The organism is Enterococcus sp. 3C7_DIV0644 (assembly GCF_002141235.1).
In the GTDB taxonomy this organism is placed as follows: Bacteria; Bacillota; Bacilli; order Lactobacillales; family Enterococcaceae; genus Enterococcus_D; species Enterococcus_D entomosocium.
Genome location: NZ_NGLK01000001.1, coordinates 940,808 through 998,478, shown reverse-complemented (window position 1 = coordinate 998,478; position 57,671 = coordinate 940,808). Strand labels below are relative to the sequence as shown.

The 57,671-nt window shown below is 41.2% G+C and carries 55 protein-coding genes and 2 tRNA genes (2 of these 57 running past the window's edge); 55 read left to right on the top strand and 2 right to left on the bottom strand.

The window, feature by feature from the left end; translation table 11 throughout:
* The 52 genes from asp3 to A5877_RS04450 all read left to right on the top strand — a co-directional run.
* A protein-coding gene (asp3, locus tag A5877_RS04705) for an accessory Sec system protein Asp3 (protein ID WP_225869308.1) crosses the window boundary here: on the top strand, positions 1-400 show its 3' portion. The gene continues 506 nt to the left of window position 1, outside the view; the window shows 400 of its 906 coding nt (coding positions 507-906); its start codon lies off the left edge, out of view; its stop codon occupies positions 398-400.
* Positions 401-416: 16 nt separating this feature from the next.
* A complete protein-coding gene (locus A5877_RS04700) occupies positions 417-1,856 on the top strand; it encodes a glycosyltransferase (protein WP_086316469.1) in 1,440 nt (479 codons plus the stop codon).
* A complete protein-coding gene (locus A5877_RS04695) occupies positions 1,846-2,694 on the top strand; it encodes a hypothetical protein (RefSeq protein ID WP_086316468.1) in 849 nt (282 codons plus the stop codon). Before A5877_RS04700 ends, A5877_RS04695 begins: the two co-directional genes overlap by 11 nt.
* Positions 2,695-2,701: 7 nt before the next feature.
* Positions 2,702-3,259, top strand: a complete 558-nt coding sequence (locus A5877_RS04690; RefSeq protein ID WP_086316467.1) for a hypothetical protein — start codon at positions 2,702-2,704, stop codon at positions 3,257-3,259.
* A gap of 49 nt (positions 3,260-3,308) precedes the next feature.
* Positions 3,309-3,500, top strand: coding sequence for a hypothetical protein (locus A5877_RS04685; RefSeq protein WP_077452924.1), 192 nt, complete (start codon positions 3,309-3,311; stop codon positions 3,498-3,500).
* 45 nt (positions 3,501-3,545) lie between these two features.
* Positions 3,546-4,532 (top strand): helix-turn-helix transcriptional regulator, encoded by a 987-nt coding sequence (locus A5877_RS04680; protein ID WP_086316466.1) that lies wholly within the window; start codon positions 3,546-3,548, stop codon positions 4,530-4,532.
* Positions 4,529-5,545: a sugar transferase gene (locus tag A5877_RS04675; protein ID WP_086316465.1), complete on the top strand. Its 1,017-nt coding sequence runs from the start codon at positions 4,529-4,531 to the stop codon at positions 5,543-5,545. Before A5877_RS04680 ends, A5877_RS04675 begins: the two co-directional genes overlap by 4 nt.
* A complete protein-coding gene (locus A5877_RS04670; protein ID WP_086316464.1) occupies positions 5,542-5,925 on the top strand; it encodes a hypothetical protein in 384 nt (127 codons plus the stop codon). The genes A5877_RS04675 and A5877_RS04670 overlap by 4 nt, the downstream gene beginning before the upstream one ends.
* 71 nt (positions 5,926-5,996) lie before the next feature.
* Positions 5,997-7,334 (top strand): hypothetical protein, encoded by a 1,338-nt coding sequence (locus A5877_RS04665; RefSeq protein ID WP_225869307.1) that lies wholly within the window; start codon positions 5,997-5,999, stop codon positions 7,332-7,334.
* 662 nt (positions 7,335-7,996) lie between these two features.
* Positions 7,997-11,881, top strand: coding sequence for a Cna B-type domain-containing protein (locus A5877_RS04660; RefSeq protein ID WP_086316463.1), 3,885 nt, complete (start codon positions 7,997-7,999; stop codon positions 11,879-11,881).
* A 144-nt stretch (positions 11,882-12,025) separates the two neighbouring features.
* Positions 12,026-12,982: an alpha/beta hydrolase gene (locus A5877_RS04655; RefSeq protein ID WP_005234368.1), complete on the top strand. Its 957-nt coding sequence runs from the start codon at positions 12,026-12,028 to the stop codon at positions 12,980-12,982.
* 17 nt (positions 12,983-12,999) lie between these two features.
* Positions 13,000-13,272: a GNAT family N-acetyltransferase gene (locus A5877_RS04650; RefSeq protein ID WP_086316462.1), complete on the top strand. Its 273-nt coding sequence runs from the start codon at positions 13,000-13,002 to the stop codon at positions 13,270-13,272.
* Positions 13,273-13,428: 156 nt separating this feature from the next.
* Positions 13,429-13,665 (top strand): preprotein translocase subunit SecG, encoded by a 237-nt coding sequence (gene secG / locus A5877_RS04645; protein ID WP_005228700.1) that lies wholly within the window; start codon positions 13,429-13,431, stop codon positions 13,663-13,665.
* 123 nt (positions 13,666-13,788) lie between these two features.
* Positions 13,789-14,541, top strand: a complete 753-nt coding sequence (locus tag A5877_RS04640) for a carboxylesterase (protein ID WP_086316461.1) — start codon at positions 13,789-13,791, stop codon at positions 14,539-14,541.
* 3 nt (positions 14,542-14,544) lie between these two features.
* Positions 14,545-16,905, top strand: a complete 2,361-nt coding sequence (gene rnr, locus A5877_RS04635; protein WP_008380868.1) for a ribonuclease R — start codon at positions 14,545-14,547, stop codon at positions 16,903-16,905.
* 15 nt (positions 16,906-16,920) lie between these two features.
* Positions 16,921-17,379 (top strand): SsrA-binding protein SmpB, encoded by a 459-nt coding sequence (smpB, locus tag A5877_RS04630; protein ID WP_008380870.1) that lies wholly within the window; start codon positions 16,921-16,923, stop codon positions 17,377-17,379.
* A 293-nt stretch (positions 17,380-17,672) separates the two neighbouring features.
* A complete protein-coding gene (gene atpB, locus A5877_RS04625) occupies positions 17,673-18,392 on the top strand; it encodes a F0F1 ATP synthase subunit A (protein ID WP_008380872.1) in 720 nt (239 codons plus the stop codon).
* A gap of 32 nt (positions 18,393-18,424) precedes the next feature.
* Positions 18,425-18,637, top strand: a complete 213-nt coding sequence (gene atpE, locus A5877_RS04620) for an ATP synthase F0 subunit C (protein ID WP_005228705.1) — start codon at positions 18,425-18,427, stop codon at positions 18,635-18,637.
* An 88-nt stretch (positions 18,638-18,725) separates the two neighbouring features.
* Positions 18,726-19,250: a F0F1 ATP synthase subunit B gene (atpF, locus tag A5877_RS04615; RefSeq protein WP_005228706.1), complete on the top strand. Its 525-nt coding sequence runs from the start codon at positions 18,726-18,728 to the stop codon at positions 19,248-19,250.
* Entirely contained in the window at positions 19,237-19,779 is a 543-nt protein-coding gene (locus A5877_RS04610; protein ID WP_005234375.1) for a F0F1 ATP synthase subunit delta, read from the top strand. Before atpF ends, A5877_RS04610 begins: the two co-directional genes overlap by 14 nt.
* Before the next feature lie 23 nt (positions 19,780-19,802).
* A complete protein-coding gene (gene atpA / locus A5877_RS04605) occupies positions 19,803-21,359 on the top strand; it encodes a F0F1 ATP synthase subunit alpha (protein ID WP_086297759.1) in 1,557 nt (518 codons plus the stop codon).
* A gap of 16 nt (positions 21,360-21,375) precedes the next feature.
* Positions 21,376-22,278 (top strand): F0F1 ATP synthase subunit gamma, encoded by a 903-nt coding sequence (locus tag A5877_RS04600; protein ID WP_005228710.1) that lies wholly within the window; start codon positions 21,376-21,378, stop codon positions 22,276-22,278.
* A gap of 26 nt (positions 22,279-22,304) precedes the next feature.
* A complete protein-coding gene (gene atpD / locus A5877_RS04595; protein WP_005234377.1) occupies positions 22,305-23,711 on the top strand; it encodes a F0F1 ATP synthase subunit beta in 1,407 nt (468 codons plus the stop codon).
* A 31-nt stretch (positions 23,712-23,742) separates the two neighbouring features.
* Entirely contained in the window at positions 23,743-24,165 is a 423-nt protein-coding gene (locus A5877_RS04590; RefSeq protein WP_005228716.1) for a F0F1 ATP synthase subunit epsilon, read from the top strand.
* A 158-nt stretch (positions 24,166-24,323) separates the two neighbouring features.
* A complete protein-coding gene (locus tag A5877_RS04585; protein WP_008380880.1) occupies positions 24,324-24,557 on the top strand; it encodes a DUF1146 family protein in 234 nt (77 codons plus the stop codon).
* A gap of 90 nt (positions 24,558-24,647) precedes the next feature.
* Positions 24,648-25,940, top strand: coding sequence for a UDP-N-acetylglucosamine 1-carboxyvinyltransferase (murA, locus tag A5877_RS04580; protein WP_008380882.1), 1,293 nt, complete (start codon positions 24,648-24,650; stop codon positions 25,938-25,940).
* 20 nt (positions 25,941-25,960) lie between these two features.
* Positions 25,961-26,137 (top strand): DNA-directed RNA polymerase subunit beta, encoded by a 177-nt coding sequence (locus A5877_RS04575; RefSeq protein WP_005228723.1) that lies wholly within the window; start codon positions 25,961-25,963, stop codon positions 26,135-26,137.
* Positions 26,138-26,229: 92 nt separating this feature from the next.
* Complete coding sequence (gene yidD / locus A5877_RS04570; protein ID WP_008380886.1) at positions 26,230-26,505, top strand: membrane protein insertion efficiency factor YidD; 276 nt, start codon at positions 26,230-26,232, stop codon at positions 26,503-26,505.
* Between the two features lie 39 nt (positions 26,506-26,544).
* Positions 26,545-27,003, top strand: coding sequence for an N-acetyltransferase (locus tag A5877_RS04565; RefSeq protein ID WP_016612593.1), 459 nt, complete (start codon positions 26,545-26,547; stop codon positions 27,001-27,003).
* 126 nt (positions 27,004-27,129) lie between these two features.
* Positions 27,130-28,011: an ROK family protein gene (locus A5877_RS04560; protein WP_005234383.1), complete on the top strand. Its 882-nt coding sequence runs from the start codon at positions 27,130-27,132 to the stop codon at positions 28,009-28,011.
* A gap of 284 nt (positions 28,012-28,295) precedes the next feature.
* Entirely contained in the window at positions 28,296-29,483 is a 1,188-nt protein-coding gene (locus A5877_RS04555) for an ABC transporter substrate-binding protein (RefSeq protein WP_008380891.1), read from the top strand.
* 108 nt (positions 29,484-29,591) lie between these two features.
* Complete coding sequence (locus A5877_RS04550) at positions 29,592-30,470, top strand: branched-chain amino acid ABC transporter permease (protein WP_008380893.1); 879 nt, start codon at positions 29,592-29,594, stop codon at positions 30,468-30,470.
* Positions 30,471-30,479: 9 nt separating this feature from the next.
* Positions 30,480-31,457 (top strand): branched-chain amino acid ABC transporter permease, encoded by a 978-nt coding sequence (locus tag A5877_RS04545; RefSeq protein WP_005228744.1) that lies wholly within the window; start codon positions 30,480-30,482, stop codon positions 31,455-31,457.
* Entirely contained in the window at positions 31,438-32,214 is a 777-nt protein-coding gene (locus A5877_RS04540; protein WP_008380898.1) for an ABC transporter ATP-binding protein, read from the top strand. The genes A5877_RS04545 and A5877_RS04540 overlap by 20 nt, the downstream gene beginning before the upstream one ends.
* On the top strand, positions 32,214-32,915 hold the full coding sequence (locus tag A5877_RS04535; RefSeq protein WP_005234392.1) for an ABC transporter ATP-binding protein: 702 nt from the start codon (positions 32,214-32,216) through the stop codon (positions 32,913-32,915). The genes A5877_RS04540 and A5877_RS04535 overlap by 1 nt, the downstream gene beginning before the upstream one ends.
* Before the next feature lie 3 nt (positions 32,916-32,918).
* A complete protein-coding gene (locus A5877_RS04530; protein ID WP_005234394.1) occupies positions 32,919-33,566 on the top strand; it encodes a CBS and ACT domain-containing protein in 648 nt (215 codons plus the stop codon).
* A 122-nt stretch (positions 33,567-33,688) separates the two neighbouring features.
* Positions 33,689-33,922 carry a DUF2969 domain-containing protein gene (locus A5877_RS04525; protein WP_005228752.1) on the top strand — a complete coding sequence of 78 codons (234 nt, stop codon included), beginning with the start codon at positions 33,689-33,691 and terminating at the stop codon, positions 33,920-33,922.
* 85 nt (positions 33,923-34,007) lie between these two features.
* Positions 34,008-34,091, top strand: a tRNA-Tyr gene (locus A5877_RS04520).
* Positions 34,092-34,095: 4 nt separating this feature from the next.
* Positions 34,096-34,167: transfer RNA gene (locus A5877_RS04515), tRNA-Gln, on the top strand.
* A 103-nt stretch (positions 34,168-34,270) separates the two neighbouring features.
* Complete coding sequence (locus A5877_RS04510) at positions 34,271-34,453, top strand: hypothetical protein (protein WP_086297747.1); 183 nt, start codon at positions 34,271-34,273, stop codon at positions 34,451-34,453.
* Positions 34,454-34,563: 110 nt separating this feature from the next.
* Positions 34,564-35,271: an EAL domain-containing protein gene (locus A5877_RS04505; RefSeq protein ID WP_005234399.1), complete on the top strand. Its 708-nt coding sequence runs from the start codon at positions 34,564-34,566 to the stop codon at positions 35,269-35,271.
* Positions 35,272-35,275: 4 nt separating this feature from the next.
* Positions 35,276-36,385 carry a GGDEF domain-containing protein gene (locus A5877_RS04500; RefSeq protein ID WP_086297741.1) on the top strand — a complete coding sequence of 370 codons (1,110 nt, stop codon included), beginning with the start codon at positions 35,276-35,278 and terminating at the stop codon, positions 36,383-36,385.
* A gap of 332 nt (positions 36,386-36,717) precedes the next feature.
* Positions 36,718-37,770 carry a GGDEF domain-containing protein gene (locus tag A5877_RS04495; protein WP_005234402.1) on the top strand — a complete coding sequence of 351 codons (1,053 nt, stop codon included), beginning with the start codon at positions 36,718-36,720 and terminating at the stop codon, positions 37,768-37,770.
* A 60-nt stretch (positions 37,771-37,830) separates the two neighbouring features.
* Positions 37,831-38,871 carry a bifunctional glycosyltransferase family 2/GtrA family protein gene (locus A5877_RS04490; protein ID WP_008380912.1) on the top strand — a complete coding sequence of 347 codons (1,041 nt, stop codon included), beginning with the start codon at positions 37,831-37,833 and terminating at the stop codon, positions 38,869-38,871.
* Positions 38,868-41,132 (top strand): glycosyltransferase, encoded by a 2,265-nt coding sequence (locus A5877_RS04485; protein WP_086297732.1) that lies wholly within the window; start codon positions 38,868-38,870, stop codon positions 41,130-41,132. The genes A5877_RS04490 and A5877_RS04485 overlap by 4 nt, the downstream gene beginning before the upstream one ends.
* Complete coding sequence (locus A5877_RS04480; RefSeq protein WP_086316460.1) at positions 41,107-42,936, top strand: lantibiotic ABC transporter permease; 1,830 nt, start codon at positions 41,107-41,109, stop codon at positions 42,934-42,936. Before A5877_RS04485 ends, A5877_RS04480 begins: the two co-directional genes overlap by 26 nt.
* A 303-nt stretch (positions 42,937-43,239) precedes the next feature.
* Complete coding sequence (locus A5877_RS04475) at positions 43,240-45,144, top strand: BglG family transcription antiterminator (protein ID WP_086316459.1); 1,905 nt, start codon at positions 43,240-43,242, stop codon at positions 45,142-45,144.
* Between the two features lies 1 nt (position 45,145).
* Positions 45,146-45,595, top strand: coding sequence for a PTS sugar transporter subunit IIA (locus tag A5877_RS04470; protein WP_005234407.1), 450 nt, complete (start codon positions 45,146-45,148; stop codon positions 45,593-45,595).
* A 23-nt stretch (positions 45,596-45,618) separates the two neighbouring features.
* Positions 45,619-45,936, top strand: coding sequence for a PTS fructose transporter subunit IIB (locus A5877_RS04465; RefSeq protein ID WP_005234408.1), 318 nt, complete (start codon positions 45,619-45,621; stop codon positions 45,934-45,936).
* Positions 45,926-47,062: a PTS fructose transporter subunit IIC gene (locus A5877_RS04460; RefSeq protein ID WP_086316458.1), complete on the top strand. Its 1,137-nt coding sequence runs from the start codon at positions 45,926-45,928 to the stop codon at positions 47,060-47,062. Before A5877_RS04465 ends, A5877_RS04460 begins: the two co-directional genes overlap by 11 nt.
* 2 nt (positions 47,063-47,064) lie before the next feature.
* Positions 47,065-49,650 (top strand): glycoside hydrolase family 38 C-terminal domain-containing protein, encoded by a 2,586-nt coding sequence (locus A5877_RS04455; RefSeq protein WP_086316457.1) that lies wholly within the window; start codon positions 47,065-47,067, stop codon positions 49,648-49,650.
* Between the two features lie 103 nt (positions 49,651-49,753).
* Positions 49,754-50,608 (top strand): GRP family sugar transporter, encoded by an 855-nt coding sequence (locus A5877_RS04450; RefSeq protein WP_005234411.1) that lies wholly within the window; start codon positions 49,754-49,756, stop codon positions 50,606-50,608.
* Positions 50,609-50,780: 172 nt separating this feature from the next.
* Here A5877_RS04450 and A5877_RS04445 read toward each other — a convergent pair whose 3' ends face one another.
* The gene (locus tag A5877_RS04445; RefSeq protein ID WP_086316456.1) at positions 50,781-51,749 is read right to left on the bottom strand and encodes an AraC family transcriptional regulator; all 969 of its coding nucleotides are present in this window, start codon (positions 51,747-51,749) and stop codon (positions 50,781-50,783) included.
* Between the two features lie 152 nt (positions 51,750-51,901).
* On the opposite strand from A5877_RS04445, the gene A5877_RS04440 reads away from it, so the two are divergent.
* Both A5877_RS04440 and A5877_RS04435 read left to right on the top strand, forming a co-directional pair.
* Positions 51,902-54,559, top strand: coding sequence for a glycosyl hydrolase (locus tag A5877_RS04440; protein WP_228085300.1), 2,658 nt, complete (start codon positions 51,902-51,904; stop codon positions 54,557-54,559).
* On the top strand, positions 54,556-56,370 hold the full coding sequence (locus tag A5877_RS04435; RefSeq protein ID WP_086316454.1) for a beta-glucoside-specific PTS transporter subunit IIABC: 1,815 nt from the start codon (positions 54,556-54,558) through the stop codon (positions 56,368-56,370). The genes A5877_RS04440 and A5877_RS04435 overlap by 4 nt, the downstream gene beginning before the upstream one ends.
* A gap of 57 nt (positions 56,371-56,427) precedes the next feature.
* Here A5877_RS04435 and A5877_RS04430 read toward each other — a convergent pair whose 3' ends face one another.
* Positions 56,428-57,309 carry an AraC family transcriptional regulator gene (locus A5877_RS04430; protein WP_005225353.1) on the bottom strand — a complete coding sequence of 294 codons (882 nt, stop codon included), beginning with the start codon at positions 57,307-57,309 and terminating at the stop codon, positions 56,428-56,430.
* 151 nt (positions 57,310-57,460) lie between these two features.
* On the opposite strand from A5877_RS04430, the gene rhaB reads away from it, so the two are divergent.
* Positions 57,461-57,671, top strand: the 5' portion of a protein-coding gene (gene rhaB, locus A5877_RS04425) for a rhamnulokinase (RefSeq protein ID WP_061053120.1). 1,274 nt of this gene lie beyond the right edge of the window; 211 of the gene's 1,485 nt are visible here — the first part of the coding sequence; it begins with the start codon at positions 57,461-57,463; its stop codon lies beyond the right edge, outside the window.

The following is a 57,671-nucleotide window of genomic DNA, read 5'->3' as shown; positions in this document are numbered from 1 at the left end:
TGCGGTTACACCGTTGGTTGAGAAACATGCTGCATTATCGGTCGTATTTGAAAAACAGAACAGCTATGTCAAAGAATATTCACTTTCAGATTTTGAAGCAGGATTGTTTGTTGAACCGGATACTAAGGCTGCATCATCGTATTTGGAAGTATTACTTGAACAAATCTATCAGCGAAGCGATAGTCCCGAAAAAATCAACCTTAAAATGGGACAAAATTTTTCTTTGCTGGAGTCTTGTTACCACGAAGATTTTTCTGTATTAGCTTTATTATTTGCAAAGCCAAATAAAGAAGCCGAAGCACCCGAGCTTATGGATCGTCTGCAAAAAAAGATCGCACTTAATCAAAGGGCACTAAAAGTTTTAGAGAATGTAAAAGAAAACAGGAAAAAATCAACCTAATAAAGAGGGGGACATCATGAATTTTTTTGTAAATAAAGCAATGGGGATTGGTAATTCTGGTGTGGAACATGCACAGTTCTATCGTGCTGCTTGTTTTGATAGAAAAAATATTCCCTATAAGTATATTTTTATGGAGCTAGTGAAGAATCTCCATGAAGCCATGGCGGCTTGGAAAATACCAGATGATAAAGTCATCTCCATGTGGGAATATTTTGCACTAGAAGGTGATTATTTAAGGCAAGGGGCTAAAGCAGTTTTTACTGCACAACAAGATCTCTTAGTAGATGCTACGAACACACATAGAATCAAAGAAACCATCACGTCATCAGGATTAAAAATCGTTGAGCATATGGAAAAATCTCCTAGTCCAAAAAAGGAAGGCTTACTGCTAGTTTCGGATTATCGGGTAGAGATTTTTGACTATCGAACGAATCAAAGAAAAATCATGTACAGTTATCGAAATGATTCGCATCGAGGAAGAGTAATGACGAATATTCATTTGTTTGCTTTCAAAGGCAAACATCGTTTCTTTAGAAATGAAGTCTTATTGCAGCGATTTTTCTTTAAACAACTGATAGAAGAATTCCCAGAAACCAAAAGTATCATCATTGATCGGGGGGAGGAAAGCGAGGCTGCTTTATATGATCATTGTCCTCCGGAAATCAAATTGATTGAGATCGTTCATGCCGATCATTTATCTGATCGTGACGTAGCTAGCGCACCTCTTTGGAACAATTACTATGAATTTGCTTTGACACATTTGGAACAAGTCGCTCATATCGTTGTTGCGACAGAATTGCAAAGGCAAGATTTGTTGATCGATTTCCCAAACGAGTCCAAAAAAATTGTGACGATCCCGGTGGGAGGGATTCGCGATGTGACAGAAGACTCATTTGAATTAGGCAAACAACAGGCAGAGAAGTTTGTGACGGTCTCTCGTTTAGCATCTGAAAAGCACATTGATCTTGTGATGCGGGCAATTGCTGCAGCAAAAAAAGAATATCCAACGATCTCTTTAGACATCTATGGTCAAGGGGGAGAAGAAGGCAAGTTAAAAGCAGTGATCAAGGAGTTGAATGCAGAAGAGTACATTCGGTTAAAAGGGCATTCTCATGCAATCAATGAAGTATATCCTGATTATGATGCATTTATCTCTGGTTCTTTTTCAGAAGGTTTCGGATTGACTTATATTGAAGCTTTAAATGCAGGATTGCCAATTGTAACCTTCAAGGCTCGTTTTGGGGCCATGGAGTTGATCAAAGAAGGAGTCAATGGTTATTTGAAAGATTTTTCTAGAACTGATGAAGCCTATACTATTCAGCAACTAACAGATGGCATTCGTCAGTTGACTGCTTCTGATCTGAACCAACTTAAAGCCAATACCCGCAAGTCTGTCCGAATGTTTCAAGACGCGATAATTGCAGAGAAATGGAGTGAGTTGATCAATGCATTATGAATTAGTAACCGTGATCCGACCAAATGACCGAATTTGGATGGCACAAAAATCACGAATCAAAGAAGGAAGTCAAGTGTTGTCCATCTCACCGAGTCCAAATTTCCAAGCGATGCTCCAAAAAGAAGCATTGCAGGGAATAAATATTTTAGATCAAGTGACACAGCGCAGTCACGATCCAGAATCCTTTCTGTTTTTTAACCAAGTACCAACAGCTTACTGTACAGAAGTTTATATGAACGAGGACCGGACCATTTCCTTGATCACTGATGGAGATGAAGTAGGTAAAGTGAGCTTGTATCCTATGACTAGAAGACATGTCAAAGAAGTTCGCTACTTCTATCCTGATGGCACGACAGATTTCATTGAAGAATATGCCGCAGATGGGAAATTATTCTCAACTATTTATTACTGCAATGACCAGGTTCAAGAGATTGTTTTTTTCAATGATCAGCAACAAAGTATTCTGAATTACTATTTTTATCAAGGCACCATCAATTTGGTCACGATTCGTGATACAGAAACATTCAAGGTAACTCAAAAATTTAACACAACACTTGATTTCATTCGAGATCAGTTAGCTTTCCAGTTAACAGAAAATGATACAGTTGGCATTTCATATATGGGTTTAGAATTATTTTCTCTAGCAAAATCCAACTCGACAAATACACTTTATCTGGAAGAATCGCCGCTTGATGGCAAAGGGAATATCAAAGGGAACTTAATGAGTATTTTAGATGACCGCGTTCCTTATATTCATAAGGTAGAAGTCGATCAAAAGAATTATCAGTTGTTGGCAAACAAAAATGTATGCATGGACAAAGTTGTGTTGAAAGGATGAAGACAAAATGAAAAAAATGAAAGCCACTGAATTGTATGAGCAAATTATGTTGTTAATAAAAGAGAACAGCGGGTCCATGCTCACTTTTGAGAAGGAACAAGAGGAAGCAAAGAAACTTTTTACTCATCAAAACGAATTGATTGATCAGCTGATTCAAATCAATCAAGAAATGAAAGCAATGATGAACAAGTCAGAAAACGATATCGATCTAAATGTGATCCAAACATTAAAAAAACAATTCAATGCATCTTTTGAGCAGCAGCAAGAGGAGCAAAATAAATTACAAATGATTTATGAGAAGCTCTTTTCTGCTTATGAGGTTGAAAAGCAAATGCTTCGAACCTATTTTTTGAATGAAACCGAGCAGATCATTGATCGGTTAACCTCAACCGTCGAAAGACAAGATAACGATGTGAATCAATTGAGTCAAGAGCTGATTGATGAGCTTCGGGCAGTGGAAGTAGCAGAGGTAGTGAATGAGATAGCTACAAACGAAAATGAACCAGTAGAAAATGTTTCAGAACTGAGTGAATCACTACAACTGGCAGACGATCAGAACCAGTAGATAAACCAGTTTTCTTCATAGGTGTTTGCCGAAAATAAACTGGGAAGAGGTGATTTCGTTGGCGAATAATCAGCTAGAAAAAACGATTCAAGCGGGATTTCAAGAAGAACGAGAAAACGTAAGAAATCACTCAGAAGAAAAGAAAAAGGGCAAAGCGATCACCATTGTGCTTTCCTTAGTTATGTCGATCGTGATCCTTGGATCGTTGGTTTATTCTTTATTGGAAGCATTACAGAAGTAAGAATAAAAATAGGTCCTGCATTTTAGAAAAAAGGATTTGAAAAATATGGAAACTAGATTACTAAGCGTTTGTCGATTAATTAGCACGATCAACCCAGACTTAAAGATACCTGATACATCAGTCGTTGCTGTCAATATTGATCGCGAGAAATTAGAAGAGATACGCAAATGTAAAGGACTATCTGTGAAATCTTTTGAAAGAAAGATTGGGTTATCTCGCTCACGGTACTATAGATGGGTACAATATGAGATCGACTTGCCCTTCGAATTGGTTGTTGGCATCAAGAAAATGTTGAGCATATCTGATACCGAATTGTTAGACATGTTTGCAATGTCAACAGATGAACAACTTCATCTATTAAGTGTATTGATTTATAGCTCTTTATCAACGAAAGAGGACATGTTTGTTACCTTTATGAAAGTCAGAAAAGAGTTAGAAAAATTTCGCACCTCTACTGAGGATAATACGATGTTTAAACTTATGTTGGCCTATTCTGACCTCGTATTTGGTTGTATGAATCAGAAAGTCCCGGATGCAAGTTTAGAAATGCTTGAAACATTTTTTCTGGGAACTGATTTTTATACATTATTTGACAGCCTTTTATATTTAGCTACATTACGCATCAAACAGCGCTATGGCTTGCACGCTTCATCTTTAGAAAAACAAATTTTTTTGTTAGAGAGCTGCCTTTTAAAGAAAATAAATTCGACTGATTTTACGGAACTGCGGCCAGTCTTGGTAGGCGCCGTATTAGATTTATCAGAATGTTTGGTAGACATCCAACGCTGTGATGATGCGGTTCAATTACTTCAACATGCAAGTCGTTTAATGGAGGAACATTGGCATATTGATGTCTATAATCAGACAGTTCTAAAACTAGTCAAATATTTGCTGCTTACAAGGAATACTGCACAAGAAGATCCTGCTGTACAACTGTTCTCTAAAAATTTGAAAGGTGCAGAATGGTGCTTACCGAAAGATGAAGTGATGTTTGTGCGGGCAATGATGGAAAAGGAGATGGGACAAGCGTGAATCGGTGGGTGACGACGATCATTGAATCGAATGCAGCAGATTCAGTCAAAAAAGCGAAAGTAGATGTTTTTCACATTGCCAATGGGATGGATTATCAACCTTTATATATTTATCGTTATATCGATGAGAATGAAGATGATTATGCACTTATGTCAAGGATTGATGGCATTACAGCTGGTGTCGCTTATGAAGATATCGTGGTCTATCAATATCCAAGTTATAACGGAGCCCATTTTGACCGAATGTTCTTACAAAGAATGAAACAAAGAGGGATTTACACGAGTTTATTCATCCATGACGCTGAGATGTTGCGTGGGAAAGTCGATTTTGATGAATCTGCTCTTTTCAATGAAGCAACAGTATTGATCGTTCATAGCCAAGCTATGCAGACAGCCTTAGTCGAAAGAGGCGTAACACGGAGAATGATCCAAAAACCATTTTTCGACTATCAGCATCAAGAAGTTAGTGTCAGTCATGAAAGACCAGAAAAACGAGTTGTCTTTGCAGGAAATTTGGCAAAAACCCGTTTTCTACAGCAGTGGCCCAATCGCACGGAAATTCTTGTATACGGCGATAAAAACGACAGTCAATTTGGTCCGAATGTTCATTATTGTGGTGTTTTTGAGCAAGAGAAATTGGTTCGTAGGATGGAGAAAAATGGTTTCGGACTTGCGTGGGATGATAAGTTGCCTGATGGTGGTGACTACCAACAATATACGAAGTATAATGCACCGCACAAAATCTCGTTGTATCTCTCGTTAGGAATCCCTGTCATTGTATGGAAAGAAGCAGCTATAGCAGAGATGGTACAGAAACTGGAACTTGGCATTACTATCAACGCAATTGAAGACATTGATCATCAATTAAGTGAGTTAACAGATGAAGAGCTGCTGCGGATAAAAAATAATGTTCTTTCATTTAGTCGTTTACTGCAATCAGGAATATTTACTAGAACGGCACTGATGGATTCAGAAGTGAAAATACTCCTAGGCAAAGGAGCAAGTCAAGCATGAAACAATCAATGAGTACAAAGAAGTTATCCGCAATCATTCAAATCAGCGAACTAGACCAGATGTTGACTGATTTGAAACAAACGATCGAACAACGGGACAGTAAAATTGCGCGATTACAACAAATGATTTTAGAAAAACGACAGTCAGCCATTGGTTATCGCGATTTTATTGTCTTAAAGAATAGCCAAGAAGAATTGAGAGAGTTATGCAAAAAAATTGACTTGCAGCTGGTCAAAACCAATGAACTTTTGCGGCATATACGTAATACAAAAGTAATTTTCAGCGACTTGTTGCTTTTAGAAGCAGAAGTCAACGAACAAATGAGTAAAATTCATGAACTGTCCAATGCATTCTTTATCCAAGAAGAGGCAGGAAAATAGAGGATGAAATAGCAATAGTGTTATTAGGGAAGCTGTAATTCATGATAAATAGGGAAGTTAGGGGGATTAGTGTGAACAAAATCATTGCATTAGACATTGATGAATTTCGAGTAGGCGTTGTTGGCTACGGTTATCAAGATGTCAGAAGTTCTGTTTATTCAGAAGTCAAAAAAAATAATCTACAATATCTTTTAGGAAAGAATAATGAACCGATCTACCTAAAAAACAAAGTAGGGAAACGAATACTTCTCGGGGGCAGCGAGAAAGAAATCACTTGGGGGCTCGACAAGTTGTATAGTCGACGATCAGAAGCCTATCAAACATTTGGCAATCCGTTGGCAATCCTGGGAGACCAAAAATTTAAGACATATATCAAAACGATACTCTCTTATTTAGTAGCGAAAAGACCCTCACTTTTTACTGAAATTGCAGAGGATTACTTTAGCTGTTCATTATGCCTTGGCGTAGCAACAGAAAGTTTTGACCGGCTTGCTGACATTGAGAGACAACTGGCAGATGAATTCGAGACAGTTGTTGATGGCACTCACTATCAGATCCGCATCGAGCGAGTAAAGCTGATCCCGAAATCTCTGGGCGCAATTTTTGAAAGCAAACGAAATGATATTCATTTGATGTTAGGCGTGGAAGAAATTCTTGCTGGGTTGACCTATGTGATTGAAATCAATGATCATTCTCTCACTTGTGATAGCTACGAAAATGGGGAACTGATCAAAAGTTCAAAAGTCACAGACGGCTTGTTTGAATTGGCAGGCAACGTGGTACAAGCTTATCAAGAAAATGAGGGGGATCATCCCGCACCTATCTTTGCGCTAGATCATGGCGTCGTTTACGATATGCTTGTCACAGCTAAGAAAAACAATCCATTTGTCGTGACGATCAATGGAGGTCAGACAATAGATTTAACTGAGATCGTTAAAAAAGAGACGACTGCTTTGACAGATCAATTGATTGATTATGTAAACAGTGATCAAGATATTCAATATGCTGATACAATTCTAATCAGAGATATTCCTTCAGAAACGATCAACGAAAACACAGTAAATCAGGCACTCAACAAGATGGGGTTATCTTGTAAAGTGTTTAACAATAAAAATGCTCTTGGCGTGTATCTCTTCGGAGAGTTGTTTTGGAAAAGTCAACTGAATGCTTCGATAGATCACTTTGAGGATAACAGTCCATTTCCAATGAAGCCAGACGGTTTAGAGTCGAAAGTGAATGCAGAACCTTTACCAGTCGAGAAGTCCCTCGAATCTTCAACTAACCAAATTGATTCTGAGCTACCAGAAGCTACCAAGCAAAAGAGTCATCATAGAAGCTTATCAGTAGAAGCAATCTTTGCGGAACAGTCGGAATTGCTTGATTTCTTGATCAGCAACGACAAAGAGTAGTCGATTTGGAGAAGGAAACGTGAATTTCGAGCGGATTGCAATAACCATTCCCTTTTTTTCCATGGTTAGTCTTTTGTACTAGATCAGAACATCGGACTTTGCAATAAAGTCTTGTCGTCAATAAGGATTGATATGTTGTACAAAAAACACACTTGGGACTGAAGAATCAATTATGATTCATCAGTCCCAAAAACGATAAAGACGTTTCTTTGTACAGTAAAAGTTAAGAGAACTTATAAATAAAGGGAAAATAACAGTAAGATTTTAAAGAATCTGCTAAAATTTTTGTAACCGAAAATGAAAATAATATGATTGTTTATGAAAATTTCATTTTCAGTTTACAATTATTTTTTTTTGACAAGTGAAATTTTAGCGAGTAGCCAATCACTCCTGATGTTTAAGCGTTTTGAAGGAAAGAACTTTTATCACAAACAAAAGATTCTTTCTGGATTTTGAGTATTTATCATGAAAAAAATATTCTGTTGTTTTTCAAACAAAAGAAATCCTATTTCATTTTCACAAATTCCCTTGAGAGAAGGACCCATTTTTTGGCTTTTGCTCTCATTTTTCTCACAGAATCAAAATTTGGGTCATTTTGCATTTTCTCTTTTTTCCGATTAGGATAATCACCTGAGTAAAATTTGTTGTTTGGAGGAAGAGAAATGCGTACTTATGTGAAAAAAATAGCTTACCCAATGTTCATGCTGTCCTTACTTATTTTATCCTATTTGGCGCCTTTATTATCAGTCATCACAGCCAATGCGGACACCGAGGAGAATCCCAAAACAATCCTATTTCAAAACGAAAAGGGCATAGCGCAAGTGACATCATTACCAGATCCTACCACAGGGGAGATCACTTGGACGATCCAAGTAGAAAAGAATCAACAAGCAGCAAATCAACTGGCATTCAGCTTGAGTGAAGGGGAACAAACGGTTCTGCCGAACTCGATTCAAAGCAGCGGCACGCCATTTACATATGATCCGCAAAGACAGCAGCTGATGGAAGAAACCGCTAGCAGTTCTTTTAGCCAAATGACGCTAACGTTTCAAACAAAAAGTCTTCAAACATTGACAATCAAATCCGCCTTTCTTCAAACAGATGAAAAAAATGGACAAGTGAAAGAAGACATCATCAACACAACAGATGTAGCAGTTGTTCTACCTGAAAATGAATCCACAGAAGCAACGAGTACAGAAGCCGTACTTTCTGATACTCAGGATCAAACAGAGGCTTCTGAAAAAAAGGTTGTATCAACAAGCAGCGAGTCACAACAACAAACGGCGTCAAATACTGCATCAAAAACCATAGAATCAACGCCTGATACCCAAGCAAGTGCGCCAGCAGCTTCACAACTTTCAAGTGGGGGCATTTTTAAAAATGATGTTCCTGAAGTTGATGACGCACTTCTAGGAGAAGCGCAATATTTTCATATTTTTGCTAACCATGCGACGCTAAATACACACACGAACGGAAATTTGGCCGTTGGTGAATTAAACGGAAATGTCAATTTTGGGACCAGTATTCAGGATGGTTCTTTGCCAACAGAAATCAATTATATTCAAAAGGTCAATTCCATCGCAAACTCTTCTTTTGTATCAGGAAGTGATAGTAGAAAAAACAAAGTTGTTTTTGGCCCATCAGTCACAGTAGATTTAGCAGATCAAAATCAGCAACCTGCCGTTTTTGTAAATGGTCAGAGAATGGATCACTTGAAGACTTCCGAAGTTTTTCAAGATCAATCCGTGAGTGAGCCTTATATAGACTTTGAACAAGCATTTTCAACGTTACAGGCGACGTCAGAAAGACTGGGAGCTTATCCGCAGACACCCGGTGTAACCAAGGATTTCACTGATAATAATCAGCGGGTCATCAATACAGCCGATGCCGAAGATGAGACACAAGCGGTTGTTTTGACCTTGACAGACGAACAAGGAAATCCACTTGATGATGGTGTTTACGAACTTCAAAACAACAAGACGCATAAGGAAGTCGATGAAGAAGTCACAAATGATGATGGGCAGGTGATCGAAGCTGGTCTTCCAGAGGGAGAATATTCCTTTGTGGAAACGGAAGCGCCAGACGGCTATCTGATTGATAAAAAACCCATTTCTTTTTCAGAAGATACAATTGCGAAAGAAGATCAAAAGGTTGTTGTTTCTCTTTCAAAAACGGAATTAGAAAAAGATACGCCAATCACCATTAAAGGGCTAACAAGAGGAAATACGCCTGTGATCATCAATGTGGACACTGAGGGAGCCAGCACCGTTAATGTTAAGTCCCAAATCAAACTAGAATATACGGATGGTACGTCTCGTAATAGCCATGAAACAGAAGAGTTTGATGATGCTGTTATCTTATGGAATTTTGTTGACCAATCAGAGGGCCAAACGATTTCGATTAATAGTCCATTCCAAGGAACCATCTTGGCTGTTGGTGATACAGTCGATGTCCATCAAAATGTTGACGGCAGTATCATTGCTGATACAGTGCTGGTCAACGCAGAAACCCATCGCTGGGATCTGCAAGCAAATGAAACAATCGTGCCGACTATTAAACTAGCTGCCATGAATCAATTGCTTTCTTTTGAAACAACGACAATCAGCGGGACCAAAACGTGGGATGATTATGACAACAAATTCAATACCCGTCCGACAAGCATTATGGTTCAATTATTGCAAAACGGTGAAGTATTCCAAACAAAAACGGTTACCCAAAGTAAAGAGGGGGACTGGCATTATGAATTTACTGATCTACCGAAAACTGACGAATCTGGTCAGACCTATGAATACACAATCCAAGAAACACCTGTTGAAGGGTATTCTACTAAAGTAAACGGTTATGACCTGGTCAACACGTACCGCAATACTGAAACGACAGAAGTAGCCGGAACAAAGACATGGAAAGACTATGGCAACAAGTTCAATACCCGCCCTGAAAGCATCACTGTCGACTTAATGCAAAATGATAAAGAAATCGACAAGCAAGTCGTAAAAGCAGATAACCAAGGCGACTGGACTTATCACTTCGAGAATCTGCCTAAGTATGATGAAAAAGGTCAAGCATACACCTACACGATCCAAGAAGAAAAAGTTTCAGGTTACACCACTGAAATCAACGGCTATGACCTAGTCAACACCTATCACAATACTGAAACGACAGACGTAGCTGGAACAAAGACATGGGATGACTATGGCAACAAGTTCAATACCCGCCCTGAAAGCATCACTGTCGACTTAATGCAAAACGGTAAAGAGATTGATAAACAAACCGTAAAAGCTGATAAAGAAAACAACTGGACCTATCACTTCGAGAATCTGCCTAAGTATGATGAAAAAGGTCAAGCATACACCTACACGATCCAAGAAGAAAAAGTGCCAGGTTACACCACTGAAATCAATGGTTATGATCTAGTCAACACCTACCGCAATACTGAAACGACAGACGTAGCCGGAACAAAGACATGGAATGACTACGATAACAAATTCGAAACAAGACCAGAAAGCATCACTGTCAAGCTGATGCAAAATGATAAAGAAATCGACAAGCAAGTCGTAAAAGCTGATAAAGAAAACAACTGGAGTTATCACTTTGAGAATCTGTCTAAGTATGATGAAAAAGGTCAAGCTTACACCTACACGATCCAAGAAGAAAAAGTGCCAGGTTACACCACTGAAATCAATGGTTATGACCTAGTCAACACCTATCGCAACACCGAAACAACGGTAGTATCGGGAACGAAGACGTGGAATGACTATGGCAACAAGTTCCACACCCGTCCAGAGAGTATCACTGTGAAGCTGATGCAAAATGATAAAAAAATTGACAAACAAACCGTAAAAGCAGATAACCAAGGGAACTGGACCTATCGCTTTGAAAATTTGCCTAAGTATGATGAAAAAGGTCAAGCATACACGTACACGATCCAAGAAGAAAAAGTGCCAAGTTACACTATTAAAGTCAACGGCTATGACCTGGTCAACACCTATCACAATACCGAAACAACGGTAGTATCAGGAACGAAGACGTGGAATGACTATGGCAACAAGTTCAATACCCGCCCTGAAAGCATCACTGTCGAATTAATGCAAAACGGTAAAGAAATCGACAAGCAAACCGTAAAAGCAGATAAAGAAGGGAACTGGACCTATCGTTTTGAAGATCTGCCAAAATATGATGAGAAAGGTCAAGCGTACACCTATAGCATTCAAGAAGTGGCTGTCAAAGGATACAGGTCAGAAGTCCATGATTATGATTTGATCAATACTTATGTCGAACCAAAAACGCCGAGAACGCCTAAGACACCGAATGATCCTAGCGGTCCCAAAGTACCAACACCTTCTGACAAGTCTGATAAACCGATAAAAATAGCCGGAAACGCCGAGCAAAAGCTGGATGACAAAAAGAACCAGACAGAGTCATCACAGACAGATAATGAAAAACGATTGCCAAAGACAAATGAGGAATCCTCTTATGAACTAAGTGTTCTTGGAAGTATTTTACTCACCATGATCGCCTTCCTATTCTATAAACAGAAACATATTTAACCAAACAAATCTTTGTACTGCTCCTTCGCTAGAAGTCAGTACAAAGATTTTTTCTTAAAAAAGTATAGGACTTATTTAAGACTTGCGACAAAACTTTGGCTGAAAACCGGTGTAAATGGTAAACTAAAATGAAGGGGGGATCCTATGGTTTGGCTATTGCTACTACTGCTAATTTTTATTTTTTTGGTGTACTATGTATATCGCACGTCTGTGATGAAAAAGGGCGTACGCTATTTTGTTTCGGCAATTATTATGCGTAACAATGAATGGTATGAAAAAGAAGGCAGAAAGAAACTGGGGATTCCATACAAAGAGCGGATCGCGAAAAGCAGTTCGGCTTTTTGGTCACAAGGTTCGGAATGTACGGTAACGACCACCGATGATCTGATCCTGAGAGCAGAAGTCTTTGATCAGTGTGCTAAAACGTGGGTGATCTGCTTGCATGGGTATCGCAGTGATGGGCAAGCAGACTGTCAAGATGCGGCCGAGAAATTCTGGGCTGCGGGTTACAATGTTTTAGTTCCTGATTTGCGTGGACATGGCCGTAGTGAAGGCAAAGAGATCGGCTTAGGGTGGCTAGATCGGATGGATCTGCTTTTGTGGATCGATAAGATTTTGGAAAAAGACCCACAAACCCAAATCTTCCTCTATGGTTTAGGGATGGGAGCGGCGACTTTGCTGCTGGCCAGTGGAGAAGTCATGCCGGTGCAAGTTGCGGGTTTGATCTCAGACAGCAGTTATACGTCCGTTTATAGTGCCATTCGGGCAAGTCTACCACAATTTTCTCGGTTACCCGTCAAGCGCTTTTTGCGATTAGCCAATCGTTACAGTAAACACTTAGTCGGCTACCCCTTCCTACAAATCTCAGTGACCCGACAAGTCGGCAGCAACCATTTACCTGTGCTGTTTTTACAAGGAGAAAAGGATACGTTTCTTTCTGAAAAAGAAATCAATACTTTAATGGAAGCAACGGCTGGTCCGAAACAAAAAGTCCTTTTTCCCAATATGGGACATTTACAGGCAGTTAAAGATGCCCCAGAATATTGGCCAACCGTTTTGCAATTTATTGAGAATATCAAACAAAAAACAGACATTGTCTGATAGAAAGGGCGAAAACAATGGAAATAAAAGAAGAAAACAAGCGTTTTGCTTTATATGATGGAGATACAGAAATTGGTGAGATTACATGGCAAGAAACACCAGATGATGTACTTGAAGTTGATCACACCTTCGTCAACCCTGATTATCGTGGACAGCAATTGGCGCAAAAATTGCTCAAAGCAGTTGTTGAAAAAGCACGACGGGAAGAGAAAAAAATTATGCCTGTCTGCTCCTTTGCGGTCAAAGAGTTCAAAGAAAAACCAGAATATGATGACGTACTCGTTCGCTGATTTGAACGAAAGCGATCTATGAGAAAAAGGCTGTCAGAAAGGACAGTCTTTTTTTTAAACCGTCACGCAACGAGCAATGACAAAAAGGGAGTAGTAATTTCTAGCGAAAAATGCTAAAATAGAAAGGACGACTTTAGCAAGCAAGGAGGAGCTAACGTGTATAATATCTTATTAACTGCTGTAATTGTTATTTCGATTTTAATGGTCATTACGATCATGATGCAGCCTAGCAAGCAAAATAGTGCAGCTAGTGCCTTTACTGGCGGTGCGGATCAATTGTTTGGTAAGCAAAAAGCCCGTGGATTTGAAGCAGTGATGCAGCGCTCAACGGCCATTTTAGGGTTTGTTTGGATGGTCTTGCTCTTTATTTTGGCTTTTCTTTCATCAAACTAATCATTTTGCTAGCGAACCTCTCGTAAAGAGAGGTTTTTTTCTTTTTAAGGGGAAGATTTTGATCGCATTTGTCGAAGTATTCTTCTTAACTATGGTAGAATTGGACGTGAGGTGAAAGGAAACATGAAAACATTTAATCAACCAAAACCGGTTTTTGCTGAACACGGCAAGCGAGCAGTCATTTTGTTCCATGCCTATTCAGGTAGTCCTAACGATGTGCGTATGCTTTGTCGTTCGTTAGAACAAAAAGACTACACGGTTTATACGCCGATGTTTACTGGACATGGTACGCCCAATCCAGATGATATCTTAAATCAAGGGATGGCTGTTTGGCAGCAGGATGCTGCAGATGCAGTTACTTATGTAAGAGAAAAAGGCTATGAAGAAGTTGCCGTTCTTGGACTTTCGATGGGCGGGATTTTAGCGATGGATCGTTTGACACAAGATCCAACATTGATGGGGGGCGGACTGTTTTGTTCGCCACTATTTGAAACCAAGAATGAAGTGCCAGTCAATTTTGAAAAGTATGCTGAAATGGTCATACCCTATGCTGATTTAGACGAGGCGACCCAAAAAGAAATATTGGCAGAAGTCCCTCGTAAGGTCAGAGAGCAACTGCAAGGGATCGAAACAGTCGGACAAACCACAGCTGGGCATTTAGGGAAAATCGAGCGCCCAGTCTTTCTAGCACAAGCAGGAAAGGATCAAATGATCGATCCACAGACGGTTTTCAAAACAGCAGGGGCACTGCCCCATGTTCCCTATACGCTTCAATGGTATCCCGAAAGCGGTCATGTGGTGACCGTTGGACCAGAACGGAAAAAATTAGAGCAGGATGTGTTTGCTTTCTTAGAAACACTTGCTTGGAAAGAGTGAGTTATGACAGAAACGATTAAAACAAAAATTATTCAGTTTCTCGAAGAAAGCCGCAAAAAAAGTTTTTCAATGGAAGAAATTGCTGAAGGTCTAGGACTTCAAAAAAGTACAGACTTTAAGAATCTTGTCCAGACAGTAGCGGCGATGGAACGAGAAGGCAGCGTGATTTTTAACAAAAAAGGCAAAGTGAAATTACCCATGAAACGAGTGTTTGTGGAAGGAACCTTCCGTGCCAACGAGCGGGGCTTCGGCTTTGTCACGTTGGATGAAGAAGAAGACGATATTTATATCCCTAAAGAAGCAACAGGCTATGCCATGGACGGCGATACCGTTGCTGTGGACATCGTGCACGTTGCGGATCCTTTCTCAGATCGTGGTGCAGAGGGGAAAGTCGTTGAGATCAAACAACGGGCCATCAGTCAGTTGGTCGGCGAGTTTACATTATTTGATGAAAAAGAGATCGAAGAGTCGGATCTATATGGCGTTGTTCAGCCTAAAGATAAAAAACTAAGTGAATTAAAGGTGTTTATTGGTGCTCAAGGGATTCGACCTGTAGATGGGAGCATTGTGATCGTTGAAATCAGCCATTACCCAGAAAAAGGTTATTCGAAAAGCTTAGAGGGGTTGATCACGAAAGTTGTAGGACATAAAAACGATCCTGGAATGGATATATTATCGATCGTCGTGGCGAACGGGATTCCAACAAAATTCGAGGAAGAAACCTTAGCAGCGGCAGATGCAGTACCAGATACGATCGATCCTGCCGACTTTCCGGAACGGCGGGATTTACGAGATCAACAGATTGTAACAATCGATGGAGCGGATGCCAAAGATTTGGATGATGCGGTGACCGTAAAAGCATTGCCTGACGGTAGCTTCTATTTGGGCGTGCATATCGCCGATGTTTCTTATTATGTGACCGAAAACAGCGCATTGGATAAAGAAGCGTTTGATCGGGGAACGAGTGTCTATCTTACGGATCGTGTGATTCCGATGATCCCACAGCGTTTATCAAACGGGATCTGTTCGTTGAATCCGAATGTCCCAAGGTTGACTATGAGCTGTGAAATGTGGATCAACCAAGAGGGGATCGTCACAGATTACAATATTTTCCAAAGTATTATTCAAACAAGTGCCCGTATGACGTATCAAGCAGTCAATCAAATCATTGAAGACAATGATCCAGAAACCACCAAAGAATATGCGGAATTAGTACCGATGTTCCATGATATGGCCGCCTTGCATCACGTGTTAGAAGCGATGCGCATCAAACGTGGGGCAGTTTCTTTTGAAGACCGAGAAGCAAAAGTCTTGGTCGATGGAGAAGGACACCCGCAAGAAATCGTTCTACGAGCACGGGGCGTCGGCGAACGATTGATCGAATCATTCATGTTGGCAGCCAATGAAACCGTGGCGCGTCATTTCAATCAGAAGCATTTACCATTTATTTACCGGATCCATGAGGAACCAAAAGAAGAGAAAATGCGCCGCTTCTTTGATTTTGCATCTGCTTTAGGGATCGTAGTCAAGCAGACCAATGGCTCGATCTCACCAAAACAATTGCAAAAAGTGGTTGAAGATGTCGCAGATAAGCCAGAGGCAATGGTTGTCAATACAATGCTGCTAAGAAGTATGCAGCAAGCGAAGTATTCAGAAGAAAACGTCGGCCACTATGGTTTGGCAGCGGAAGATTATACCCACTTTACATCACCGATCCGTCGTTACCCCGACTTGATCGTACACCGCTTGATTCGTTCTTACAGTGAAGATGTCTCTGAAGCCAACCAAAACAAATGGGCGGAAATCTTGCCTGACATCGCCATGCACAGCTCCCAGATGGAACGACGAGCAGTCGATGCAGAAAGAGAAGTCGATGCGCTTAAAAAAGCTGAGTATATGGCCGATAAAGTAGGAGAAGAGTTTGACGGTATCATCAGTTCCGTCGTTAAGTTTGGCTTGTTTATTGAACTGCCTAACACGATTGAAGGGTTGATCCATATCAATAATCTGAAGCAAGATTACTTCCATTATTTGGAAAACCATCTGGCACTTGTGGGTGAACGGACAGGCCTGACCTTTAAAATTGGTCAGAAAGTTCGCATCAAAGTCGTAAAGGCTGATCCAGAAACAAGAGAGATCGATTTCGAACTGGTAGCAGCAGAAGAAGTTGAAAAACTGCAAGCACCAAAAGCCAACAAACGTAACAACAATCAAAAAAATGAAGCTAGCCGCCGTGGAAAAAAACAACGAAACCCTGAGAAAAACCAAGGGAAACGCTTTGAGCAATCAGGCAAAGGCAAGCCGAAAAAAGCTGGCAAAGTGAAAAAGAAAAAACCTTTTTACAAAGGAATCAAGAAAAAATAATTGGAGGGATGGCCCGTGCCTAAAGGAGAAGGGAAATTAATCGCCCAAAACAAAAAGGCCCGCCATGATTACACGATCCTCGATACGATCGAAGCGGGGATCGTCTTACAGGGAACAGAGATCAAAGCGATCCGTAACAGTCGGATCAATTTGAAAGACGGCTTTGTACGCATTCGTAACGGTGAGGCATTCTTAGTGAATGTGCATATCAGTCCTTACGAGCAAGGAAACATTTTTAATCACGATCCATTGCGGACGAGAAAACTGTTGCTACACAAAAAGCAGATCGCTCGTCTGATTGGCGAAACAAAAAATACCGGTATGACGATCGTTCCGTTAAAGGTGTATATCAAGGATGGTTATGCCAAAGTTTTGATTGGTTTAGCGAAAGGAAAACGCGAATATGACAAGCGGGAATCCTTGAAACGCAAAGATCAAGAAAGACAAATTGACCGAGTTCTTAGAAATTTCTAATTTTCTAAGAACTTCTTTTAGAATCCGATAGAGGTTATTGCTTTGAAAATCACGCTAAATTTGGTAGCATTTAAGGGAAAGCTGTTGATATAACAGGCTTTTTCTTCCACATAGCGACACGGGGATTTTTCATTTAATTTAGGATTTTTGGCATTGTGAGTTTTTTGTCTAATTTTCTTGAAAATGCTTTGAAATTTTCCATTCGTGGTGGTATGATACCGATTGTTATGAGAGGAAACGCATTGTAACACCAGATTTTTTTCTGGAGATGACAGGAAAAGAGGTGAGAAAGATTGGAAGATAAATCGCTTATGTTTCATATCGGTCCTATATGGTTTGATGGAACTGTAGCTATGATGACAATCATTTCTTGTATTATTGTTTTTTTGGTGGTCTTTATTTGTACACGTAACCTGCAAATGAAACCGAAAGGGAAGCAGAACTTCATTGAATGGGTCATTGACTTTGTTCGTGGCATCGTGGCGGACAATCTACCAGGATCTCAAGTGAACAACTTTCATTTGCTCGGTGTAACAATGTTTCTTTTTGTGTTTGTGGCAAATGAGATCGGCTTAGTCACAAAAATCGTGACGACAGATGACATTACCTTATGGAAAAGTCCGACAGCAGACCCGTTTGTTACATTGACACTTGCACTTATGGTTATTTCCTTGACACATTTCTTTGGGATCAAGTCGTTGGGCTTCAAAAATTACTTGATCAATTCGTATCTGAAACCGGTGGGCTTTTTATTGCCGCTAAAAATCATCGAAGAATTTACGAATGTCATCACGTTAGGCTTGCGTTTATATGGAAATATATTCGCTGGTGAAGTGTTATTAGGATTGATTGCCAACATGTTTATTAGTCTTGGTTGGTGGTCATTGCCGATCGTGATGCCGCTAGAAATGATCTGGATTGGCTTCTCGCTCTTTATTGGAGCGATCCAAGCTTATGTATTTGTTACATTGACCATGGTATTTATGAGCCACAAAATCGTGGCAGAACATTAATCGAATCGACATACAATTAGGAGGAAAAAAGAATGAACTTTATTGGAGCAGGATTAGCAATTATCGGAGCAGCAATTGGTGCAGGGTATGGTAACGGACAAGTAATCGCAAAAACGATCGAATCAATGGCACGCCAACCTGAAATGTCAGGTCAACTACGTTCAACAATGTTTATCGGGGTAGCGTTAGTCGAAGCTGTACCGATTCTAGGGGTAGTTATCGCGCTGTTATTAGTCTTCCGATAAGACAAGCACGAAAAGGCAGAAACGAACAATTGCACTCGTTTTTGCTTTTTTCTAATGAAACAATGACTTTCAGAAAGGAAGAATCGTTATGCTAAATCAGTTGGTTATAGCGGAAGTTCAAAATCCAATGCTTGGCAATATTATCGTTGTCAGCGGATCAATTCTTCTTTTGCTATTCTTATTGAAACATTTTGCATGGGATGCCATCAGCAGCATGATGCAAAAACGGGAAGATAAAATCGCCAATGATTTGGATTCAGCGGAACAATCACGCTTGAATGCAGCAAAATTAGAAAAAGAACGCCAAGAAAAATTGGCACGTTCTCATTCTGAAGCTGCGGAGATCATCAAGAGCGCCAAAGATAGCGGGGAATTGAGTCGACAAAATATTTTGAGCGAGACCAAAGAAGAAGTGGCTCGTTTGAAAGAAAAAGCAAACTCAGATATCACCCTTGAAAAAGAAACTGCGTTAAAAGAAGTGAAAGATGATGTTGCAGAACTTTCGCTTCAAATCGCAGAAAAAATCTTAGGCCGCGAATTGACTCCCGAAAATCATGAATCCCTAATCAATCAATATATCGAAGGATTGGGTTCAGTTAATGAAACTCGATAAATTCACAGTGGGAAAACGTTATGGAAAAGCGTTGTTCGAATTGGCGATGGAAGAACAGCGCTTGACAGAAGTTTACCAAGAATTATTGACCTTGCGTCAGATTTATCAGGAAATTCCAACATTCGGCCAAATCGTGACCGATAACCGTTTGGATCTTCATGAGAAAAGACAATTAGTCGATCAATTGCTGAAGGGCTTTGAAGGTTTAGTCAGAAATTTCTTGGAGATCGTTTATGAATATGATCGCATGGATGATTTATTGCTGATCATTGATGAATACGAACGTCGTTACGATGAATATCAAGGTCTTGTTCTCGGAACGATCACAACGGCTGTTGCTTTGTCAGCAGAACAAAAAAGCAAAATCGAAAAGCAAATCGCCGATAAGCTTGGGTACAAGCAGGCACAATTGAAAGAAACGATCGATCCAACGATTTTAGGCGGTGTCATCGTTGAAGCAAATCATCAAGTGATCGACGGTAGTATTAAGAGCCAACTGGATTATCTGCGACAAAAAATCGGCAGATAAACAAGAGATAAGAGGTGAATCGGATGGCCATCAAAGCAGAAGAAATTAGTGCCTTGATCAAAGAGCAAATTAAAAATTATCAGAACGAACTTTCTGTAGAAGAAATCGGTACTGTCACATATGTTGGGGACGGGATCGCCCGCGCCCACGGTTTAGAAAATGCCATGAGTGGAGAACTGCTTGAGTTTTCAAACGGTTCTTATGGGATGGCACAAAACTTAGAGTCAAACGATGTCGGAATCATCATCCTAGGTGATTTTGAAACCATTCGTGAAGGGGACAAAGTAAAACGAACTGGTAAAATCATGGAAGTTCCTGTCGGCGATGCATTAATTGGCCGGGTAGTAAATCCATTAGGGCAACCAATCGATGGTTTAGGTCCGATCGAAACAAATAAATCACGCCCAGTCGAAGCAGCTGCACCAGGTGTTATGCAACGGAAATCCGTTTCGGAACCAATGCAAACAGGGTTGAAAGCTATTGATGCTTTAGTACCAATCGGTCGTGGCCAACGGGAATTAGTCATCGGTGACCGGAAAACCGGGAAAACAACGATCGCTATTGATGCGATCATCAACCAAAAAGGGCAAGACATGATCTGTATTTATGTCGCAATTGGCCAAAAAGATTCAACTGTTCGTGCACAAGTGGAAACATTGCGTCGTTACGGGGCCCTTGATTACACGATCGTGGTCTCAGCAGGTGCTTCACAACCAGCACCACTGCTTTATATCGCACCTTATGCGGGGGCTGCGATGGGGGAAGAATTCATGTATAACGGCAAACATGTTTTGATCGTCTTTGATGACTTATCAAAACAAGCGGTCGCTTATCGTGAACTTTCTCTACTTCTACGTCGTCCGCCAGGTCGTGAAGCATACCCAGGGGATGTCTTCTACTTGCATTCTCGTTTATTGGAACGTGCAGCGAAATTAAGTGATGAACTAGGTGGTGGATCGATGACGGCATTGCCGTTTGTTGAAACACAAGCAGGGGATATTTCAGCCTATATCCCAACCAACGTGATTTCTATCACAGATGGACAAATTTTCTTAGAAAACGACCTTTTCTATTCTGGTGTTCGTCCTGCCGTAGCGGCTGGATTATCCGTTTCACGGGTTGGTGGTTCTGCGCAGATCAAAGCAATGAAAAAAGTTGCCGGTACCTTGCGTTTGGACTTGGCTAGCTATCGCGAACTAGAGGCCTTTACGCAGTTTGGGTCTGATCTAGATGCTGCAACACAAGCCAAATTAAACCGCGGTCGTCGAACCGTTGAAATCTTGAAGCAAAAACTGCATGAACCACTGGCAGTAGAAAAACAAGTCGTGATTCTTTATGCCTTGACACATGGATTCATTGATAGTGTACCAGTCAATAAACTATTGGACTTTGAAGCAGAATTATTTGAATATATCGAAGCAAATGCAGCGACGATTTTTGAAACCATTCGGACAACGAAAGACTTGCCAGAAGAAAGCTTGTTAGATGACACCATTAAAGCATTCAAAGATATTTTCATGGCATCCAACGGTTCTCGGGTGACACCCCAAGATAAAATATCGACAATGCAAAACGCATAAAAAGAGGTGAGAGAAAATGGCTGCTTCATTAAATGAAATCAAGCAACGAATTGCCTCAACAAAAAAAACCAGCCAAATCACAAAGGCCATGCAAATGGTTTCAGCTGCAAAATTAACAAAATCTGAAGCTCATTCGAAACAGTTTCAAGTGTATGCCAACAAAGTACGTGAAATCGTTACGCATTTAACTGCGCAGCAGCTTTCCGATCTTGCAGGTTCTGGTCCTAAAGATGGTGTGAACTATAACAGTATGTTGGTTAGTCGTCCGGTCAAACGCACAGGCTACATCGTCATCACTTCTGATGGCGGTCTAGTGGGCGGCTACAATAGTTCCATCTTGAAGCAAATGATGACCATGCTGGATGAAGACCATGCAAAAGAAGAAGAGTATGTCATGATTGCCATTGGTGCAACTGGCGCTGACTTTTTCAAAGCACGGGGCATCAATTTGGCGTACGAGCTAAGAAACCTTTCGGATCAACCAAGCTTTGACGAGGTGCGAAAAATCGTAACATTGGCGACAACGATGTACCAAAACGAAGTCTTCGATGAATTATATGTGTGTTATAACCATCACATCAACTCATTGACTAGCCAATTTCGTGTGGAGAAAATGTTGCCGATTTCCGATCTAGATCCTGAAGAAGCCGAAAGTTATGAACAAGAATACTTGTTTGAACCTTCCAGAGAAGCAATTTTGAATCAATTACTGCCTCAATACGCTGAAAGCTTGATTTATGGTGCGATTGTTGACGCAAAAACAGCCGAGCATGCTGCCGGAATGACAGCGATGAAAACAGCAACAGATAATGCCAAAAATATTATTGGGGACTTGACGATCTCTTATAACCGAGCGCGCCAAGGAGCGATCACCCAAGAAATTACTGAAATTGTGGCGGGGGCATCCGCGTTAGAATAGTTTCAAGAACGAATGGAGGAATACGAATGAGTTCAGGCAAGATTGTTCAAGTCATTGGTCCCGTTGTTGACGTGGAATTCTCTCTAGACCAATCATTACCAGATATCAACAATGCGTTGATTGTTTACAAAAAAGATGAGCAGAAAACAAAAGTTGTGTTAGAAGCTGCCTTAGAACTTGGCGACGGCGTTATCCGTACGATTGCCATGGAATCAACAGATGGCTTACAACGAGGAATGGAAGTAATCGATACAGGCGCCTCCATTTCTGTTCCAGTTGGGACAGAAACCTTAGGACGGGTGTTTAATGTCTTAGGGGACACCATCGATTTAGAAGCACCGTTTCCTGAAGAAGCACCCCGCAGTGGGATCCACAAAAAAGCTCCTGACTTTGATGAATTGTCAACAAGTACCGAGATCCTTGAGACTGGGATCAAAGTTATCGACTTATTAGCCCCTTATTTAAAAGGGGGGAAAGTTGGTCTTTTCGGTGGTGCCGGTGTTGGTAAAACTGTCTTGATCCAAGAACTGATCCACAACATTGCTCAAGAGCATGGGGGGATCTCTGTCTTCACAGGTGTTGGTGAACGGACACGTGAAGGAAACGACCTTTATAATGAAATGAAAGAATCTGGCGTTATCGAAAAAACAGCCATGGTGTTTGGACAAATGAACGAACCACCAGGTGCCCGGATGCGGGTTGCCTTGACTGGGTTGACCTTAGCGGAGTACTTCCGCGATGTAGAAGGACAAGACGTGCTCTTGTTTATCGATAATATCTTCCGATTTACTCAAGCTGGTTCTGAAGTATCTGCCTTACTAGGTCGGATGCCTTCTGCCGTTGGATATCAACCGACACTAGCAACCGAAATGGGACAATTGCAAGAACGGATCACTTCAACAAAAAAAGGATCGGTTACTTCTATTCAAGCAATCTATGTTCCTGCCGATGACTACACGGACCCGGCACCAGCGACTGCTTTTGCCCATTTGGATGCAACAACCAACTTGGAACGTAAATTGACTGAACAAGGGATCTATCCAGCTGTTGATCCGCTAGCTTCTTCTTCTAGTGCGTTAGCACCTGAAATCGTTGGTGAAAAACACTATGAAGTAGCGACTGAAGTACAGCATGCGTTGCAACGTTATCGCGAACTACAAGACATCATCGCTATCTTAGGGATGGATGAGTTGTCTGATGAAGAAAAAACGTTAGTGGCTCGTGCGCGTCGGATCCAATTCTTCTTGTCGCAAAACTTCCACGTAGCGGAACAGTTTACTGGACAACCTGGTTCTTATGTACCAGTTGAAGAAACGATCAAAGGCTTTGCTGAGATTCTTGAAGGAAAATATGATGATCTTCCAGAAGAAGCCTTCCGTAGTGTAGGACGAATTGAAGACGTCATTGAAAAAGCGAAAAAAATTGGCTATTAATTAACCAGCCTTGAAGAAAGAGGGGAACCTCATGGATCAATTTTTAACAGTCAATGTGGTGACACCTGCTGGTTTGGTTTACGATCATCACGCGAAAATCGTGGTTGCACGTACGACAGATGGTGAGATCGGTATTTTGCCGCATCATGCCCCAATCATCGTTCCTTTGACGATTGATGAAGTCCGGGTCAAACGGATCGATTCAGATACTCACGTCGACTGGGTCGCCGTCAATGGCGGTATCCTTGAAGTGCGGGACAATGTTGTCTCCATCGTAGCCGATAGTGCGGAACGTGATCGTGATATCGACGTTTCACGGGCAGAAAGAGCAAAACAACGTGCAGAACGTCAAATCGAAGAGGCCAAACAAGTCGAAGATATCGACCAGCTTCGTCGCGCAACGGTTGCTTTGCACCGCGCCATTAATCGAATCAACGTGTCAAAACATTCCTAAAAAAACAAGGGCATCTTGCCTTTGTTTTTTTTTATTCGAGAAAACGTTTTAAAAACTTTTTAAAGTCTTTTCATGAAGGTTTCAAGAAAGATTATTTTTTATCTTGACATCTTTGTGGTATGATAGGAATGTTCAATTATGAAAAAGGAGCAGGAAGTATGCAAGTGTATGGAATTGATGCAATCATTCGAATCGTGAGTCATTTAGCGTTCATCTATTTAGCATTTTGGGCATTGCAATCTGTGCGGATCGATGCTTTTTTTAAAGCCTTACGAACGACTCAGATACGAATGGTCATGGTGTTTCTTGCGATTGCATTAGGCTACACCGCCAGTACTTTTTTCCTTGAGTTGATTGCGTTATGTCGTAATTTATTTTTAACAGGTTTTTAAGAATTTCATTAATATATGCAAAAACACCGAATATTATGCTATAATTGGCAAGATTTGTGTGAGTCACTGCATTATTTGGAGGGAACATAAATGGAAGAGATGATCGTTCAAGGTGGTAATCGATTAACTGGAACAGTGAAGATCGAAGGGGCAAAAAATGCTGTTCTACCTATCTTAGCGGCAAGCTTATTAGCGGAAGAAGGAACAACGACATTAACAAATGTACCGATCCTTTCCGATGTATTAACAATGAAAGAAGTGATTCGGCATTTAAATGTCGCAATCGATTTTGAAGAAGAAAACAATACGATGACGATCGATGCATCACAAGAGTTAGCGATCGAAGCACCTTATGAGTATGTAAGCCAAATGCGCGCTTCAATCGTAGTCATGGGGCCTTTGTTAGCCCGTAATGGTCATGCCAAAGTGGCAATGCCTGGCGGCTGTGCAATCGGCAAACGACCAATTGATTTGCATTTGAAGGGATTTCAAGCACTAGGCGCTCAAATCATCCAAAAAGATGGATACATAGAAGCGATCGCCGATGAGTTAAAAGGCAATAGCATTTACTTGGATTTCCCAAGTGTCGGCGCAACGCAAAATATCATGATGGCTGCCGTAAAAGCTAAAGGTATCACCATCATTGAAAACGTCGCTCGTGAACCTGAAATCGTCGATTTAGCAAACATTTTAAACAAAATGGGTGCCAAAGTCTTTGGTGCAGGAACCGAAACGATGCGTATCGAAGGGGTCGATCACCTTCATGCGGTGGAACATTCGATCGTCCAAGACCGTATCGAAGCAGGAACCTTTATGGTTGCAGCAGCGATGACCCAAGGAGACGTCATTATTAAAGATGCGATCTCAGAACACAATCGTCCATTGATCTCAAAATTGATCGAAATGGGCGCAGAAGTGACTGAAGTAGCTGAAGGGATTCGTGTCGTTGGACCTGAACAATTGAAGGCAACAGATGTGAAAACAATGCCTCATCCAGGTTTTCCTACGGACATGCAAGCGCAAATGTCTGCTATTCAACTTTTAGCAGCTGGAACGAGTGTTGTGAACGAAACTGTATTTGAGAACCGTTTCCAACATTTAGAAGAAATGCGTCGGATGAATGCTCATGTCAAAATAGACGGCAACGTAGCAGTGATCGAAGGCGGCCATGAATTGCAAGGTGCGCTGGTCTATGCAACGGATTTACGTGCAGCAGCAGCGTTAATTTTATTAGGTCTACGTTCAACTGGTCGGACACGTGTCCGCAATCTAAAATATTTGGATCGTGGCTATTACAAATTCCATGAAAAATTGCAGCAATTAGGTGCTTCTGTGGAACGAGTTTCTGAAGCAGTTGAAGAAACCGTACCAGTAAACGCATAGTAGGAGTAGGAGAGAATAAAGTGAAGTTGAACCGTTACATTCTAACTAGCTTGATAAAAATTCTAATCGTCATATTATTAGCTATTTTATTGTTCTTAGCCGGAACGATGATTGGCTATGGGGTGATTGGCGACGGTAGTCCTTTTAAAGTCTTCTCTCCAAGTCTTTGGAATCATATCTTTGAGTTTATGAAGTAACCCCAAACTAGGACTTATGCCTCGTGCTGAGTCCTAGTTTTTTCTATCTATCTTCACTGAATCGTGATCATAAAAAGAAAGGTTGGCAAGAAATGAGTAAACTTTTGATTGGCTTTGTTCGTTTCTATCAACGTTTTATTTCCCCATTATTTCCTCCTAGCTGTCGTTATTATCCGACTTGCTCAGGATACATGATCCAAGCGATCCAAGTCCATGGCGCAGCCAAAGGAGGTTTGATGGGGGTAGCTCGTATCTTACGCTGCCATCCCTTTGTAAAAGGCGGTATAGATTACGTACCCCAGACGTTTACTTTAAAACGAAATACGCAAGACAAAGTCAAACCAACGTACCGTTATCGGAAAAGTTAAAAGGAATCAACAAAAATGTAAAAAAGGAGCCAAAAAGCCATGATTCGTCCAATCGACTCTAATGAAGCGTATCCTTGGGCGTTGCTGCTGGATGCAGATCCTGAAAAAGCAGTCGTAGAAAGCTATCTATATAATAGCCAAACACTTGTTTATGAAGAAGCTGGAGAAATGATTGGTGTGCTAGTTTATCAAAATCAAGGCAACAATTGGGAGATTATGAATGTGGCCGTTTCTCCAGAAAAGCAAGGAATGGGCATTGGTCGTCAATTGCTGCAAGCTGCCGAAGAAGCAATCCTCAGTCAACACCTTGGGGCAAAACGGCCGATTGTAGTGATCAAAACTGGTAGTCTGCCCTCTGCAGCCCTGACTTTGTACCAAACGCAAGGCTATGTTGAAAAAGACCGGATGGATAATTATTTCACCACTCACTATGCTGAACCGATTTTCGAAAATGGGCAGCAGTTGATCGATCAAGTTATTTTGGAAAAGCAGCTCTAATCCCATAGAGACAGTCTATGGCGATTTTAGGCTGTTTTTTTTATTGTTCTCGGAAATCGCTTTCTTCAAGCAGGGACTTACGGTAAAATAGATAGTATCAGAATAATAAAGGATTGAGGGAAAAAAATGGCGATTTTAGTCTTTGATATGGGTGGTTCAGCAGTAAAATATGGCGTCTGGGCACAGGATTCTTTGGTGAGTAAAGGCAAATTTACTACACCAAGCACGTGGCAAGAAATGAAAGCCCAGTTGCAGCAAGTAAGAGCAAGCGTAAACGAAGAGATCGAAGGGGTCGGGATCAGTGCTCCAGGTGCAGTCAATGCCCAAGAACGTCGAATCGACGGTATCAGTGCGATTCCTTATATCCATGGGTTTGACATCTACTCTGAACTCGAAGGAGTGTTTGGGGTACCAGTAACCATCGAAAATGATGCCAATTGCGCTGGGATGGCTGAATTCTATCAAGGAGCGGGCAAAGAGTATCAGCAAGCAGCTTTCGTTGTGATCGGAACAGGCGTTGGCGGTACCCTGTTTCAAAATGGTGAGCTAGTCCGTGGGGCACATTTATACGGCGGTGAATTTGGGTTGATGATTTTGGATCAAGGCAAAACATTTTCGCAACTAGGGACAGCGGTTCAGATGGCTTGGCGTTATTGTGATCGAATTGGTGTAGATCGAACCACAATTACCGGCGAAGAGGTCTTTCAACGTGCAGAAGATGGGGATGCCATTGCGATCGAGGAAGTCAATAAATTTTACCGCTATTTAGCGCAAGGACTATTCAGTATTCAATTTGCTTTTGATCCTGAAGTGATCATTATCGGTGGCGGTGTCAGTGCCAAAAATGGCTTGTTAGAAGAAGTGAATCAACGGTTGAAAAAAATGTTGGCAGATCAAGCTTTAAATGATTTTGTCCCACTGATCAAGCTATGTGACTATCGCAACGATGCCAATCTAGTTGGGGCGGCAGCCAATTTTCAAGCATTGTATCCACGAAATAGCCGCTAACATCTTGATGTAATGTTTTCAAACGTCCTTTTGACAAAAAATGAAGCAATTCGAAACGATCAAAAAGTAAGCAAAGGAAAAAAAACTTTGCTTGCTTTTCTTTTTGTTCAAAAAAATGAAAAGCGATTCCATTATTGATGGAACAGTGTTTTAAAAACACTATTTTTTCCTAGTAAAAAAAATAAATTCTGAATAGGTGAAATATTCTGATAATTCGTTGACATTTTCCAGATTTTTCAGTATATTGGATAACATATTCAGGGGAAGTGAAGGAGAGGAAAATTATGAAAAAGAAATTTGCGTTTTTGTTTGCGAGTTTGTTTTTGTTGACAGCATGTAGCGCTGGACCAACAGGTGGATCAACGGATGGCAGCGGGGCTGCTGAAGGTGGCAATAAACAAGAGGGAGATACCATCAAGATCGGAACCAACTTAGAGTTGTCAGGAGCCGTAGCTGCTTATGGGACGGCTGAAAAAGAAGGAATCGACTTAGCAGTAGAAGAAATCAATGCTGCCGGCGGTATTCTTGGAAAACAAATTGAAATTATTTCGAAAGATAACAAATCAGATAACAATGAAGCTGCAACGGTAGCAGCCAACTTAGCTACAAATGATAAAGTTGTAGCCATCATTGGTCCAGCAACTTCTGGTGCTACGAAAGCGGCTTTGCCTAACGTGACCAGAGCACAAGTACCAATGGTTACACCTTCAGGTACTGACGATGCGATTACTTATACTAGTGGGAAAGTGCAAGAATTTGCCTTCCGTTCTTGTTTCCAAGATAGCTTCCAAGGAACGATCTTAGCGAAATATGCGGCTGAAAATTTGGATGCATCAAAAGCCGTGATCTTGGGAGACAACTCAAGTGATTACGCAATTGGATTGACGGAAGCATTTAAAGAAAGTTACCCAGGCGAAATTGTCTTAGAAGATAACTTTACTGAAGGCGACAAAGATTTCCAAGCAGTTCTTACAAGAATCAAAGATGTCGACTTCGATGTCTTGTTCATTCCAGGCTACTACACAGAAGCTGGTTTGATCATCAAGCAAGCGCGAGAATTAGGAATTGATCAAGCAATCATTGGTGCCGATGGATTCGGTGATGAAAAAATGGTTCAAACAGCTGGTGCAGAAAATGTCAGCAATGTTTACTATACCGGTCACTTCTCTACCAAAGCACCAGCAAACGACAAAGTTGAGCCCTTTGTGGCAGCGTTCAATGAAAAGTATGGCAAAGAACCTTCTGCTTTTAATGCGTTAGCCTATGATGCAGTTTACATGATCAAACAAGCAATCGAAGATCAAAACTCAGCAGATTCATTGGCAATTGCAGCTGGTTTGTCTGAACTGAAAGACTTTGTCGGCGTGACAGGTGAAATCACAATGGATGAAAATCATAACCCTGAGAAATCAGCAGTTGTTTTAGGATTGACTGACGGGAAGGAAACCTCAGCAGACACTGTGGAACCTTAAAAACCTGTAGTTGTTTGGCAGTGAAAACTGGGACAGACCTGATGTGTTTGTCTCAGTTTCTTTTCTCTAATGAGAAGAACCATAATAAATGATATTGGAAGTGAGTATATGGAAATGATGATCCAACAATTGATCAACGGCTTGTTTCTAGGCAGTATCTACGCCTTGTTAGCGTTGGGTTATACGATGGTGTATGGCATCATCAAGCTGATCAACTTCGCCCACGGAGAAGTTTATATGATTGGTAGTTTTATCGGTTACTTTTTGATCAATCAATGGCAATTGGGCTTTTTCCCAGCGTTATTCATTTCGATGATCGCCAGTGCAGCACTTGGGGTAACGATTGAATTTTTAGCCTATCGTCCTTTGAGAAATTCCACGCGAATTTCGGCATTGATTACGGCAATCGGGGTTTCTTATTTTTTGCAAAATGTCATGATTTTTTTCTTTTCTGCCAATGTGCGCCCGTTTCCGCAAGCAATCGAACGAAAAACCTATTCCATCGGGTTTGTTCAAGTAAGTAATGTCCAGTTATTGATTTTGGCTGTTTCGGTTACCTTAATGATTCTCTTGCAATTGATCGTGAAAAAGACCCGTATGGGAAAAGCGATGCGTGCAGTAAGTGTTGATGCAGATGCAGCGCGTTTGATGGGGATCAATGTTAATCGAACGATTTCCTTTACCTTTGCCTTAGGCTCGGCTTTAGCTGCAGCTGGCGGGATGCTGATCGGTTTGTATTATAATTCCATTGATCCATCAATGGGGGTCGTTCCTGGTCTGAAGTCTTTTGTTGCGGCGGTTCTCGGCGGGATCGGGATCATTCCTGGTGCAGCTTTAGGCGGCTTTGTGATCGGTTTAGTGGAGACAGCAGCGACAGCGCTTGGTTTTTCTGATTACAAGGATGCTTTAGTGTATGTCATTTTAATAATTATATTGTTGGTTCGTCCAGCTGGGATCCTCGGCAAAAATATCAAAGAGAAAGTGTAGGTGGCAGAAATGAAAAAGAATTTACGTTACAACTTAATCTGGCTCGCTCTGGCAGCTATTCTTTATTTTGGATTATTTGCAGCCTACAATGGCGGAATGATTAATTTGTTCTCTGATGCGATCATCGTCAATATCGGAATCAATATCATCTTGGCAGTCAGTTTGAATCTAATCATCGGCTTTTCAGGGCAATTCTCCTTAGGACATGCTGGGTTTATGGCAATCGGTGCTTATGCTGGCGCGATCCTGTCGGCAAGCAATCCAACCTTTGGCGGCTTTTTAACTGGTTTACTGGTGGGGATGCTGGTTTCAGGTGCAGTCGCATTAGTGGTTGGGATTCCGACCCTCCGTTTAAAAGGCGACTATCTAGCGATCGCTACCCTAGGTGTGGCAGAGATCATTCGGATCTTGTTGGTGAACCTACGAGGCTTGACCAATGGTCCTGCTGGAATTTTCGGATTGCCCCAATTCAGTAATTGGCAGATCGTCTTTCTCTTTGCCGTTCTATCGATTCTTGTCGTTTCAAACTTTATCCATAGCGGACCAGGCAGAGCGACTTTAGCGATTCGGGAAGATGAGATCGCTGCAGAATCGATGGGGGTCAACACAACGAAATACAAGGTAATTGCGTTTGTGATGGGGGCAGTGATGGCAAGCATTGCTGGTACCCTTTATGCCAGCTATCAGCAGTCGGTTTTCCCACGAGATTACGGTTTTATGAAATCGATCGATGTGTTGATCATCGTCGTTTTTGGAGGGCTTGGGAGTACCACAGGAGCGGTTGTTTCGGCAGTAGTGCTAGGAATCTTAAACATGTACTTGCAAGGCTTCTCTGATTTGCGCATGATCATTTATGCATTGGCTTTGATCATCATCATGATCTTTAAACCAAGCGGACTTTTAGGGACCTGGGAATTCTCCGTAAAAGGACTGTTGGACAAATTTAGAAAAAAGGGGGATGACAACGATGCCTCTATTAGAAGTTAAAAGCTTAACGAAAAACTTCGGTGGTTTAGCTGCTGTTTCTCATGTAGACCTCCATCTAGATACCAATGAGCTGGTCGGGTTGATTGGACCAAACGGTGCCGGCAAGACAACGCTCTTTAACCTCCTGACAGGTGTTTATGAGCCTAGTGAAGGCGAAGTGCTTTTTGAGACCCAAGGTAAGCCAAAACGTTTAAATGGCGTGAAGCCTTATAAAATCGCGGATTTAGGCCTTTCAAGAACCTTCCAAAATATTCGCTTGTTTAAAAACTTGACCGTAATGGATAACGTCTTGATCGCTATGAACAGTAAGCATAAAGAAGGACTACTGACGAGCATCTTGCGTTTGCCAAAGTATTACAAAAACGAAGAATCCATGAAGAAAAAAGCCTTAGAGCTGTTACGGATCTTTGATATGGATGGCAAAAGCCAAACGTTAGCGAAAAATTTGCCTTATGGCGAGCAACGCCGTTTAGAGATCGTACGCGCATTGGCTACAGAGCCAAAAATTTTGTTTCTTGACGAGCCGGCAGCGGGGATGAATCCTCAGGAAACAACAGAACTGACAAAGCTGATCTATAAGATCCAAAAAGATTTTCAATTGACGATCCTCTTGATCGAGCATGATATGAGTTTGGTCATGGAAGTGTGCGAACGGATCTATGTACTGGAATACGGGCAAGTCATCGCCCACGGTGAACCAGAAGAGATCAAAAACAATCCACGGGTAATCGAAGCCTATCTAGGAGGGGAAATCTGATGCTGGAAATTCAAAATTTAAGTGTTCACTACGGCATGATCCAAGCAGTTCATGATGTTTCCTTCCACGTCAATCAAGGAGAGATCGTTTCGCTGATTGGTGCCAATGGTGCCGGAAAAACCACGATTTTACGGACGATTTCTGGATTGATCCGTCCTTCAAAAGGCTCCGTCACTTTTGAAGGAAAGCAAATTGAGAAAGAAGCACCGCAAAAAATCGTCGCAAACGGCTTGTCGCAGGTGCCAGAAGGGCGGCACGTCTTTTCCGGTTTGACGGTTCAAGAAAACTTAGAGATGGGCGCCTTCTTGCGTAAAGACAGTGGTGTCAAAGAAGACTATGAACAAGTTTATCGCAAGTTTCCTGTATTGAAAGAACGCCTCTCGCAAGATGCGTCGACATTATCTGGCGGTGAGCAGCAGATGTTGGCAATGGGGCGGGCATTGATGTCAAAACCGCGCTTGCTTTTGCTGGATGAGCCATCGATGGGCTTGGCGCCAATTTTTATCAAAGAAATTTTTTCCATCATTCAAGAAATCAAGCAGCAAGGAACGACTGTGCTGCTGATCGAACAAAATGCGAAAATGGCTTTATCGATTGCCGATCGCGGCTATGTATTAGAAACCGGGAAAATCGTTTTAGAAGGTACCGGAGAAGAATTACTAGCAAGCGATGAAGTTAGAAAAGCGTATCTAGGAGGTTAAACAATGAGCGTAAGTGATTTTATGACGAAGACGGTCATCACCGTCGATTCACAAACACCGATCTTTGATGCAATAGATGTGATGAAGCAGCACGATATCCATCGTCTACCTGTCGTTGATGATGGCAAATTAGTAGGGTTGATCACAGAAGGAACGATCGCTGAAGCAACTCCCTCAAAAGCGACCAGCTTAAGCGTTTATGAAATGAACTATCTCTTAAATAAAACGACGGTCGCTGATATCATGTTGAAAAAAGTGACCACGATTGAACCGGAAGCTTTATTAGAGGATGCGATTTCGGTGATGCGAAGTGAAAACGTTGGGGTTTTACCAGTCATGGATGATGATGCCTTAGTGGGAATCATTACCAACAATGATATTTTCGATGCCTTTTTGAAAATCACTGGGTACCACGATGGTGGAACACGAGTGTCCATTGAGATCACGGATGACCATGTGGGTGTTTTAGCAGACGTGACGAAACTCCTTGCGGATCATCAGATGAGTATTTTGACGATTGTGGTAAATCGGATGGCACTAAAAACAGTTGTTGAGATCCAAGTAGAATCACGGCAAGTCGCAGCAATCGAGAAAATTTTAAGCGATGCAGGCTATACCGTGACGAGTGCTGTCTTGACGAACCAGAAGTGATCTAAGAAAAAGTAGCTGATCGTAAAGATTGGCTACTTTTTTTATTTCCAGAAGAGATTTTCTTTTTCTTTTGTTGCTTTTCTGTTAAAATAGGAAGGTGCTGTAAAGAAAGAGGTGCAACCATGTCTAAGAAAAATAAAGATATCGAAGTACGTATTGAAGAAACAACAAAAGCCATTCATGGCAAAGACTATACCGTCAATGAATTATTCATCGGAAAAAAACGCATTGGTGAGATTTTAACAACTGGACCAAAAGAATTTCAAAGCTTTTTAGGGGATGAAGATCTAGGTTCGAGCAGAAGCTTAGAAGCTGCCATCGAGATGATTATTCGTCAATGGAATTTACATGAATAATTTCTAGAAAAATTTACTTTTTGCTCTTGCAATTTGTTATCTTTTTCGGTATTATAACTATTGTCAGGTTTGAGAAAAACCTTTTGGAGGAGTAGCGAAGTGGCTAAACGCGACGGACTGTAAATCCGTTCCTTAGGGTTCAGTGGTTCGAATCCACTCTCCTCCACCATTATTGGGGTATAGCCAAGCGGTAAGGCAACGGACTTTGACTCCGTCATGCGTTGGTTCGAATCCAGCTACCCCAGTCAAAGAGATACGTAGAAAAAAACAGCAAGCACTCTTGCTGTTTTTTTGTTATTTAAAAAGAATCGTGTTTTTTATAAGTACTTAAAGAAACAGGAGACTGATATGGAAGAAGCCACTTTCAACAAGCTAGTTTCTACGAAATTGAAAAAAGCAATGGTTGCTTTGGGGCATTTCTATGAAACAGGCATGGAGTGGAACGGAAAATCACAGTCGATTCTTTCACAGAAATTTCTTTCAGAGAATTTAAAATATTTGGGCATTTTTGGTTCTGTTTGGTATACTTAGGCAAATCAGTTCCTTTGAGAGAACCATTTTATAGCATGAGAAACGAGCGATGACAGGAATATTGCCGATTTTCGGAAGTGATAACTTTACTAGATGGGGGCTTAACGAAGATGGGAAATGAAACGACTTGGGAGAACACAGACCGCCTTTATCTGTTGTGTCAACCAATCATGCAGGTAAAATCGCTAAGTCAGCAAGAGGTGAATGGCTATGAAGTCTTGCTACGTAGCGAGAAGAACAACCGATTTCCACAGCAAGAATTCAGCACAATGATTCAAACTGAAAGTGGCAATCAGCAATTGATGAGATGGTATGCCAAGGAATTGCGGCGTCTATGCAAAAAAAAGCCGGAAACCCGCTTTAGTGTCAATATACATCCACAACAGCTGCTGTGGCAGTCTACGTGGTCCTTTTTTGAAACGATGGCTGTTTATAAGGCGCAGTTGCAGATTGAATTGACGGAACACCCCGTACGCATACAGCAAGAGTCATTTGATTTGTCTGTAGCCATTGCAAAAATTAAAGCTTATGGTTATGTGATCGCGGTCGATGATATCGGTTGCGGACAAAATACCCTCTCGTTGGTCTTTGCCAATCTTGCCAGCGTTGATTGTTTGAAATTTTCGTTGTTACCGTTTATTCAGCTTGATGAGGAGATTGGCTTCAGCTTTTTGGCTTGTTGGTTGAAGGTTGCCCAAAAATATCAGCTTGAGCTGATCGTTGAAGGGATCGAGAACCGCGAAAAAATGGTCCAGTTGCTTGAGATGGGGGTGCATTTGCAACAAGGATATTTATGGTCTAAAGGAGAGCGATTGTGATGGAATGTTAGAACGAGGCGTGCTTTTGGCGTTTGGTTTGCCGCTGATGATTGCCAGTTTACTGGTGACCGCAGATGTTTTTGTACGAAGTGTGCAAAAAATATCGGTTTCTCGTCCATTTAAGTATTTTATTATTGGTATTCTGACGTTTACGCATTTGTATTTTATTCTTTCTTTCTCAATGAATTCAGTTGGGTTTATCTGTTATCAATACACAACTGCTTTTATTGCGAGTCATTTTTTCTATGGTGATCGTGGCAAGATCTTGATTTTGATAACGCCGTGTATGGTCGTTTTCTATTTACTGTTTGTCGGTTTTTCTGACATTGGCAAAGCCTTTTATTTACCGCTATTAGGTGTCGGTGTCTTTGTCCTTGATTTTCTCTTATCAAAAATCAAGTCGCTGCGTCCGCAACAGCAATTTTATATGATGTATTTTTTGACCTGCCTGCTCTCACCGCGTTTTTCGATGCTAGTCCATCATACGACGACCTATGACTGGGAAGCGATGTTGGCAGTATTTGTTGGTTCTTTCGTGCTGCTAGGAAGTTTTATGTGGTTGCATCGATTGATTGAGGGGCAAGAATACCAAGTACTGGCAGAGTTAGCGAATAGTAAGATCGATGCGTTGACCGGCTGCTTCAACTATGGGACCTATAACCACGATCTGCTTCAAGCCGTTTCACAGAAAAAGACTGTGACGATCGCCATGATCGATCTCGATCACTTCAAAAAGGTCAACGACCGTTATGGTCATATCGCCGGAAATGAGCTATTGAGAACTTTCGCCTCACGGACGGCCACTTTTTTAGAGGCGCATTTTGCCGAGACCTTTTCCTTTTATCGTTATGGCGGCGAAGAGTTCTGTGTCGTGATCGAAGGGGATGTCAAAGAACAGACCGTAGCTGCGATGACGACACTGTGTCAAACCATTTCTAGTAGTATGTTTCCTGTCGCTAATTTTGAAAAAGGGACGATGTCTTTGTCTTGCGGCGTTGAAGCGAGCACCGTTTGTCATGGGGATATCTTGGCAGCCGTCGAAAGAGCCGATCAAGCACTCTATCTCGCAAAACAAAGTGGTCGAAACCGGGTGTGCACCTTACCTGAGACGTAAAAAAATAATGAAAAAATGATTTGCACAAATTCACAAAGAATTAAATCTTTATGCACAAATTGTTAGTAATAATAAAGAAATAATGTTATTTATTTACAAAATATACATTTTGATTATTTTATTTATCTTGAGAATCTTCGCATATCAACAAAAAGATTGAAACTATGTATAATTTCTGGTAAATTATTCTAAATCAAGAGTGATAAAAACTGTCAATAATTAATAGTGATTCTTACTTGATGCTTTGTCCGCTTTTCCAATGAAATGTTTCTGGAATTGTCCCGTCGAATCAGCAAGTAAGGGTTCTTTTTTTTAGAAAGGAAGCACAGGAAATGGCAAATACGCTGGTTGTCAATACACTCGCAAATTTAGGCGCAATTATCATCAATATTTATTTGTTATTCAAAATCAGTGACGGATTCGTTGGCCAAGGGACGTTCAAAGCGAAACAGATCGCAGCGGCGATTGCTTGTGAAACCGTGGTGGGGATGCTGATGATGAATTTCTCTTATGTCGTATACGAAACGCGATTTGACCTGCGCTTCTTGCTTTACGCTTTTTCCATGAAATATCTGGGGTGGAAGGTGACCGTACCGACGATGGTCAATCTAGCGTTAGGGCGTTTCTTGTTTGAAGTATCAAAATCTTCTTGGCTGAACTTATATCTTACGTTTTTTTTGATGGTGACACTGACATTTCTGCATGCCTGGGCCAAACGGCGATTTACTGACAAACAAGAGTTGTTCCTATCAATAACCTACTTGATCGCTATCTCCTTTCTTTTTGGTTTTTATTTGACGGGTGATATTCAAAAAACGACCCTAATTTATATAGTTTATGGCATTCTCGCCTATACGTTGGCGTTTTTCCTTTATTCGATAGTCAATGATATGCAGCGCATTTTGGCATTGGTCAAAATCGATGATCTTACGCAGTTGAACAACTTTCGTAAATTTCAAGATGACCGCCAACGCCTAGATACGACCGAGGTGGACTTATCGATCGCTTTGATCGATATCGATCATTTCAAAAATTACAATGACCGTTACGGACACCGTGCCGGGGATGTGATTTTGCAAGAAATCGCTCGTATTTTTTCGACCTACTGTACGGCGAGCAATCCGGTCTATCGCATCGGTGGGGAAGAGTTTGCGATCTTGATCCAAGGAGACGCACAGGCTGCTGCTTATCTCCTTGAAAAAATTCAAAAGCGCATCCGTTACCAAGAAATCATCTTGGATGCCGGTGATTCGGTCAGCATCACGTTGTCGATTGGGATCGCACAACGGCAAAGGGGTGAGTTGCTACAACAAACGCAAGAACGTGCGGATCAAGCATTGTATCGAGCCAAACGCAGCGGTCGCGACCAACTCTGTCTTTACTGATGGGGGTGGCTTCTTTTCTTTTTTTGTTTTCAAAAATACTACCTTAAATGAGGAGCGCATATGGAAAATAGTTTAATCATGATTCCTTCGCTAGAACCTGACCACAAACTGCTGGCTCTGGTGGAGAAAATTCGTTTGCATAATCAGCACCTGCCGATTTTGGTCGTGGATGATGGCAGTGGGGCAGCTTATCAGTCCGTCTTTTCGGCATTGGAACAGAAGTTTGGTTGTCAGGTTTTGACCCATCCAAAGAATCAGGGAAAAGGCGCAGCCATCAAAACCGCTCTCACTGAAGTGCTGACAAACCAGCCAGCTGTTGAATTTATGGTGACCATTGATTCGGACGGGCAGCATGAGTATACCGATATGATGGCTTGCTTAGCAAAGGCCCAAGCCCATCCGGACAGCATTATTTTAGGGACCCGATCCTTTGGCAAAGAAGTGCCCTTGCGGAGTAAGTTCGGCAACATTTTGACCCGAAATATCCTGCGTTTAGCGACTGGTCTTGCTATTGAGGATTCGCAGACGGGCTTAAGGGTTTTCCCTCGAAAATTCATGACAGATTTGTTGGCGATCTCAGGTGAGCGTTTTGAATATGAAACGCGGATGCTAATCGAAGCCCAGAAGCGGGGGTGGCCGATTCTTTCACAACCGATCGCAACCATCTATATTGAAGAAAATGCCTCTTCCCATTTTCGGGTCTTGGCAGATTCTGTCGCTATCTATAGCGTCTTTTTGAAGTATTTGTTTTCATCTGTGGTCTCCTTTTTTGTCGATGTGATCGCTTATGCGTTATTGATCCATTTCTTGTCTGTCATCAATCTGTCCTCCATCGTGATCGCTTCGTTGGGTGCCCGATTGATTTCGGCGATCGTCAATTACTACATCAATCGCGAGCTTGTTTTTGGTCAACGGACAAAGAACAGTATGCTGCAGTATTTTTTATTGGTGATCGTACAGATTTTGCTGTCCTCTTTTCTCGTCTACCTGATTTATTTGATCCTACCGATCGGAGATTCTGTGTTGTTAAAAATAGGCGTCGATTGCCTGCTCTTTTTCTTTAGTTACCATGTGCAAAAAAATGTCATCTTTAAGGAGTGATTGAGGTGGAACAAAAACGTTTGCCTTGGGCGAAAAAAGTCGTTTACTTTCTGGCGTTTGTCTTTTCGCTGATCTATTTATCATGGCGGGGGCTGTATACATTGCCATGGCACGAGTCTTGGTTTGCCTTGCTGTTTGGTTTGCTGCTTTGGGGCAGTGAGATCGTATCGAACTTTACGGGCTTGCTGTTGATTTGGAACAAAAACAAAGCAAAGCCCTTTGAAAAACCGGTCGTGCCAGAAGCCGACTATCCGGCGATCGATGTGTTGATTGCTACTCATAATGAAGAAGTGCCGCTTTTATTAAAAACGGTCAATGCGGCAGTTCATATGAAATACCCCGATCCCAAAAAAGTTCACATCTATTTGTCAGATGACACCAACCGTCCAGAGGTCAAAGCACTGGCAGATAAATTTGGCATCGGCTATATCGGATTGATCGGCAATCAGCATGCCAAGTCAGGCAATCTCAATCATGCATTATCAAAAACCAATTCGCCGCTAGTGGCGACCTTTGATGCAGATATGATTCCTTACTCAGATTTTTTGCTGGAAACAGTGCCATATTTTGTGGCAAATCAGCAGGAACGCCGCAATGACCAGACCATCAAACCGTTGGGCTTTGTTCAAACACCGCAAAGTTTTTACAATGCGGATCTTTTTCAGTACAATCTTTTTTCAGAAGCGGCGATCCCTAACGAGCAGGACTTCTTTTCCAGAGAAGTCAATGTTTTGAACAACGCCCATGATACCGCTATTTATACAGGTTCCAATACGGTGATTGCACGAGAAGCGATCGAAGCCGCTGGCGGATTTCCGACGGACACGATCACGGAAGATTTTGAATTAGGCGCCTTGATCAATTGCCAAGGTTATCGCAGTTTATCAACACTGCAGCCAATGGCCAGCGGTCTGTCTCCAATTGATATCCCAAGTGCCTTAAAGCAGCGAATTCGCTGGGGAAGAGGAGTGGTCCAAAGTGTCCACAATCTCCATCTTTTTAAGAATAAGACGTTGTCTTTGGCGCAAAAAATGGTTTTCTTAAACAGCTATTTGTATTGGTGGTCGTTTCTACGACGGCTACTATTTATTTTCGCGCCGATTTTGTACACCGTCTTTAATGTAAGGGTCGTAGAGACAAACTTTTGGGTCTTGCTGCTGTTTTGGCTGCCAAGCTATACGTTCTTGCATTTGGCGATGCAGGATTTGAGCAGTGATATTCGAACGCAGCGTTGGGGCGAGATCCAGGAAACGATTTTTGCACCTTACCTAGTGATTCCTGTCTTTTTGCAAGCCATTGGCATCAAAGAGACCCGCTTCAAGGTGACTAATAAAGCAGCAACTCAGTCTAAAAAAGACTTGTTGTTTGTGGTGCCGCATTTGTTGCTGTTGATTTTGACGATTATCGGCTTAGTGAAGTTTAATTACGGCAAATTCGGCTCAGAGATTTTCTACGGCAGTGTGTTGACCTTCTGGCTGCTGACCCATTTCTTTAACTTAACCTTTGCGGTCTTATTTTATCTCGGTCGCCCGATTTATCGAACGACGGAACGGTTCAGAGCCCATTATCCTGTTGAAGTTTCCGACCAAGACGCCAGCTATTCTTTGATGACAGAAAATATCTCAGAAAATGGCTTGTCCTTCGTTTCTGACGTTCCTCTTTATTTTCCGCCAGATGCGCCGCTGACTTTTAAAATCACCCGTAATGGCTACCAAGCAGAGATGACTGGAAATATTGTCCGCGTCTTTTCTGGAAAAGATCGATGGGTCTATGGCGTTGCTTTAAACCAGTTGACAGAAAAAGATTACTTAGCCTATCTGCAGATCATTTATGATGGCTTCAATCAAAGCCTGCCGGTTCTGCGGGATCCGTGGATGACCTTCTTTGACAGTCTTTTTGAAAATCTCGGTAAGCATCTGCTGCAAGCCAAACAAAAGCCATTGCCGCCTCAAAGAGTGCCCATACTGACCATTGATCAAAAATGGCACTTTGATGAAGGAACCTATGCGGTCACAACATTTGGTTTTGATCAGTTCACGTTGGCAAAAACAGAGGAGGTCGAGATGCCGGTCCATCTAAACTTACCGATCAGTAATCTTGTGCTTCACGCTGAAAAAGCGACGCTTCAGCCAAAAGAAAATCAAGTGATATATCAAGTAAGCAATCTTTCAGAGCTGCGTTCCACAGTAGCCCTCCAAGAATGGGTAGACAGCTTGCTGAGAAAGGAGGCAGACGATGATCGAGATCCTGCTGCGATTTAGTCTATTTGGTTTATCATTAGCTGGCTATGCCTATCTTTTTGTACGAGTTTGTCATTTTACCAAATACATTAGCTGGATCGCTGCCTGCTGTTTGCCGATCCTCGTTCTTTCCTTTGTCGCATATGGTCCCAAAGGATGGTTGATCTGGGGGGCCTGGTTTTTATTTGGTCTTGGCTTACTATTATGCGTTTGGCGTTTTTGGCAGGAGCGCCATCAGGTGCGCTGGGGTTTACAAGAGCCCATCATGCTGTGGTTTTATGGCTATTTTGCTTTGTTCGTTTTAACATTGCTTCACAGTCATTTGACCCACTATGACAACTTCTCTCATTGGGCGACGATCGTTAAATTCCTTTATACGCAGGGACAATTGCCAACGGCAACCGATGCCATCATCAGTTTTACTTCCTATCCTTTAGGCAGCTCACTGTTTGTTACTTATACAGCAATCATCGTTGGCTATCATGAGAATGTCTTGCTGATTGGTCAATTGATTTTGATTTTCTGTAGTCTGTATAGTTTTTTTGCGATTATTCGTGATCCGAAAAGAAAGCTGGCTTTTGTCTTGGTCTTCACCAGCATGGCCGTATTCAATTATTTTAATATTGCGATTCGAATGAATAATTTGCTGGTAGACTTCATTCTTCCCGTTTTAACTTTGGCAGGCATCTCCGGGTTATTTTCTTTAAAAGGCAAAGTGCTGCCTTCAATCAGCTACTTTCTTTTGATTGGCGCCTCTCTTGATTTGGTCAAAAATAGTGCCGTCTTTTTTCTGCTGATTTTAGGTGGCTATTTACTAGTCTGCTTATGGCAGGCATCAATTCGTTGGCGGCAACGGCTAGGCTTGATGATTGTAGGATTAGCTGCCATTGGGCTATCTGTCCTGCCGGCGATTCTTTGGAACCTGCATGTCAAAGCGAATTTTCCTAAATCGAAGCATGAAGTCAGCGTGACCGCTTATAAACAGATTTTTGGTGAAAAGGATTCTCAGATACTGCAGCAGATTACGGATGTTTTTGTCAAAACGATCACGGATGTTACGACGGTTTCCACGCAAGGGATTCTCTTGATCCAGGTCATCCTGTTGGGCAGTTGGCTATTTGTCCGATTTATTATAAAAAAACGCAATCCATTTCTAAAAGAACTGCTGTTGATCGATGGTATTATTGGTCTCTATTACTTGGGTATTTACGCCATGTTCTTGTTCTCGATGCCCACTGATGAAGCACTGTCTTTGGCAGGGTTCGATCGCTATGCTTCGAGTATTGTGATCTTGGCATTAGGTTTGATGACCTTTTTCATGGTCCGGGGCATTGATCATTTGTATCATGAACAAGCGATCGATCGGCGAAACTACCGTAGTTTTGCCAGCTTGACCACAAAAAAAATCTATCAATACAGTACCTTGATTCTGTTATTTTTTGCGACATTGCTGATCCTTTCAGAAAATAATGGCATGCGTTATACCAATCGTGAATATGCTGCTTCGATTCCAGCACAAGTTTCAGCCGTTACTGGCGATCGCTTTGACCTAAACCAGAAAAAATACTTGGTCGTCAGTACCAATAAAGAAGCAGTAGACAGCTACTTAGTTGGCTATGTCGGCAAATATTACTTGTTTTCACCCAATGTCGATGGCCGAGAGAATTTCCTCTTATCAGATGCAGATTTTCGCACGCTATTAAAACAATACGATGAAGTCGTCGTCCTAGAAGAGCACTATACCTTTAATGCCATGACGAAGAAGCTAACAGGCAAGACCTTTGCCCCTGGTGTTTATTCGGTGGCGGAGGTGTTGGGGCAATAGATGAAGGAATTTCTCAAGCGCGTCTCCTTATTAGAGAATCAATAGTAAAAATACCAATGAAACAGACGTATCGTTTGTTCATTGGTATTTTTTTTCTGTTCCCACTGAGTAATATCCTCTATACTATGAAAATACCAAAAGATATGTAAATAATCTGGATTAAACGAAAGGGTACACATGAATAAAAAAACGGCGCAATATTTTCAGTGCCTATGATTTACTGTAATCAATGCAGTAAAAGTAAGTGTTTTCATTTTTTTGAGAAAAAGCTACCATTAGAAATGTAGACGAGGTGAAAGTTTCATGATCAGTGAACGGGAAAAAGCAATTATTCGATATCTCTTAGAGAATGGACCAACAACGGTTGCTAAAATTGGGTTGCATATGTCGCTTTCGCAAAAGACAGTTTCGCAATCGCTAAAGAGAATTGATGAATTTTTGCAGGAAACAGCAATAAGGCTTGTTCGCAAACCTAGAGTAGGTGTATTTCTTGATGGCGATTCAGCTGAAATTCTAAAGTATCTTGATGGGCACGAGGAATCAAACTTACCGACGAGCAAAAAAGATCGTATTCAGTTTCTTTGCTTTGAAATACTGAAACAAAAAACGTATTTTACGCGTCAACAACTGCAAGATGCACTCTACATCAGTAAATCAACTTTAGAAAATGACATGGGGCAGGTAAGCGAGATCTTTCGTCATTTTAACGTTACGATTGAAGTTTTACCGGGGAAGGGTTCCTTTTTGAATTTGTCAGAACAAGAAAAACGTCGTTTAGCATTTGATTTGATCTACTATTTCTGGGGTGGAAATTGGAAAATAACACAAGAGCAGCAACGCTATTTGCATTCGATTCAAGGAATTCCTCAGTTTGTTAATGATTTTATTGACCTGACAAAAATTTCTTTAGTTGATACGCTCTTACAAGAGTATTTGAAAAAAGAACAAATTACGCTTAATGATGCTGCCTATCACTCACTATTGCTTCATCTAATCATCATGATTGATCGGGTCAAAGAGAAGAATTATCTGACTTTCGAAGAAAGAAGCCATCCTTTGATGGAGAATAGAGCTTTTTATCGATTTATCGCATCAATAGAAGAAACGTTTTCTCTGTCGTTGCCAGTTTCGGAAGTTCATTATATTTCGCTTCATATCTATGGGGATTCGTTGATGAAGAAGAATGACTCCGATGATTTGCTTGATGAAACGATACGAAAATTGATTCATGAGACGATCTCCCTACGCAATGAAAGTCTTTTGTTAGGATTGGTATCACATATCAAAGAAGCTATTTATCGCATTCAAAAAGGATTAGTCATTCATAACCCGTTTCTAAATGATGTGAAGAAGAATTTCCCTTTGTCTTTTGAGGAAGCGCTTCGATTAGCTCATGCCTTAAATTGGCAGTTTTCGATTTCGATCCCCGAAGATGAGGTTGCTTTTTTGGCCGTACACATCCAAGTGATGAAAGAACAGCGAGAAGAAAAACAACCGCAGAAAGTGAGTGTCTTATTAGTTTGTAGCAGTGGTAAAGGCACTTCACAACTATTAGCTGCTCGCATTCGGAGAAATTATGAGCAAATCGATATTTCCAGAATTCTTTCTATTCAAGAGTTGATTCAGACCAATATTTATGAGGACTTGATTTTATCGACAGTGGATTTAAAAATCGATTCGATTCCAACAATCAATGTTTCACCTGTACTGAATAAAGATGAGCAGCGAAAAATAGAAACCTTTTTAAAAAATGTCGAAGAAAAGCAAAATGGTTCTTTCAGTCAGTTTTCGAAACTGATTCACGAGGACTTGATTTTTTTAGATCATCATTTTGAAAATTATCAAGAGGTGATTACATTTATTGGAGAGCAGTTGGTTACTCGTGGGTATGTGATCGAGGAAATGATTAATTCTTCCCTAAAAAGGGAACAGCTTTCCTTTACTTCTTTTGGACGATTCGCAACGCCTCATGGGACGCCAGAATACGTGAAAAAATCAGCGATTGTATTTTTACGTCTTAATAATGAGATCCACTGGGGAGAAACAAAGGTGAAATATGTCTTTTTCATCTGTATCAAGGATGAAACTGTACAAGACCTTGAGGAAATCTATGACACGATGCTTAATGTGATGGAATCAGATGAACGAACCTTCCTCCTTAAAGGGACGAAAGATGAATTAAAAAAGTATTTACAAGGGGGAACATAAAATGAATATAGAAACACTACTACCTTTTGAACATATTGTTCTTGGTCTAGAGGCAACCACTAAAGAAGAAGTGGTCCGTCAATTAGCAAAAATATTAGTAATTGAAGGAATCGTTCAATCCGAAAATGAGTATGTTCAATCAGTCATGGAAAGAGAAGATCACTCGACCACAGGAATAGGCAATAATATAGCTATCCCTCATGGAAAAAGTCGTGCAGTTTCTGAACCCGCAATCGTTTTTGCTCGGTTAAAGGCACCATTAGAATGGCAATCTTTAGATGATGAACCGGTAACGGTTGTGATTATGCTTGCTATTCCTGAAGAACATCAAGGAGACACCCATTTACGGATTTTATCAGAAATTGCCATGAAATTGATGGATGAAGACATCACAGAAGCGCTGAAAAGCGAAACAGATAAAGAGATTATCGCGAAATTATTAAGCGAATAAAATGGAGAAAAGGGGAAAGACGAATGAAGAGAAAAATTATTGCAGTAACGGCGTGTGCCACAGGAGTTGCTCATACCTTTATGGCGGCACAGGCGCTAAAAAAAGCAGCAGCGAAACGTGGCGATTTAATCAAGGTTGAGACACAAGGAGCAACAGGTATCGAAAATGAATTGAACGAGCGGGATTGTCAAATTGGGGAAGTCGTGATTTTTGCCGTTGATACGAAAGTGAGAAATGAGGAGCGTTTCAATGGCAAAATGATTCTCAAAGTCCCGGTAGCAGCCCCTATAAAAAACGCAGAAAAAGTAATTGAAGATGCATTAAAGCTGATTGATCAATAAAGAGGAGGAAAATCAGATGAAAAAGTTGGCAAGTGAAATGAAAAATCATGTTTTAACAGGAATATCTTATATGATTCCTCTAGTGATTGCCGGAGCAGTTATCATGGCGATTTCTCGAGTAGGTGGATCAATATTTGGGATTGTTGATATTTGGGACGCCTCTCATGGAGAAAGTGCGAATACGATTATCCGATTACTCCATAGTTTAGATGGATTCGGTGGCATTGCGTTAGGACTGATGTTTCCCGTAATATCGGCATTTATTGCTTATTCGATTTCCGATAAGCTAGGGATTGCCCCTGGTCTTGTTGGAGGTATGTTAGTAAAAGACATTAACGCAGGCTTCTTAGGCGCAATTGTTTCAGGGTTGATCGCTGGGTACATCTGCTTGTGGATCAAAAACCATATCAAACTGCCAAAATCGATGGCATCGGTAGTTCCAGTGTTCTTAGTTCCTGTTTTAGGTACTTTAGTCACTGTCCTACTTGTGAACTATGTGATCGGTACACCATTTGCAGCTATCAATGTGGGCTTAGAGTCATGGTTGAACGGATTGAGTGGCGGAAATGCGGTCGTGATGGCGGCAGTTGTAGGGGCAATGGTTGGATTTGATCTTGGAGGGCCAGTAAATAAGGCAGCTGTGACAACCGCGATGGCTTTATTGACAAGTAACGTTTATGCACCAAACACTGCAGCACAAGTGGCGATTATCATTCCGCCAATTGGTTTAGGATTAGCGACTGTTTTTGCAAAGAATAAATACAATAACGAACTAAAAGAAGCAGGAAAATCGTCGATCATTATGGGACTAGTAGGTATTTCAGAAGGAGCGATCCCATTTGCGGTGGAAAATCCACTAAAAGTGATCCCAGTGAATATGATTGGTTCAGCGATTGGTTCTGCAATGGCTGTAGGTCTAGGAGCTGTCAATACAGCGCCAATCTCTGGTTTTTATGGTTGGTTCACCGTAGAAAAATGGCCACTGTATGTTTTATCGATTGCTACTGGCTCATTATTCATTGCGATTTGTACAAGCTTGCTACGTTCAAAAGATGCGGGGAAAGAAACAGATGCCACGATGGAAGAGTTTGACGAAGCGGCTTGGGAAGAGCAGTGGGAAGCATAGCTATGACAAATGTACACATAGTAAACCACACCCATTGGGATCGTGAATGGTATTTTACTTCGATGGACTGTGTCGTTTTGAGTGACCAATTATTTAGTGATGTACTAAAAGAACTAAAGAGGCAACCGACTGCTTCTTTCGTGCTAGATGGACAACTGTCTATTCTGGATGATTACTTAGAACTCTATCCTGAGCGCTTGACTGAGGTCAAAGAGTTGATCGCCAATGGTCAATTGTTCATCGGTCCTTGGTACACCCAAACAGATGCCTTTTTCGCTTCTGGTGAGTCCATCATTCGAAATGCCATGATTGGTATATTTGATAGCAAAAAATATGGCAGCTATATGCCGATCGGTTATTTGCCAGATACATTTGGTTTTAATGCTCAAATGCCAACCATATTGAACGAAGTTGGACTTGATAACATTATCTTTTGGCGAGGCATCGATTTAGGGGAACAGGTCAAATCCCCTTACTTTAAATGGACGAGTTTAAGTGGGCGAGGTTCACTGTATGCGGTGAATTTTCCTCAAGGATATGGTGCACAGCAGCAATTGGAGCCAACGAGCAGTTATGTAGATGGCAGACTCGATAGAGGTGTTGATTTTATTAAGAGCTACGCGAATGAACCTGAAATTTTGATTCCAACTGGAAATGATCAGTTAGGCATTGTTTCTGCCATAGAAGAAAAACTAACGAAAATCAATCAGCTTGGAAAATACAAGTATCAATTGAGCACCTATCCAGCATTTATGGAGATCGTCCGTCAAAAAGAACTGGAAGTTTATCAAGGAGAGTTTCGTGCACCGGTTTTTGCACGGGTTCACAAAACGATTGGTTCTGTACGAATGGATCTGAAACGTGAGATTTTTCGATTAGAAAACAAATTAGTTTTAGAAATTGAACCAATGTTAGTTATTGCGAAAGATTTAGGGATCGAATTAAGCAATCGCTTGCTAATGAAAGCTTGGAAAAAGTTATTTGAATGTCAAGCCCATGATAGTTTGGCAGGCTGTGTATCAGATAGTGTTGCACAAGATATCAGTCATCGGGTAAAAGAAATCAGTGAGATTTGTGAGAGCATTGAAAATTTGATTTTAAAAAGAATCAGTGAAGGACTCGCTTTACAAGCCAACCAATTTCTGATTCTTCATCCAACACCAGTGCCATTTCAAGGAGAGAAATTCGTTAAGATCGTATCCAGAACCAACAATATCAAGGTTATTGGAGCTGATTCATCTGTACTTGAAGCAGTGTATATCCCAAGCAGGAAAAATATTATGGAAGAAACTCCGGCTGGCAACCGTTTTATTGAAGAAGAGGGGTATTATCTGTTAACCGTTCAAGTGACCTGTGCCTTTTCAGGCCTTGGTTATCAAGTCCTTACATTTGAAGAGCAAGAGACAACTCCCGAATCGTCTTTAGATCAAAACACATGGATTAGAAATGGAAAATACATGCTTTCCTTTGAAGACGGCCACCTGATTTATTCAGATGGAAAACAACAGATCGTGGATTTCTTGTCGATCATCGATGATAGTAATGCCGGTGATACGTATGACTATTCGCCTATTTTGAATGATCAACCGATCACGCTTCGTTTTGCCAGCTGCAATGGGAAGCAAGAAACATTGGCTTTGGAAGGAAGTTTACAGCTACCGTATACGATCGAAGAACGGATGAAAGGAATCGCCACCAAAACATTCGATTATACATTGACCCTCCAACTGACAAAAAATGGTGAGGTAAACGCAAAGCTACGTTTTAAAAATACGCTTTTAAATCATCGGATTCGAGTGAAAGCTCGATTAAACAAGCCGATAGAAAGAGCGGTTGCGGCCATTCAATTTGGCTATCTTGAAAAAAGAAATCAAACACTGGAAAATTGGCAAGAAAAATATGCAGAAAAACCTGTCAATATTGAACCATTTGAAAAACAAGTGGTTGTTTATGATCAAGAGAACGCCCTCGTTTTCTATAGCGAGCAGAGCAAAGAGTATGAATATATCGATGACTCCTTATATGTAACGGTAGTAGCTACAACCGACTCTCTAGGAAAACCAGATTTGTTGTATCGACCAGGTCGTGCTTCTGGCGATACAACCAAAAAGGGACATATTATGATGGAAACACCTCTTGCTCAAATGGAAAACTATGAGATGGTCTTCGATTTTTCCCTAAGGGTCGCATCAACAGCTATTTCTGAAGAGTTGTTGGCTACTTGGAAAACTGTTAAAGAACAGCCATCGATTTCTTATCAATTGCAAGATTTGAATTACTTTATTTATCGTATAGACAATAAAATTCAAAAGCGCATTGATCCATTATCTCTGACCGACATGTCTCTTTCTTTGTTGTCTTGCAGCTTAGAACCAGGTGTGGGAGTCAGTGCGCTCCATAATGCGTATTACTCTGAGGGAATCGTTGTCCGTTTCGTCAATTCAACGAACAAAGAACGTCCTCTTGAGCCCAAAAAATTATTTAATGGGTACGAATATCAGCGAATCAATGCCTTAGAAGAACCGCTTGAAGCGGATCATATCATCCACGCTTATGGAGTAGCAACCTATTTATTAACTAAAAACTAGGAATAAAGAACACAAAATTTGTCGAGAAGGAATTGCTTCTGTAACGTTTTCCTCTACAAGATTTTGTGTTCTCGCTTTTTTACAATACTTAGAAGGAGTTTTTATGTCCGTACAACTTTTATTGCTTGCCTCACTGCCTGCACTAGGATGGGGCTTAATGCCAATCGTCGCTAAATTGATGGGAGGAAAATCAGAGGAACAACTGCTAGGAACAACAATCGCAGCCTTGATTTTCGGTAGTGTATTTGGTTTCTTGAATCAAGTGAGTTATGCCATGGTGCCATTTTTCATCAGTTTATTATCTGGGGTTTTTTGGGCTTGCGGACAATACTTCCAATTTCTTGCTTTGGAGAAAGCGGAGGTTTCTAAAGTAATGCCCGTCTCCGTCGGGACCCAATTATTATTTGTTACATTAGCATCTGGCTTCTTTCTCAAAGAATGGACAGATTTAACGACTGTAATTTTCTCAATCATGGCATTAGGAGTCATTCTAACAGGTGTTTTCCTTGTAACTAAGACAACTCATCAGCAAACAGGCTTAACACAGCAAGTACTTCTTTATCTATGTTGTTCTTCAGCTTTTTTGATGCTATATGTGACAGTCACTGGTCTGTTTCAGATAAGTGGCGCACAGATTTTCTTGCCTCAGGCAGTAGGGATGTTTCTCGGGGGAAGCGTAATTTCCTTGAAAAGTAAGCAACAGTTGCGTTTCCGCAAAATAATCCACAATTTAGGTACTGGTAGCACATGGGTTATCGCGAATACTTCGTTATTCGCTGTATCGTCTTCTTTAGGTGTAGGCGTAACCTATTCATTTTCTCAAATGAGCTTACTTGTTGCTACTTATGGAAGTATTGTCCTCTTAAAGGAACAAAAAGTTGGCAGAGAAAAGCAATTTGTAGCTCTTGGTAGCTTGCTCTATATTGTTGGTGTATTAGGGATGAGTTGGTTGAAATAACTTTGCACCTGAGCAATTTTAGTTAGTGATCAATAAAGTAGCAGATAACAGTTTAACCAATAAAGAACTTATCTTAAAAATCAAAGAGTGGGTAACCACTCTTTTTTTTGTTTAGAACATGAATATTTAACTTATGCCACATTTTTTTATTTAAGCAAGTAGCGACATAGAATCATTTTTTCTTTTTTGGCGTATGCCCATAATACAGTTTGTATTTTTTATAGAAAAAAGTGATATTGGTGAAACCTGCTTCAGCCGCACATTGGGTGATTGGTTTGGTGGAGGAAGCAATTAAGTTGTGGGCGAGATTCAATTTCTTTTCGATAATCAATTCGGTCAAATTTTTACTAGTTTCTCGTTTGATCAATGTACTTAAATAGGAAGGAGAATAGTTGAAAAGGGTGGCGAGTTTTGGCAAAGTAACCGTTTGGAAGTTCTCTTCGATATAGGTCAAGATCGCTAGAATGTGCTGTTTTTTTGCCGCTTCTTGCTTGTTGGTCTGATAGTCGAACTCACGTACGAGAAAAGTGAAAAGAATGGCTATTAGATTGCTGATGATTCGTTTACTACCAATGGCTTTTTCATAAGTTTCTTTCAGCATTTCTTGAATCACAGCATGGATCCGATCATCTTTATTGTTCTTAAAGACAATATATTGGTCATGCGCGTGCTTGTCTGACAATGCAGTCAGAACAAAATCAAGCACGACCCCTTCATTAAACTGTTCTCGACTAATCAATTGAGCGAAATAATCCCGCTTGATCAAAAGATTGATCAAAACATCGTCTTCACCAGTCATTTCAATCGAATGGGGAATTCCGGTATCAATCAGACAAATTTGTCCTTTTGTCAGCGTAACTTTCTGATCATCGATCAATTGGGTGCATGTTCCTGAGTAGATATAATTTAATTCGATAAAACTGTGGTTATGATAAGGAACTGGACTGAAGCGGCTTTGCTTTAACAGAGTAAAGTTTTCTTGTTCTTCCATCAGATTATCGAATAAGTAAACTTGTCGGCCATTGATCATCACTTTTTCCAGCTGTTGATAATAGTCAGAAAGGTGGTTTGGATGGTCTCTGTGATAGCATTCCCGCTCAGATAACTGAAAAAGCTTTTTTTCCATTTCTTCGGTTGTCATTATGATCTCCTCCTTTCGTAAATCTAAAAATGTGATAATTATCTGCAAAGAAGATGACATTGTTTCAATCTGCAGAATTGCTTATGATACATTTGAAAGCGTATTTATTATGATTTTAAATGAAGTTGAATGAGAAAGAAAGAGGAATTTGTATGAAAAAGATAACGAATTTATTGAACGAAAAATATGATAATCATATTTTTCCGTTTTTATGGATGCATGGAGAAGAGAAGGAGACGATTCAAACTTACATCAATAAAATTTACGAAGCCGGCATCCGATCTGTCTGCATCGAATCACGCCCTCATGAAGAATTTTTGAAAGCGCAATGGTGGGACGAGTTGGCGATCATCATTGAAGAGTGTGAAAAAAGACAAATGACACTTTGGATTTTGGATGACAAGCACTTTCCAACAGGCTACGCCGCAGGAGAAATTGAGAAGAATCATCGACATTTGCAGAAAGAATTTTTGAATTTTCGACAATTTGATTTTGTAGGCCCAAAAAAGAATGCTGGAATTATGTTGGATTGGTGTTCCAATGCAGAGCGACCGAATATTTTGAATTCCGAAGGGGAAACGGTTAACGAGAGTGGCAAATCATTTTTTTCTGCTGAAATCATCAGCGCCGTTGCGGTCAAAAAAACTGGATTTAAGCAGATCAGCGAGGAGGAGTGGATCGACCTTACAGACTCAATGATTGATGAGACATTGTATTGGTCTATTCCTGAAGGAGAGTGGAGTATCTTTGTCTTTTACACGACACAAGAAGGAGGGGAAGCTTCGACACAAGGGTACTTGAATCCTTTGGTACCAGAAGCAACGGATGTTTTGCTGGAAACGGTTTATCAAAGTCATTATCAACACTTTGGAGAGAAATTTGGCACAACGATCCAAGGATTTTTCTCAGATGAACCGCGGTTTGGGAATATCAAGGGTCCTGATGCAGTCCTTGGAAAAGTAGATATGCCATTGCCGTGGCGGTATGATTTGTTGACTTTGTTAGCAAACCAGCTAGCCATATCTGAAACTGAGCTGCGAGGGCTGTTGCCGGCTCTCTATCGTGGTGAATCAAAACAGACGGCTAAGATTCGTTACAATTATATGTCGTTGGTTTCTGAGCTATATAGTCAACACTTTTCTCAGCGGATCGGACGCTGGTGTCGGGAACATAAGGTCGACTATATCGGACATGTGATTGAGGATAACAATGCCCATGCACGTTTAGGCTATGGGGCAGGTCACTTCTTTCAATCGATGAAAGGACAATCGATGGCAGGGATCGATGTCGTTTTGCATCAATTGATGCCGCAACAAAATGACGGATACTTTGAAGCCATGACATCTACTGGCTGGGATGGCGAATTTTTCCATTACGCATTAGGGAAAATGGGGGCATCTTTAGGAAACTTAGACCCTGTGAAACAAGGTCGAACGATGTGCGAAGTATTCGGTGCATATGGTTGGTCAGAAGGAACCAAACTGATGAAATGGCTAACCGATCACATGCTGGTGCGAGGGGTCAATCATTTTGTCCCTCATGCTTTTTCAATGAATGACTTTCCTGATGCCGATTGCCCGCCACACTTTTATGCGCAAGGCCATAATCCACAATTTGAGGGCTTCAAACAGCTGATGACGTATATGAATCGTTTGAGTTATCTATTTAGCGACGGGAAACATCAAGCGGATATTGCTGTGCTGTACCATGCTGAAGCGGAGTGGGCAGGCGCTTATATGCCGATTCAAAAAGTTGCTCGTGAACTGATGGAACATCAATACGAATTTGAAATCGTTTCGGTTGAGATGATGCTTGATGCGCAATTTACGGATCAAACGTTTGTCATCAATGAGTATGCCTTTCAAACATTAGTCATTCCATATACTGAGCGAATGTCTGGTCCATTGATCAAAAAGCTGACAGCTCTCGCAGAATCTGGAATTCAAATTATTTTTGTTGAGGAAATGGTGAAAGAAGCCCTTGAACAAACTCTGCTTACCCATGAACTGCGGCTTCTCGCTCGCCTTACGGAAGTAACACCGCTCACAGCACTTACTGATAACGTTGGCTTGAAGGTACGGGATCGTTTAGAAACATCAAAAGCTCTGCCGTATTTGCGCTACTATCATTATCAGCAGCAGACAGATGAAATATTCATGCTTTTCAATGAAAATGACAGTGAATCGCTGCAGTTTCAGGCTGTTTTTCCTGCTAAGAAGCCTTTAGTTCAATATGATCCAGTAGAAAATAAACTGAAACCTGTGTCATATAAAAATGGCAGCTATGAGATTCATTTAGCACCAGCAGAGAGTATGATTCTTTTTGAAGCTACCTCGGAACAACCATTGCGTATTGATAGAAGCAAACCAGTGAAAGAAGTTCATCTAAACGATCAGCCATGGCAAGTCACTTTCGAAGGAATCGGGAAAGAGCAAGCGGTAGTTGCCTGTCAAAAACAATATTCGTCATTGCCTTTACTGGGAGTCGGTGATGACTTCAGTCGGTTTAGCGGGAAAATCACTTATACCGTGGACTTCCCTAAAGCAGCAGGAGAGGTTTTATTAAGTATTGAAGATGCTTCAGAAGTTGTGACTGTTTCAGTGAACGGTCATTGTGTAGGCACAAGAATCAGTACACCGTATACATTTGAGTTGACGGACCTGCTTCAAGAAACGAATAATTCCATCCAGATTGAAGTGATCAATAATTTAGGTCGCAGTATGCGGGATTATCTTTCACAGTTTGTCCTGTTCGAGCCTTTGGGGATCACTGGCGAAATCAAACTTTTTATTGAGGAGGAGCAAAAATGAACAACCAGCAGTTGGCAACAGAGGTTTTAAAGGAAATTGGTGGAAAAGCCAATATCGAATCGGTGACCCATTGCGTCACACGTCTGCGTTTTGTATTGCATGATACAGATACCCCAAGTAAGGAGACCATTGCTAGTCTTGACGGAGTGATTTCAGTCGTTGAACAGGGCGGACAGTACCAGATCGTTTTAGGAAATCGTGTAAACGATGTCTATGAAGCGGTCCTGCAACAAGTCGGCGAATTAATAGAAGACAATACCCATGAAAAAACAAAAAAATCTCTTTTTGATCAGTTTACCTCCACGATTTCAGGGATTTTCACGCCAGCTTTAGGCGCTATGGCTGCGTCAGGAACGATCAAAGGGATCTTGACGATTTTATCAGTAGCAGGTATTTTGTCAGAAACTTCGGGAACCTATATCGTTTTGTATGCATTGTCTAATGCTTTCTTTTACTTCATGCCAATCTTATTAGGTGCTTCGGCGGCAAATTATTTTAAATTAAACAGCTATGTCGGAATGTTGATTGGGGCATCATTGATCTATCCTACTTTGCTGCCGTATGCGACAGAAGGTAGTTTGACCTTTTTGTCGATTCCCGTGAATATGATGGACTATACTTCTTCCGTTTTTCCGGCAATCATTGCTGTCTGGGTGGCAGCCAAAATCAATGGCTTCGTTCAGAATTGGCCGTTGAAAGATTTGCGATTCATGGTACAGCCTCTTATCGTGTTACTAGTTTCTGTCCCTCTTGCCTTGCTGGTCGTTGGTCCAATTATATCCAACTTATCAAGTCTACTGGCAACGCTTGTTAATAATGTTTATCACTTCAGTCCGGTTTTGGGCGGGCTGGTGATTGGGGGACCATGGATCTTGATGGTCATGTTCGGATTGCATTGGGCATTCATTCCAATTTTTCTTAACAACATGGCGATGCAAGGATTCGATCCTGTGATGGGTCTGCTCTTAGCGAACCAAATGGCAATGGCTGGAGCTGTCGTGGCGGTTGGTCTACGAACGAAAAACGATAAAACGAAAGCACTCGCATACTCAACAGGTCTGACAACCCTGATTGGTGTCAGTGAACCAGCATTGTACGGAGTATTACTTCCTTATAAACGTCCGTTGATCGCTGCTGTCATCGGTGGAAGTTTAGGTGGTGTTATTGCAGGATTTATGCAGACAGTGCAGTATTCTTTTGGTGGTTCAGGATTGTTGGGTATTCCTTTGATTATCAATCCAGCAGGAATCGATGGTGGATTTTATGGTGGGATTGCTTCGCAGGTAGTAGGGCTTGTTGCGGCATTTCTAATCACCTATTTTTGGGGAATTGTAGAACCTGAAAAAAGGAAAGCAGTCAATTCAAAAGAGCCAGTGAATTCAAAAATCAATTTTCAAGAAGTCGTTCAAGGAGAAGTCGTTCCCTTAACAGAGGTTCCTGACAAAGTTTTTTCAGAAGGCTTGATGGGGCAAGGGAAAGCAATCAAACCACAATCAAACACCTTTTATGCCCCTTTTGATGGCGTGGTCACTGCTTTATTTCCAACAAAGCATGCGATCGGCTTGACCAGTGATCAAGGCGTTGAACTTTTGATCCATATCGGTGTTGACACAGTAGAGCTAGAGGGAAGGCACTTTACGACCCTTATTGAAGCAAATCAAGCAATCAAAAAGGGCCAGCCGCTGATAAAAGCCGATCTCGCAGCTATCCAAGCAGAGGGATATGCGACCATTACGCCAGTTGTGGTAACGAATGCGTCAGCATTTGAGAAGATCATGAATGAAAAAGAGTCACTTATTGTTGCCAACTAAAACCTTAGATTCAATGCAAAGAAACATGAAATCAGTGAATGATTTCATGTTTCTTTTTTACCGTCCATTCTCCGTCTGTCGATAATCACTAGGTGAAATGCCGACTTTTTTCTTGAATAAACGGCTGAAATAGGCGGTGTTTTCGATGCCGATCGCCAATGAGATCTCTTTGATGGAAAGCCGAGAATAGCGCAAAAGGTCTTTCGAATAAGAGATGCGTTTGCTGATCTGGTACTCGATGGGGGGCAAGCCCATGTATTTGGAAAACTCCTTGACGATTTGATACTTATTGATATGATACCTTTCCTCCAAAGATTCCAAGGTGATCCCTTGACGGAAATCTTCTTCTAGCTGGTCACGAATCTGCAAAATATAAGGGGGGATCTCACTATCCGAAAAATCGAGATGATATTTTTGCAGGAGCAGTTCATTGAGCAGCTGATGGATCAAAACAGAGCTTTGGAAGGCAGTTTTCGCATTTGGTTCTGGCTGTAGCATCAATAAATCTTGTAAGACCAAGTGGATCGGATTTTGACGACTGCTGGCAGGATTGGTGTGAAAAACTGGACTGCCATTTTTGAGGAATTCCTCATAAAACGCTGCGACGTTGGCGCCATATAGATGGATCCAGTCCATTTCCCAGGGCTCTTGACTAACGGTGCGGTAGTACTGATAGTCTAGGCAGTCGATAAAAAACACATCACCTGCTTTTAATTGATAGCTTTTTCCTTTGTAGCGCAATTCACCGCAACCGGACAATGTATATTTGATCAAATAAGAAGGCAGGTTCTCTCGTTCTGTAAAGTAAGGTTTGCTGGCTTTGAAATAGCCGATTTCTTGAATGTAATAGAAAAGTTCACGCTGCTTTTGGGTTGAAGTATTGATGTAACGCAGTGAATCGGTTGACCATGAGTGGTTGGCTTTTTCCCAGTAATCCATCGGATCCTCCTTTTTACCAAGATTGTGCAAGTCTTTATCAAAATTGTGTGATGAAACTCGTTGATTGTCAAGCTAAAATTGAGGCAACAAGAATGAATCAGTAAATTGTAATCGATTTATTTTTAACCAAGATAATGAAAGGTGGAGACCAGTGAACACATTTATCGCAATCGATATCGGCGCATCAAGCGGTCGTCTGATGTTGAGCCGTTGGGAAAATGAGCAGATCACTTTAGAAGAGATCCATCGCTTTAAAAACGGCTTTCGTCCCCTTGAAGGCTTTGACCGCTGGGCGATCGATTATTTGATCCAAGAGATTTTAGTAGGACTGCAAAAAGTGAAACAAGCCGGTATCAATGACT

Bases quoted from the DNA above. Each gene is read 5' to 3' on its own strand.
- A5877_RS04555 (WP_008380891.1), top strand. From the start codon at position 28,296: ATGAAAAAGAAATTTGCGTTTTTGTTTGCGAGTTTGTTTTTGTTGACA.
- A5877_RS04430 (WP_005225353.1), bottom strand. From the start codon at position 57,309: ATGGATTACTGGGAAAAAGCCAACCACTCATGGTCAACCGATTCACTG.
- A5877_RS04600 (WP_005228710.1), top strand. From the start codon at position 21,376: ATGGCTGCTTCATTAAATGAAATCAAGCAACGAATTGCCTCAACAAAA.
- atpA (WP_086297759.1), top strand. From the start codon at position 19,803: ATGGCCATCAAAGCAGAAGAAATTAGTGCCTTGATCAAAGAGCAAATT.
- A5877_RS04450 (WP_005234411.1), top strand. From the start codon at position 49,754: ATGTCCGTACAACTTTTATTGCTTGCCTCACTGCCTGCACTAGGATGG.
- A5877_RS04445 (WP_086316456.1), bottom strand. From the start codon at position 51,749: ATGACAACCGAAGAAATGGAAAAAAAGCTTTTTCAGTTATCTGAGCGG.
- yidD (WP_008380886.1), top strand. From the start codon at position 26,230: ATGAGTAAACTTTTGATTGGCTTTGTTCGTTTCTATCAACGTTTTATT.
- A5877_RS04435 (WP_086316454.1), top strand. From the start codon at position 54,556: ATGAACAACCAGCAGTTGGCAACAGAGGTTTTAAAGGAAATTGGTGGA.
- A5877_RS04440 (WP_228085300.1), top strand. From the start codon at position 51,902: ATGAAAAAGATAACGAATTTATTGAACGAAAAATATGATAATCATATT.
- A5877_RS04640 (WP_086316461.1), top strand. From the start codon at position 13,789: ATGAAAACATTTAATCAACCAAAACCGGTTTTTGCTGAACACGGCAAG.
- A5877_RS04610 (WP_005234375.1), top strand. From the start codon at position 19,237: ATGAAACTCGATAAATTCACAGTGGGAAAACGTTATGGAAAAGCGTTG.
- A5877_RS04535 (WP_005234392.1), top strand. From the start codon at position 32,214: ATGCTGGAAATTCAAAATTTAAGTGTTCACTACGGCATGATCCAAGCA.
- atpD (WP_005234377.1), top strand. From the start codon at position 22,305: ATGAGTTCAGGCAAGATTGTTCAAGTCATTGGTCCCGTTGTTGACGTG.
- A5877_RS04470 (WP_005234407.1), top strand. From the start codon at position 45,146: ATGAATATAGAAACACTACTACCTTTTGAACATATTGTTCTTGGTCTA.
- A5877_RS04505 (WP_005234399.1), top strand. From the start codon at position 34,564: ATGGGAAATGAAACGACTTGGGAGAACACAGACCGCCTTTATCTGTTG.
- atpF (WP_005228706.1), top strand. From the start codon at position 18,726: ATGCTAAATCAGTTGGTTATAGCGGAAGTTCAAAATCCAATGCTTGGC.
- A5877_RS04700 (WP_086316469.1), top strand. From the start codon at position 417: ATGAATTTTTTTGTAAATAAAGCAATGGGGATTGGTAATTCTGGTGTG.
- A5877_RS04465 (WP_005234408.1), top strand. From the start codon at position 45,619: ATGAAGAGAAAAATTATTGCAGTAACGGCGTGTGCCACAGGAGTTGCT.
- A5877_RS04565 (WP_016612593.1), top strand. From the start codon at position 26,545: ATGATTCGTCCAATCGACTCTAATGAAGCGTATCCTTGGGCGTTGCTG.
- A5877_RS04660 (WP_086316463.1), top strand. From the start codon at position 7,997: ATGCGTACTTATGTGAAAAAAATAGCTTACCCAATGTTCATGCTGTCC.
- A5877_RS04530 (WP_005234394.1), top strand. From the start codon at position 32,919: ATGAGCGTAAGTGATTTTATGACGAAGACGGTCATCACCGTCGATTCA.
- A5877_RS04670 (WP_086316464.1), top strand. From the start codon at position 5,542: ATGAAACAATCAATGAGTACAAAGAAGTTATCCGCAATCATTCAAATC.
- A5877_RS04585 (WP_008380880.1), top strand. From the start codon at position 24,324: ATGCAAGTGTATGGAATTGATGCAATCATTCGAATCGTGAGTCATTTA.
- A5877_RS04475 (WP_086316459.1), top strand. From the start codon at position 43,240: ATGATCAGTGAACGGGAAAAAGCAATTATTCGATATCTCTTAGAGAAT.
- A5877_RS04590 (WP_005228716.1), top strand. From the start codon at position 23,743: ATGGATCAATTTTTAACAGTCAATGTGGTGACACCTGCTGGTTTGGTT.
- A5877_RS04490 (WP_008380912.1), top strand. From the start codon at position 37,831: ATGGAAAATAGTTTAATCATGATTCCTTCGCTAGAACCTGACCACAAA.
- A5877_RS04560 (WP_005234383.1), top strand. From the start codon at position 27,130: ATGGCGATTTTAGTCTTTGATATGGGTGGTTCAGCAGTAAAATATGGC.
- A5877_RS04500 (WP_086297741.1), top strand. From the start codon at position 35,276: ATGTTAGAACGAGGCGTGCTTTTGGCGTTTGGTTTGCCGCTGATGATT.
- A5877_RS04695 (WP_086316468.1), top strand. From the start codon at position 1,846: ATGCATTATGAATTAGTAACCGTGATCCGACCAAATGACCGAATTTGG.
- A5877_RS04545 (WP_005228744.1), top strand. From the start codon at position 30,480: ATGAAAAAGAATTTACGTTACAACTTAATCTGGCTCGCTCTGGCAGCT.
- A5877_RS04525 (WP_005228752.1), top strand. From the start codon at position 33,689: ATGTCTAAGAAAAATAAAGATATCGAAGTACGTATTGAAGAAACAACA.
- A5877_RS04540 (WP_008380898.1), top strand. From the start codon at position 31,438: ATGCCTCTATTAGAAGTTAAAAGCTTAACGAAAAACTTCGGTGGTTTA.
- A5877_RS04690 (WP_086316467.1), top strand. From the start codon at position 2,702: ATGAAAAAAATGAAAGCCACTGAATTGTATGAGCAAATTATGTTGTTA.
- murA (WP_008380882.1), top strand. From the start codon at position 24,648: ATGGAAGAGATGATCGTTCAAGGTGGTAATCGATTAACTGGAACAGTG.
- A5877_RS04550 (WP_008380893.1), top strand. From the start codon at position 29,592: ATGGAAATGATGATCCAACAATTGATCAACGGCTTGTTTCTAGGCAGT.
- A5877_RS04650 (WP_086316462.1), top strand. From the start codon at position 13,000: ATGGAAATAAAAGAAGAAAACAAGCGTTTTGCTTTATATGATGGAGAT.
- A5877_RS04495 (WP_005234402.1), top strand. From the start codon at position 36,718: ATGGCAAATACGCTGGTTGTCAATACACTCGCAAATTTAGGCGCAATT.
- A5877_RS04655 (WP_005234368.1), top strand. From the start codon at position 12,026: ATGGTTTGGCTATTGCTACTACTGCTAATTTTTATTTTTTTGGTGTAC.
- A5877_RS04680 (WP_086316466.1), top strand. From the start codon at position 3,546: ATGGAAACTAGATTACTAAGCGTTTGTCGATTAATTAGCACGATCAAC.
- A5877_RS04480 (WP_086316460.1), top strand. From the start codon at position 41,107: ATGATCGAGATCCTGCTGCGATTTAGTCTATTTGGTTTATCATTAGCT.
- atpE (WP_005228705.1), top strand. From the start codon at position 18,425: ATGAACTTTATTGGAGCAGGATTAGCAATTATCGGAGCAGCAATTGGT.
- A5877_RS04455 (WP_086316457.1), top strand. From the start codon at position 47,065: ATGACAAATGTACACATAGTAAACCACACCCATTGGGATCGTGAATGG.
- rnr (WP_008380868.1), top strand. From the start codon at position 14,545: ATGACAGAAACGATTAAAACAAAAATTATTCAGTTTCTCGAAGAAAGC.
- A5877_RS04510 (WP_086297747.1), top strand. From the start codon at position 34,271: ATGGAAGAAGCCACTTTCAACAAGCTAGTTTCTACGAAATTGAAAAAA.